Source organism: Pararhizobium mangrovi (assembly GCF_006516965.1).
Taxonomy (GTDB): Bacteria; Pseudomonadota; Alphaproteobacteria; order Rhizobiales; family Rhizobiaceae; genus Pararhizobium_B; species Pararhizobium_B mangrovi.
This window is the reverse complement of the sequence record NZ_VHLH01000023.1, coordinates 1-57,457: the sequence shown is the minus strand read 5'-3', so window position 1 is coordinate 57,457 and position 57,457 is coordinate 1. Positions and strand designations below refer to the sequence as shown.

At 65.1% G+C, this 57,457-nt stretch carries 53 protein-coding genes, 1 tRNA gene and 1 riboswitch (1 of these 55 cut by a window edge); of the genes, 36 read left to right on the top strand and 18 right to left on the bottom strand.

Annotation, left to right across the window (positions count from 1 at the left end; genetic code table 11):
- From FJU11_RS12565 to FJU11_RS12555, 3 genes are all read left to right on the top strand, one after another.
- Positions 1-459 carry the end of a carbohydrate ABC transporter permease gene (locus FJU11_RS12565; RefSeq protein ID WP_141167411.1) on the top strand. 546 nt of this gene lie to the left of the window's left edge, so 459 of the gene's 1,005 nt are visible here — the last part of the coding sequence; the start codon falls outside the window, past its left edge; it ends in the stop codon at positions 457-459.
- 6 nt (positions 460-465) lie between these two features.
- Entirely contained in the window at positions 466-1,617 is a 1,152-nt protein-coding gene (locus tag FJU11_RS12560) for a carbohydrate ABC transporter permease (RefSeq protein WP_141167410.1), read from the top strand.
- Positions 1,618-1,709: 92 nt separating this feature from the next.
- Entirely contained in the window at positions 1,710-2,801 is a 1,092-nt protein-coding gene (locus tag FJU11_RS12555) for an ABC transporter ATP-binding protein (protein WP_141167409.1), read from the top strand.
- 141 nt (positions 2,802-2,942) lie between these two features.
- Here FJU11_RS12555 and FJU11_RS12550 read toward each other — a convergent pair whose 3' ends face one another.
- Positions 2,943-4,886, bottom strand: coding sequence for a PhoX family protein (locus tag FJU11_RS12550; RefSeq protein ID WP_141167408.1), 1,944 nt, complete (start codon positions 4,884-4,886; stop codon positions 2,943-2,945).
- A 234-nt stretch (positions 4,887-5,120) separates the two neighbouring features.
- Here FJU11_RS12550 and FJU11_RS12545 point away from each other — a divergent pair, with 234 nt between their 5' ends.
- From FJU11_RS12545 to FJU11_RS12525, 6 genes are all read left to right on the top strand, one after another.
- A complete protein-coding gene (locus tag FJU11_RS12545) occupies positions 5,121-6,155 on the top strand; it encodes a glycosyltransferase family 2 protein (RefSeq protein WP_141167407.1) in 1,035 nt (344 codons plus the stop codon).
- A gap of 163 nt (positions 6,156-6,318) precedes the next feature.
- On the top strand, positions 6,319-10,341 hold the full coding sequence (locus FJU11_RS18345; RefSeq protein ID WP_181408174.1) for a hypothetical protein: 4,023 nt from the start codon (positions 6,319-6,321) through the stop codon (positions 10,339-10,341).
- On the top strand, positions 10,338-12,206 hold the full coding sequence (locus FJU11_RS12540) for a glycosyltransferase family 2 protein (RefSeq protein WP_181408173.1): 1,869 nt from the start codon (positions 10,338-10,340) through the stop codon (positions 12,204-12,206). Before FJU11_RS18345 ends, FJU11_RS12540 begins: the two co-directional genes overlap by 4 nt.
- Before the next feature lie 210 nt (positions 12,207-12,416).
- Positions 12,417-13,544, top strand: coding sequence for a cobalamin-independent methionine synthase II family protein (locus FJU11_RS12535; protein ID WP_141167405.1), 1,128 nt, complete (start codon positions 12,417-12,419; stop codon positions 13,542-13,544).
- On the top strand, positions 13,544-14,239 hold the full coding sequence (locus tag FJU11_RS12530) for an alpha/beta fold hydrolase (RefSeq protein ID WP_141167404.1): 696 nt from the start codon (positions 13,544-13,546) through the stop codon (positions 14,237-14,239). Before FJU11_RS12535 ends, FJU11_RS12530 begins: the two co-directional genes overlap by 1 nt.
- Positions 14,239-14,934, top strand: coding sequence for an RraA family protein (locus FJU11_RS12525; protein WP_141167403.1), 696 nt, complete (start codon positions 14,239-14,241; stop codon positions 14,932-14,934). Before FJU11_RS12530 ends, FJU11_RS12525 begins: the two co-directional genes overlap by 1 nt.
- Before the next feature lie 61 nt (positions 14,935-14,995).
- On the opposite strand, the gene FJU11_RS12520 is transcribed toward FJU11_RS12525, so the two are convergent.
- The 11 genes from FJU11_RS12520 to FJU11_RS12470 all read right to left on the bottom strand — a co-directional run bounded on the left by FJU11_RS12520 (position 14,996) and on the right by FJU11_RS12470 (position 26,414).
- Positions 14,996-15,967, bottom strand: coding sequence for a cupin domain-containing protein (locus FJU11_RS12520; RefSeq protein WP_141167402.1), 972 nt, complete (start codon positions 15,965-15,967; stop codon positions 14,996-14,998).
- A gap of 58 nt (positions 15,968-16,025) precedes the next feature.
- Positions 16,026-16,994: a nuclear transport factor 2 family protein gene (locus FJU11_RS12515; RefSeq protein ID WP_141167401.1), complete on the bottom strand. Its 969-nt coding sequence runs from the start codon at positions 16,992-16,994 to the stop codon at positions 16,026-16,028.
- On the bottom strand, positions 16,995-18,017 hold the full coding sequence (locus FJU11_RS12510) for a LacI family DNA-binding transcriptional regulator (protein WP_141167400.1): 1,023 nt from the start codon (positions 18,015-18,017) through the stop codon (positions 16,995-16,997).
- Complete coding sequence (locus FJU11_RS12505; protein ID WP_141167399.1) at positions 18,017-18,784, bottom strand: SDR family NAD(P)-dependent oxidoreductase; 768 nt, start codon at positions 18,782-18,784, stop codon at positions 18,017-18,019. Before FJU11_RS12505 ends, FJU11_RS12510 begins: the two co-directional genes overlap by 1 nt.
- On the bottom strand, positions 18,781-19,839 hold the full coding sequence (locus FJU11_RS12500; RefSeq protein WP_210242887.1) for an ester cyclase: 1,059 nt from the start codon (positions 19,837-19,839) through the stop codon (positions 18,781-18,783). The genes FJU11_RS12505 and FJU11_RS12500 overlap by 4 nt, the downstream gene beginning before the upstream one ends.
- Before the next feature lie 2 nt (positions 19,840-19,841).
- A complete protein-coding gene (gene hisD, locus FJU11_RS12495) occupies positions 19,842-21,167 on the bottom strand; it encodes a histidinol dehydrogenase (RefSeq protein ID WP_210242886.1) in 1,326 nt (441 codons plus the stop codon).
- A 41-nt stretch (positions 21,168-21,208) separates the two neighbouring features.
- Positions 21,209-21,748: an ester cyclase gene (locus tag FJU11_RS12490; protein WP_141167398.1), complete on the bottom strand. Its 540-nt coding sequence runs from the start codon at positions 21,746-21,748 to the stop codon at positions 21,209-21,211.
- Between the two features lie 8 nt (positions 21,749-21,756).
- Positions 21,757-22,968, bottom strand: a complete 1,212-nt coding sequence (locus FJU11_RS18625; RefSeq protein ID WP_141167397.1) for a carbohydrate ABC transporter permease — start codon at positions 22,966-22,968, stop codon at positions 21,757-21,759.
- 10 nt (positions 22,969-22,978) lie between these two features.
- Positions 22,979-24,007 carry a carbohydrate ABC transporter permease gene (locus tag FJU11_RS12480; protein ID WP_141167396.1) on the bottom strand — a complete coding sequence of 343 codons (1,029 nt, stop codon included), beginning with the start codon at positions 24,005-24,007 and terminating at the stop codon, positions 22,979-22,981.
- Between the two features lie 78 nt (positions 24,008-24,085).
- On the bottom strand, positions 24,086-25,300 hold the full coding sequence (locus FJU11_RS12475) for an ABC transporter substrate-binding protein (RefSeq protein ID WP_141167395.1): 1,215 nt from the start codon (positions 25,298-25,300) through the stop codon (positions 24,086-24,088).
- Positions 25,301-25,358: 58 nt separating this feature from the next.
- A complete protein-coding gene (locus tag FJU11_RS12470; RefSeq protein ID WP_141167394.1) occupies positions 25,359-26,414 on the bottom strand; it encodes an ABC transporter ATP-binding protein in 1,056 nt (351 codons plus the stop codon).
- Positions 26,415-26,523: 109 nt separating this feature from the next.
- On the opposite strand from FJU11_RS12470, the gene FJU11_RS12465 reads away from it, so the two are divergent.
- The 6 genes from FJU11_RS12465 (at position 26,524) to FJU11_RS12440 (ending at position 31,511) form a co-directional block, all read left to right on the top strand.
- Positions 26,524-27,504 carry an ester cyclase gene (locus tag FJU11_RS12465; protein ID WP_141167393.1) on the top strand — a complete coding sequence of 327 codons (981 nt, stop codon included), beginning with the start codon at positions 26,524-26,526 and terminating at the stop codon, positions 27,502-27,504.
- A 192-nt stretch (positions 27,505-27,696) separates the two neighbouring features.
- Entirely contained in the window at positions 27,697-28,365 is a 669-nt protein-coding gene (locus tag FJU11_RS12460; protein WP_141167392.1) for an amino acid ABC transporter permease, read from the top strand.
- Entirely contained in the window at positions 28,365-29,036 is a 672-nt protein-coding gene (locus tag FJU11_RS12455; RefSeq protein ID WP_141167391.1) for an amino acid ABC transporter permease, read from the top strand. Before FJU11_RS12460 ends, FJU11_RS12455 begins: the two co-directional genes overlap by 1 nt.
- A gap of 4 nt (positions 29,037-29,040) precedes the next feature.
- Positions 29,041-29,775 carry an amino acid ABC transporter ATP-binding protein gene (locus FJU11_RS12450; protein WP_141167390.1) on the top strand — a complete coding sequence of 245 codons (735 nt, stop codon included), beginning with the start codon at positions 29,041-29,043 and terminating at the stop codon, positions 29,773-29,775.
- 6 nt (positions 29,776-29,781) lie between these two features.
- Positions 29,782-30,717, top strand: a complete 936-nt coding sequence (locus FJU11_RS12445) for an isoaspartyl peptidase/L-asparaginase (protein ID WP_141167389.1) — start codon at positions 29,782-29,784, stop codon at positions 30,715-30,717.
- Between the two features lie 2 nt (positions 30,718-30,719).
- A complete protein-coding gene (locus tag FJU11_RS12440; protein ID WP_141167388.1) occupies positions 30,720-31,511 on the top strand; it encodes a transporter substrate-binding domain-containing protein in 792 nt (263 codons plus the stop codon).
- Between the two features lie 34 nt (positions 31,512-31,545).
- On the opposite strand, the gene FJU11_RS12435 is transcribed toward FJU11_RS12440, so the two are convergent.
- Positions 31,546-32,544 (bottom strand): LacI family DNA-binding transcriptional regulator, encoded by a 999-nt coding sequence (locus tag FJU11_RS12435; RefSeq protein WP_141167387.1) that lies wholly within the window; start codon positions 32,542-32,544, stop codon positions 31,546-31,548.
- Positions 32,545-32,681: 137 nt separating this feature from the next.
- Here FJU11_RS12435 and FJU11_RS12430 point away from each other — a divergent pair, with 137 nt between their 5' ends.
- A complete protein-coding gene (locus FJU11_RS12430; protein ID WP_141167386.1) occupies positions 32,682-33,590 on the top strand; it encodes an ROK family protein in 909 nt (302 codons plus the stop codon).
- The gene (locus FJU11_RS12425; protein ID WP_141167385.1) at positions 33,530-34,321 is read left to right on the top strand and encodes a copper homeostasis protein CutC; all 792 of its coding nucleotides are present in this window, start codon (positions 33,530-33,532) and stop codon (positions 34,319-34,321) included. Before FJU11_RS12430 ends, FJU11_RS12425 begins: the two co-directional genes overlap by 61 nt.
- A gap of 104 nt (positions 34,322-34,425) precedes the next feature.
- On the opposite strand, the gene FJU11_RS12420 is transcribed toward FJU11_RS12425, so the two are convergent.
- Positions 34,426-34,502: transfer RNA gene (locus FJU11_RS12420), tRNA-Met, on the bottom strand.
- Positions 34,503-34,636: 134 nt separating this feature from the next.
- On the bottom strand, positions 34,637-35,182 hold the full coding sequence (locus FJU11_RS12415; RefSeq protein ID WP_141167384.1) for a GNAT family N-acetyltransferase: 546 nt from the start codon (positions 35,180-35,182) through the stop codon (positions 34,637-34,639).
- Positions 35,183-35,320: 138 nt separating this feature from the next.
- Between FJU11_RS12415 and FJU11_RS12410 the strand changes: the two genes are divergently transcribed.
- Positions 35,321-35,914, top strand: coding sequence for an MOSC domain-containing protein (locus FJU11_RS12410; protein WP_235891013.1), 594 nt, complete (start codon positions 35,321-35,323; stop codon positions 35,912-35,914).
- 31 nt (positions 35,915-35,945) lie between these two features.
- On the opposite strand, the gene FJU11_RS12405 is transcribed toward FJU11_RS12410, so the two are convergent.
- Positions 35,946-36,491, bottom strand: a complete 546-nt coding sequence (locus FJU11_RS12405; RefSeq protein ID WP_181408172.1) for a PilZ domain-containing protein — start codon at positions 36,489-36,491, stop codon at positions 35,946-35,948.
- A 228-nt stretch (positions 36,492-36,719) separates the two neighbouring features.
- On the opposite strand from FJU11_RS12405, the gene FJU11_RS12400 reads away from it, so the two are divergent.
- From FJU11_RS12400 to proX, 10 genes are all read left to right on the top strand, one after another.
- Positions 36,720-37,736 (top strand): ArsR/SmtB family transcription factor, encoded by a 1,017-nt coding sequence (locus tag FJU11_RS12400; protein WP_141167381.1) that lies wholly within the window; start codon positions 36,720-36,722, stop codon positions 37,734-37,736.
- Positions 37,737-37,740: 4 nt separating this feature from the next.
- Complete coding sequence (gene metF / locus FJU11_RS12395) at positions 37,741-38,652, top strand: methylenetetrahydrofolate reductase [NAD(P)H] (RefSeq protein WP_141167380.1); 912 nt, start codon at positions 37,741-37,743, stop codon at positions 38,650-38,652.
- 569 nt (positions 38,653-39,221) lie between these two features.
- A riboswitch (cobalamin riboswitch) is annotated at positions 39,222-39,593 on the top strand.
- 48 nt (positions 39,594-39,641) lie between these two features.
- Entirely contained in the window at positions 39,642-39,821 is a 180-nt protein-coding gene (locus tag FJU11_RS12390; protein ID WP_141167379.1) for a CbtB domain-containing protein, read from the top strand.
- A 119-nt stretch (positions 39,822-39,940) separates the two neighbouring features.
- The gene (locus FJU11_RS12385) at positions 39,941-40,684 is read left to right on the top strand and encodes a CbtA family protein (protein WP_141167378.1); all 744 of its coding nucleotides are present in this window, start codon (positions 39,941-39,943) and stop codon (positions 40,682-40,684) included.
- Positions 40,681-41,202 carry a bifunctional adenosylcobinamide kinase/adenosylcobinamide-phosphate guanylyltransferase gene (cobU, locus tag FJU11_RS12380; protein ID WP_141167377.1) on the top strand — a complete coding sequence of 174 codons (522 nt, stop codon included), beginning with the start codon at positions 40,681-40,683 and terminating at the stop codon, positions 41,200-41,202. Before FJU11_RS12385 ends, cobU begins: the two co-directional genes overlap by 4 nt.
- Positions 41,203-41,209: 7 nt before the next feature.
- Entirely contained in the window at positions 41,210-42,286 is a 1,077-nt protein-coding gene (cobW, locus tag FJU11_RS12375; RefSeq protein ID WP_141167376.1) for a cobalamin biosynthesis protein CobW, read from the top strand.
- A gap of 339 nt (positions 42,287-42,625) precedes the next feature.
- Complete coding sequence (gene cobN / locus FJU11_RS12370) at positions 42,626-46,882, top strand: cobaltochelatase subunit CobN (protein ID WP_141167375.1); 4,257 nt, start codon at positions 42,626-42,628, stop codon at positions 46,880-46,882.
- On the top strand, positions 46,879-47,262 hold the full coding sequence (locus tag FJU11_RS12365; protein WP_141167374.1) for a GFA family protein: 384 nt from the start codon (positions 46,879-46,881) through the stop codon (positions 47,260-47,262). Before cobN ends, FJU11_RS12365 begins: the two co-directional genes overlap by 4 nt.
- Before the next feature lie 64 nt (positions 47,263-47,326).
- Positions 47,327-47,965: a cob(I)yrinic acid a,c-diamide adenosyltransferase gene (gene cobO, locus FJU11_RS12360; RefSeq protein ID WP_141167373.1), complete on the top strand. Its 639-nt coding sequence runs from the start codon at positions 47,327-47,329 to the stop codon at positions 47,963-47,965.
- 400 nt (positions 47,966-48,365) lie between these two features.
- The gene (gene proX / locus FJU11_RS12355; RefSeq protein ID WP_141167372.1) at positions 48,366-49,421 is read left to right on the top strand and encodes a glycine betaine/L-proline ABC transporter substrate-binding protein ProX; all 1,056 of its coding nucleotides are present in this window, start codon (positions 48,366-48,368) and stop codon (positions 49,419-49,421) included.
- A 138-nt stretch (positions 49,422-49,559) separates the two neighbouring features.
- Here the strand turns inward: proX and FJU11_RS12350 are convergent, their stop codons facing one another.
- Positions 49,560-50,492 carry an AEC family transporter gene (locus FJU11_RS12350; RefSeq protein ID WP_141167371.1) on the bottom strand — a complete coding sequence of 311 codons (933 nt, stop codon included), beginning with the start codon at positions 50,490-50,492 and terminating at the stop codon, positions 49,560-49,562.
- Positions 50,493-50,758: 266 nt separating this feature from the next.
- On the opposite strand from FJU11_RS12350, the gene FJU11_RS12345 reads away from it, so the two are divergent.
- Entirely contained in the window at positions 50,759-51,094 is a 336-nt protein-coding gene (locus tag FJU11_RS12345; protein ID WP_141167424.1) for a DUF6105 family protein, read from the top strand.
- Here FJU11_RS12345 and ruvX read toward each other — a convergent pair.
- Positions 51,043-51,522 carry a Holliday junction resolvase RuvX gene (ruvX, locus tag FJU11_RS12340; protein WP_235891012.1) on the bottom strand — a complete coding sequence of 160 codons (480 nt, stop codon included), beginning with the start codon at positions 51,520-51,522 and terminating at the stop codon, positions 51,043-51,045. The genes FJU11_RS12345 and ruvX overlap by 52 nt on opposite strands.
- Before the next feature lie 77 nt (positions 51,523-51,599).
- Between ruvX and FJU11_RS12335 the strand changes: the two genes are divergently transcribed.
- The 7 genes from FJU11_RS12335 (at position 51,600) to gatB (ending at position 57,187) form a co-directional block, all read left to right on the top strand.
- Complete coding sequence (locus tag FJU11_RS12335) at positions 51,600-52,295, top strand: metal-dependent hydrolase (protein WP_141167369.1); 696 nt, start codon at positions 51,600-51,602, stop codon at positions 52,293-52,295.
- 120 nt (positions 52,296-52,415) lie between these two features.
- Positions 52,416-52,703: an Asp-tRNA(Asn)/Glu-tRNA(Gln) amidotransferase subunit GatC gene (gene gatC / locus FJU11_RS12330; protein WP_141167368.1), complete on the top strand. Its 288-nt coding sequence runs from the start codon at positions 52,416-52,418 to the stop codon at positions 52,701-52,703.
- 3 nt (positions 52,704-52,706) lie between these two features.
- Complete coding sequence (locus FJU11_RS12325; protein ID WP_141167367.1) at positions 52,707-53,177, top strand: GNAT family N-acetyltransferase; 471 nt, start codon at positions 52,707-52,709, stop codon at positions 53,175-53,177.
- Positions 53,174-54,655: an Asp-tRNA(Asn)/Glu-tRNA(Gln) amidotransferase subunit GatA gene (gatA, locus tag FJU11_RS12320; RefSeq protein WP_141167366.1), complete on the top strand. Its 1,482-nt coding sequence runs from the start codon at positions 53,174-53,176 to the stop codon at positions 54,653-54,655. Before FJU11_RS12325 ends, gatA begins: the two co-directional genes overlap by 4 nt.
- A gap of 101 nt (positions 54,656-54,756) precedes the next feature.
- Positions 54,757-55,236, top strand: a complete 480-nt coding sequence (locus tag FJU11_RS12315; RefSeq protein ID WP_235891018.1) for a GNAT family N-acetyltransferase — start codon at positions 54,757-54,759, stop codon at positions 55,234-55,236.
- A complete protein-coding gene (locus tag FJU11_RS12310) occupies positions 55,226-55,498 on the top strand; it encodes a hypothetical protein (RefSeq protein WP_141167364.1) in 273 nt (90 codons plus the stop codon). The genes FJU11_RS12315 and FJU11_RS12310 overlap by 11 nt, the downstream gene beginning before the upstream one ends.
- Positions 55,499-55,687: 189 nt before the next feature.
- Positions 55,688-57,187 (top strand): Asp-tRNA(Asn)/Glu-tRNA(Gln) amidotransferase subunit GatB, encoded by a 1,500-nt coding sequence (gatB, locus tag FJU11_RS12305; protein ID WP_141167363.1) that lies wholly within the window; start codon positions 55,688-55,690, stop codon positions 57,185-57,187.
- Positions 57,188-57,457 lie beyond the last annotated feature (270 nt).

Sequence of the window (57,457 nt, the reverse complement as noted above, 5' to 3'; positions counted from 1 at the left end):
GTCGTCTTCTTCGGCGGCAATCCGCACGCGTGGATCACGATCCCCTTCTGGAATTCGGTCTTCCTGATGGTGATCCTCGTCTGGATCCAGACGGGCTTCGCCATGGTCATCCTGTCGGCGGCCCTGCGCTCCATCCCCGACGAGACGATCGAGGCCGCCGTCATCGACGGCGCCAACGGGTTGCAGATCTTCTTCAAGATCATGGTCCCGCAGATCTGGGGCACGATCGCCGTCGTGTGGACGACGATCACCATCCTGGTCCTCAAGGTCTTCGACATCGTGCTGGCGATGACGAACGGCCAGTGGGACACCCAGGTGCTCGCCAACCTCATGTTCGAATGGATGTTCCGCGGCGGTGGCGACTTCGGCCGCGGCGCGGTGATCGCGCTCGTGATCATGGTGCTCGTCGTCCCGATCATGATCTGGAACATCCACAACGCGCGTCAGGAACTGAGGTAAGGCACCATGTTCTCGTCCCTGCGCCAGTCTCCACTGCTCTTCCTCACGCACCTTTCCGTGCTCGTCCTCGTGATCGTGTGGACCATCCCCACGGCCGGCCTGCTGATCTCCTCGCTGCGCCAGCCGGATCAGATCGCGACTTCCGGATGGTGGACGGCCCTTTCGGCGTCCGAACAGAACAACACCTTCACGACGCCGCCGGCCGATACGGCGAGTCAGGCGGAAGACGGCTTCGCCCTGTCGGGCAACGTCTTCGGCAAGGACGGATCGGGCTCCGTCTCCGCGTTCGGATCCTCCTTCATGAAGCCGCGCGCCTTCGATGCGGGCGAGACGGCCAAGCTGAGGAGCGGCGGAACGCTGACGGTCGCCCAGAACGGCGACTACCGGATGACCTTCGACAAGAAGCCCGAGGGCGGACGCGGCGAACGCATCTTCTACACTTCGGTCGAGCCGCCGGCCTTCACGTTGCGCAACTATCAGGAAGTGCTGCGCGCCGAAGGCATCGGCCAGTCCTTCATCAATTCGCTGACGGTGGCGATCCCATCGACCGCGATCCCGATCCTGATCGCGGCCTACGCAGCCTACGCGCTCGCCTGGATGCGCTTCCCGGGGCGGCTGCTGCTCGTTGCGGTCGTCGTAGGGTTGCTCGTCGTGCCGCTGCAGATGTCGCTGATCCCGCTGCTTCGCCTTTATAACGGCATCGGCGGTTTCTTCGGCGTGCCGGCGCAGACCTATGTGGGGGTATGGCTGGCGCATACGGCCTTCGGCCTGCCGCTCGCCATCTACCTGCTGCGCAACTACATCGCCGGCCTGCCGCGCGAGATCATGGAATCGGCGCGTGTCGACGGGGCGAGCGATTTCGACATCTTCCGCAAGATCATCCTGCCGCTTTCGTTTCCAGCGCTCGCCTCCTTCGCCATCTTCCAGTTCCTGTGGACATGGAACGACCTGCTCGTCGCGCTGGTGTTCCTCGGCACCGGCAACGACAAGCTCGTGCTGACGGCGCGCCTCGTCAATCTGCTCGGCTCGCGCGGCAACAACTGGGAAATCCTGACCGCGTCGGCCTTCATCACGATCATCGTGCCGCTGATCGTCTTCTTCGCCCTGCAGCGCTTCCTCGTGCGCGGTCTTCTCGCCGGTTCGGTAAAGGGGGGATAGATTGGGTCGATGCACGGTATGGCGTATCGAGGGCCGGTCCGGCGATTTTCGTGGTATCAGCGGCGTAAGACCGTAGGCAAAGGGAGAAGGCGATGACTGGTGTCATGCTGAAGGACATCCGCAAGGCGTATGGCGCGGTGGAAGTCATTCATGGGATCGACCTCGAGATCCGGCACGGCGAGTTCGTCGTCTTCGTCGGTCCCTCGGGCTGCGGAAAGTCGACGCTGCTTCGGATGATCGCCGGGCTGGAGGACATTTCCGGCGGCACGATGACGATCGGCGGAGAGGTGGTGAACCAGGTGCCGCCGTCGAAGCGCGGCATTGCCATGGTTTTCCAGTCCTATGCGCTCTACCCGCATATGAGCGTCTACGAGAACATGGCGTTCGGCATGCGCATCGCCCGCCGGCCGAAGGCGGAGATCGACGCCCGCGTGCGCGAAGCGGGCGAGATCCTGCAGCTGACACCGTTCCTCGACCGGTTGCCCAAGGCCTTGTCCGGCGGGCAGCGCCAGCGCGTGGCGATCGGCCGGGCGATCTGCCGCAATCCGAAGGTGTTCCTGTTCGACGAGCCGCTGTCGAACCTCGACGCGGCGCTGAGGGTCGCGACGCGCATCGAGATCGCCAAGCTCGCCGAAACGATGCCCGAGACGACGATGATCTACGTCACGCACGACCAGATCGAGGCGATGACGCTCGCCGACCGGATCGTCGTGCTTTCGGGGGGAACGATCGAACAGGTGGGCGCGCCGCTCGAACTCTACGAGCGCCCGGCGAACCTCTTCGTCGCGCGCTTCATCGGCTCGCCGGCGATGAACATCCTGCCGGCGACGATCGAGGAGACGGGCGCGACGACGACGGTTACCCTTGCCGGCGGCAAAGCGGTGACGCTTGATCTGGCGAGCGACGCCGCACGCAAAGGCGAAGCGGCGAGCTTCGGTGTGCGACCGGAAGATCTGCGGCCGGCCGAGGGCGAGGACTTCCTGTTCGAGGGTAAGGTCTCGATCGTCGAGACGCTGGGCGAGGTGACGCTCGTCTACATCGAGGGCCTGACGGCCGACGACGAGCCAATCATCGTCAAGCTCGCCGGCACGCGCTCCTACGAGCGCGGCAAGACCGCGCGCTTCACCGCCGAGCCGAAGGCGCTGCACCTCTTCGACGCCGACGGGCAGACGTTGCGGCGGTAGGCTGGGCAACGGTAGGTTACGGGCGGCGTTACGCTGCAGGTCGCTTTCCGGCGTATCGCCGATCATCGAAAGCTGTCGCGAAGGAAGTGCCGCGACGGCTTTCTTCGTATCGGCAACGGAAAGGTGCTGCAGGCGCTATACCTACCTTGCAGCCGGCATGCCGGCGATGTAGCCGACCTCGGCGGCGTAGCGGTTCTTGTAATTCTGGTCGATCAGCGGTTCCAGCGTGTCCTTGACCTTGTCATGGAGCGGGCTTTCCCAATCGCCCGGATGCTGGAAATTGCTCATGATGTAGGTCCAGCCGTTGATGTTGTCGACGGACTGGAGGCCGGTGGATTCGGCACCGGAAGGAGCGGAAAGCACACGCGTGCAGCTCCGGTCGTCGACATTGTAGGCCCACATGAAGTTGTTGACGTGCAGGCCCGAATCCTCGCTGACGAAGAGCGTCCGCATGTCTTCGGAATACTTGATGTTGTCCGGGTTGGCGACGCGGTCGGGATCGGCGAGGTTGCCGAGATCGTCGGCCTCGTCGAGATCCTTGCCGGTCAATGCCTCGACGCCTTCCATCGTGACCGGCATCCATTCGCTGTCGATCGGATCGCCAAAGGCGTCGTGCTGGCCGCCTTCGAGCTTCAGCGCGTAGACGGCACCCGCCTTCGGTCCCTCGACGTGGATGTCGCTCGTCCCGTCGACCATCGGCCCCTGGATGTAGCTCATCGCCACGTATGCGACCTTGTCTGCGCCGTTGACGGTGGTGCCTTCCCACTTGGTGAAGCCGAGGCTCGCGCCGCGTAGTGCCGCGAAACGGTGCGTCTCCAGGAAGGCTGCCGCCTTTTCCATGCCGGGCTTGACACGTACCCAGTTCTCGTTGCCGGCATAGACGATCTTCGTGAAGCCTTCCTCGGCCGGTTCCTTGACCATGACATCCATGATGTCGGTCGCTTTTAGGGTCTTGGCGAGGTGCTCGATCTCGTCGCTCATCGCATGGCCGAGGCGGTTCCAGGAAAGCTTGCCCTTGCCCGGACCTTTGCCGGAGACCTGCTCCCAGTGCGCTGCGTAAAGCGTGCCCGAAGACAGGTCGCGCGGTCGGTCGGCGACGAAGACGAAGGCGCCGCCATTGGTATGGTCGTCGCCCATCAGCACGGTGCGCTCGTCCGGGCAGACCTGCACGAGCTCGTGGGAGATGCGGCCAAGGCAGTAGTGCTTCTTGATCGAGCCGGTACCGTCGGCGTTCACCGTGACTTCGGGGATGTGGTTGTAGAGGTAGGGATTGGCCTTTTCCGGATCGTCGATCGCGTCCCGGTCGCCGTAGAGATTGGCGATGAAGGCGCGGAAGCGCTCAGGGTACGGCGCAAAGGCGTCGGACGGGTATTCCTCGCTCGAAAGATGCGTGTTCCATGGAGAGCGCGACGCGCCGCAGGTGATCCACAGGCCGTGCGAGCTCGCCGTCGGTACGTTGGCGTAGCGTACGAGCTTCAGGTGGCCGGTGTCGGGATCCTGGTCGAAGGTGAGCACGGCGATTGGCGAGGGCAGGTGGCCGTACATGTCGTTCTTTGCGAGGTTGCGGCTCGTATATTCGAACTGAACCACGGCGAAGACCGGATTGCCCTTTACGCCGAGCGCCTCCTTGTCGACGCCGTCGATCGGCTGCAGGAGCGCCATGCCGTCCGGGCAGTCGGAGAAGAACTGGCGCTTCTCGCCTTCGACCGAGAGGTCCATGATCGGCTTGCCCTCGATGTCGTAGTAGCCACCCGCGACGACCGTCGAGCCGTCCGGGCCGGGTACTTCGTCGCCGGTCTTGAAGAAGGCATGGTAGGAGAGATCCGAAACCTTGTCCGTTCCGCCCGTTCCCTGGTAGCCGAGCCTGGAGCCGACACTCACGCGTGCCATTGCCTTCGGGTCCTGAAGATCGGGCGCCTTCATGCCCTTGAAGCGCAGGGAACCGGGCTTGCCGGACGCCGCTTCGTGCGCGCTGCCGTTTGCCATGCCGCTCGCATGGGCAAGGCGGGCGATCGGCAGGGCGACGGAAGCGGCGCCGAGCATCTTGACGACGGATCGGCGGGTGAGGGTAGCGTTTTCGCTCATGGGACCTGTCTCCATTGGCTGTCCGACGGACCCTCGCGCCCGTCTGTAACACCATGATGACAGGCGAGATGCCGGATCGGGCGAAATACCTCCCTTTCGATCGGGTGTCCGTTCGCTCGAAATCTCTCTTCGGTGGTGTTCACGAAGCGAACGGGTTCACACGGGCGCCAAAATGTTTCAGGTGGCGGGGCAAACGCACCCGCACCCAGCATTCGAGTTCGAAAGCGACATCCGATGCCAGCCGTCTCGGTCATCGTTCCAGTGCACAATCGAGCAGCCTTCATCGGCGGCGCCGTCGAAAGCGTGCTCGGCCAGAGCTTTTCCGATCTCGAACTGATCGTCGTCGACGACGGTTCGACGGACGAAACGCCGGACGTTCTCAAGGCCGTGACGGATCGGCGCCTGAGAATCGTTTCGAACGGCCGCAACTTGGGCATTCCCCAGGCCCGCAACGCCGGGCTCGAAGCCGCGCGCGGCACGTTCGTCGCGTGGCTCGACAGCGACGACCATGCGCGCCGCGATCGTCTTGCGCGCCAGATCCGCTTCTTCCGGGACAATCCCGGCTTCGCGCTCGTCGGCGGCGCGGCGGGCAAGCTCGATGCCGCGGGCAGGCCGCTTCGCGGAAAGCGGGTTCCGCCGCTTTCCGCACAGACGGTGAAGGCCTGGCTGGTCTTCAAGTCCGCCTTCCAGCAATCGTCCGTCATGGGGCGCGCGGAAGTGCTCAAACGCTATCCGTATCGCGACGAACTCGCGGTATGCAGCGATGTCGACGTCTTCGTGCGGCTTGCCGAGGCGCACCGGATCACCAACCTGCCACACGTCCTCGTCGACCGGCGAACGCACCCCGGGCAGGTCGTGCGCAGTCGCGGCGATGCGATCCGCGCAAGCAAGACGGCAATCCTCGAACGGGTCCTCCACCGTTTTGGCGCGACCTTCGATGCCGACGACCTTGCACGTCACGTCATGCTCGGCGAACCGAAACGGCGAAGCGATACCGTCGACGAAGCCTTTCTCGATTGGGCCGGCGACTGGCTTATGCATCTTCAGGAAGTGAACGCGCGCACGCAGGCGATCGAGCCGCCCGCGTTCCGTTTCGCCTGCGGCTACTTCTGGATGCGCGCCTGCGAGGCGGCGATCCCGAGGCTCGGCTTTGCCCGGGCGACACGTCGCTTCGCCGGCTCTGCGCTTGCCGTTGCGGCCCTTTCGGGCCGGAGCCGAACGTGGCTGTCGCTGCGTGTCCCGCGGCTGATCGGCGAGGCGCCATCGTGACGATGCATTCTGAACCGGTGGTTCACGCGGACGGCGAAACACTGAGGAGCCAACGAAAATTCGGGTGCGGAACTGGCATGCCCGAAGGGCGCCATGATATCCCGGGACACGCAAGGGTTGACGCCGTCAGATCTGAAAAGTGTGCACTATGAATGACGTCGAAATGGCCGCGAAATTCGTAAGGAGCGAACGCCGCAGCAGTGAGCTGGAGTACCTGCGCGGCGAGGTCGAGCGATTGCGCGAAAGTCTCGCTGCGCGTGACGATGTCGCCGAGCGTGCGATCGCCGCACGGCGGAAGACCGAGCTCGCCTTTTTGGAGATGGAGCGCGAGGAACGCGAACTTCGAGAGCGGGTCGCGGTGCTGGAACGGCGATGCACCGATCGCCAGGCGGCACTGGAGGAGACGCATGCCGCGCTGCGCGATCGTGACGTCGTCCTGCGCGAGCGCGAAGCCGCATTGAGCGACCGCGACGCCGCGCGGCGGGCCGACAAGGACCGGCACGACCTCGAACTTCGGGAAGAACGCAAGCGCGGCGAAAGAAGCGAAGAGGCGCGAGCGAAGCTCGAAGCGGACGTCGCGGCTCTTCGGTCCGCCTGCGAGAAAATGGCTGTCGACTACGAGGCCGCGAAATCACGTCTCGTCGCGCCGTTGCTCAAGGAACGAAACGCGCTTGCGCACCATGCGGACCTTCTCGAGAGGCGCTACGATGCGCTTCTGCGTAGCAATAGCTGGCGCGTCACACGGCCGATCCGTTTCGTTATTCGCGCCGCATATCGGCTCGCCCGGCGCACCAATACGCCGAACCATAAACCGAAACGCCCCGAAACGACGCCTGCGCGCCACGTCGACGAGGCGTTCGCCGCGTTCGGGCTCCCTTTGAAGACCCCCCCGGAATACGTTGCCCATAGGCAAGCGGACGACCACGCGGCTTCGGCGACATCCGATGACGATACCGTTCGCGCAGGCGGCAAAACCGGTAAGCCTCGATCCGAAGAAAAGTTAGAGAAGCGGCGGGATCACGCCATTCCGGTGTTCGAAGGCGCGAAGTCGCGGCGCCATTCCCGGGTACCTTTCGAAGCGTTGCGCGAGCGAGCGCTGAAGCGGCGCGAGACGATGGATCTCGGCAAGGTCGACACGCTCGTCCAGTTCGCCGGGTTTCCGCGTTCGGGACATTCCATCATCGGTTCGCTGATCGACGCCCACCCGGCCGCGCTCGTGTCGCACGAGCTCGATATGGTCGGCCTCGTGGAAGAGGGCTTTTCGTCCGAGGAGATCTTCGCGTTGATCGCCGAAAACTCCGCGGCGTTCGAAGCGAGCGGACGGAGCTGGAACGGCCATTCCTATCGGGTTCCGGGCGCAAGTGGCGGCCGCGCCGAGGCGCCGAAACTTCTCGGCGACAAGAAGGGCGACTGGGCATTGCGCCGCCTGAGCGAACGCCCGGAGATCCTTTCCGCGGTCGACGGTGCCTTTCCCGCTCAGCGCAAGGCATGGATCTCCGTCGTTCGGAACCCGTTCGACAACGTCGCGACGCTCAGCCTGCGCAAGGGCCGCCATTACGACGCGTTGCGTATCGCCGCCGGCGACGAGACGGAGTTCAAGGCGCGACTGAAGCAGGAGCGCGGATCGATCTCCGGCAGCGTCCTGCCGGAAATGGTGGAGGACTATCGAACGCTCTGTGCGGGGCTTGCCTCGCTGAAAGCCCGTGTCGCCCCGCAGGACTGGCTGGAAGTGCGCCACGAAGCCTTCGTCGCCGATCCGGCCGCGACGATGGCAACAATCTTCCGTTTCCTCGGTCTGGCGGAAGATGAGGCCGCTCTCGCCGGCGCCGCAGCGATCACGCATGCCGCTCCCAACAGCAGCCGCCACGACATCGCCTGGCGGAAGGAGGACCGCAAGGCCGTCGACGGGCTCGTGCGCACGCACGATTTCCTGAACGGCTATACGTTCGACGACTCGGCCGACGGTTCGGCCCGAAGGACGACCGTGCCTGTCGCCCCATCAAAGACGGAAGGAGCACCGGAATCCGCCGAAGTCCGGCCGCTTCGTGGCGTTCGGCTCTTTTCCTGCGTCGGCCTCGATGCGGATGCTGCGCTGCTGGCGCCGTTTCTGGATCACTATATCGGGCTCGGGCTCGATCCGGCGACAATGCACCTCATCCTCAACCAGGCCGAACGCGACGAAGCGAAGCTCGCCGCCGCGCATCGCGTGCTCCGCGACCGGGGCGTCGGCGAACCGGACGTATGGATCGGGGCCTATACGAGCGAGACGATGTGGGAGCGCCGGCGCGAAATGCAGCAGCGCTGCTGCGCTGCCGATGACTGGGTGGTGAGCGCCGACGTCGACGAATTCCACGTCTATCCCGCTCCGCTTGGCGACATGATCGCCTGGATGGAGGAAAACAGGTTCGACGTCCTGGACGGACCGATGATCGACCGGCTGGCCGTAGACGGGACGCTGCCACCGATCACGCCTGAGCGGTCTCTCGATCGACAGTTTCCCCTCGAAGCCGACATCATGTGCACGGCCGGCAAGCGCCACGGCGAGAAGGATGCGACCGGAACGGTGACCATGATGCTCTTCCGCGCACGCTTCGAGCCGGGGCGGGGTGGTCACGGCCCACTGCAAAAGAACGCGGCCTTTGCCTACGGCATGAACCTTGCTGCATTCCCGCGCATCAAGGATCCGGCGTTCCGGTTCCGCTTGCCGGCGCGGGTGAACCATTTCAAGTGGCACGGCGCGGTCCAGGCCTCGATCGAACGGCGGATGAATACACCGGGGGCAAGCACGGCCGGCACGACCTACGGCCAGCGCATGCTCGACTATCTGGCGAAGGGTGAGGGAAGGGTGGACGTCGACACCGTTCCCGTTCGCGGTCCGATGGACCGCGCGCCGGCCGACTGGAAGGGTGCCTTTGCCGATTATCGAAGCCAGGCGCGCGCGTTTCGAAGTGCAAACCGGACGATGCGCAAAGCAGGGACGAGTAGCGGCGCGCCCGAGGCTTCTGCCGGATGGCGCGTGCGCCAGCTTACGAGCGGAACCGGGCAGGCGCGGTTCCACGCGCACAGCTACTACGACATTCCGGTCGTCGACTCCGCCGAACGTCGGGCGGTCGCCTTCGAATCGAATTTCTCCGAGCGATGGATGACGCCTGCGGATGAAATCACAATCGGGCTGGTGGATATCGAGGCCGGCGGGTTCACGCCGGTCGGCACCTCGGCTGCGTGGAGCTGGCAACAGGGACCGATGGCGCAGTGGCACCCCTCGGGCGAACGACTGTTCTGGAACGATCGCGACGGCGACGCCTTCGTCGCGCGACAGTTGAACGTTGGGACCGGCCGTGTCTCGACGCTGCCCCGCCCCGTCTACGCGGTGGATCCCGCAGCGGTGTTCGCACTCGGCGTCAACATGGCGCGTCTCGACGAGGCGCGACCCGGGTACGGCTATACCGGCGGTGCCGGAGCAAAGCTCGAGGAGGATGCGCCGCTCGACGACGGCATCTGGCGCATGCATCTCGAGACGGGCTTCAACGAAATCGTTCTTTCTCTTGCGCGCGCTCGCGAAGCGCTGATGGCTTATCTCGATCGCGAAGAGCGGGACGAGCATCGCGCGGCGGATCGCATCTACTGGTTCAATCACGTCAAGCTGTCGCCATCGGGAAAGCGCTTTACCGCGAAGTTTCGATGGCGCGACCGCGGTCCGAAGATCCGCTGGAAGGGCACGATGGGGGTGAGCGTCACCTGCGGGAGCGACGGGACCGACCTGCGCATCCTTGGACGCGGGACCTCGCACGTCATGTGGCTCGACGACGATCGGCTTTACTGCTGGCACCAGGCGGAAGGCAATCTCGGTCTCTTTTCCGACACGGCGCCTTACGGCACGAAGGAACGTGCGCTCCTGCCGGAAACGATCACGCGCAACGTCCACATTCGCCATCTCGCCGAAGACCCGGACCTTTGGGTGCTCGACACGCCGTATCAGGAGCGGGTGACGGTCGCGCTCCTCGATGTTGCAAGCGGCGAACAACGGGAGATCGCCGCCTTTTCCAACCACGTGCCGAACCACGGGCCGTTTCGCTGCGATCTCCATCCGGTCCCGACGCGCGACGGGCGTCGCATCCTCGTCACCTCGCTTCACGATGGCGGCCGGCAACTCTACGTCATCGAACACGAAAGCCTCAACGAATGAAGCCTGCGGCGAACGACATCACACTGGCCCTCACGCTGCTCGTGCGCGACGAAGCGGACATCATCGATACGGTGATCGATTTTCACCTGCAAAGAGATATCGACGTCATCATCGTCACCGACAACGCTTCGCGTGACGGTACGCGCGAAATCCTTCGCAAGCGCGCCGAACGCGGCGAGATCGTCCTCTTCGACGAACCTTCCGACGCCTACGAGCAGGATCGGTGGGCGACACGCATGGCCCGCATCGCTCGCGACGATTACGGCGCGGATCGGGTCATCAGCAGCGATGCGGACGAGTTCTGGATGAACCCGGCCGGTACGCTGAAGCAGGCGCTCCGCGGACGGCGAGAAAAGGCCCTGAGATGCGAGCGCCGCAACATGGTCGGCGACCGCGACCGGCTTGCGACCGACGGCTGGCAGCAGACGCTCGCCTATCGCGCGACACCGCCGCGCGCCATGCCGAAGCTTGCCGACCGGATGCGCGACCCGCTGCCCGCTTCCTACTTTACGCTTTCGCAACCCCCCAAAGCCGTCTTCGCGACGCGCGATCTGCACCATATCGAGCGGGGTGCCCATTCGGCATCCTACGAGATCGGCGAGGCCGATGTCGGCACGTGCGACATCGTCGTCTATCATTTTCCGGTGCGAAGCCGGGAGCGCTTCGAAGCATCCGTGAAGCGGATCGGAACAGCGGTCGACGCGAACCGTGACCTTCCGCAGAAAAAGTCTTGGAAGTACCGCCGCTGGAACCGAATGCGACAATGTTCCGGTTCCATCGACGACGCTTTTCGCGAGGCGTTGCCGGACGCCCGCGCGCTCCAGGCCGGGGTTCTTGCGGGCGAACTCAGCATCGATACGACGATGCGTTCGTTTTTCGAGGCACGGGCTTCGGAACGGGAGACGAGCGTATCGCAGGCTCACAGGATCGAGCGACGATCGGTGGCGGAAGCATTGGGGCGGATCGTGCTCGTGACCGGTTGTGGGCCGACCGTGGATTTCGATGCGCTCCTTCGCCGTCTCGGCGCCTTCGGGCCGGATCGAAACGACAAAGGCGCGGTTTGCAAGCTGCACGCCTCGGTACTTCGCGATCAAGGCATCGCACCGGAAATCGCGCTTCACGGTATCGGCAACCTGTCCTTGCAGGACGACGTGACGACCCATGCCTCGGCACTTTTCGAGGCGATCTTCCGGGACGTTCCCGCGCTGGACCTGGTGGTTTTCAGCGAGCCGAGCCTCTGCCGGCTGCTGCCTCTGTGGAATAGCATGGCGGATTCCTGCGGCCTCGCGGTTGCGACCGTGATCATGGTTGCCGACCCGCTCCGTTATGCAAATCGCCTTCAGGCAGAGCACGGCCTTCCGATCGAACAAGGCCTTGTCGGCTGGCTGCGGTGTGCGCTGGCGTGCGAAGAGGCGAGCCGCGATCGGCCGCGCGTCTTCCTCGACGCGACGCACTGGCGCAGCGACTGGCGGAAGGCGATGCGTTCGCTTGAAGCGGTGACGCCGGGGGTCTGGCCACCACGCGACGAAGCCATCTGCATGGCGATCGATCGGGACTTCGCGGCGACGGCCGGCGAAGACGGGCCTCGCTTCGCGACGATCGATAAGGCGGTGAAGGTTCCGGACCTGATCCTTCGCGCCCACACCCTTCTTTCGGACCTGGTCGAAGAGGGCGAAACGCCCGAAGCACTCGCCGAACTCGATACGATCCGGCAATCGTTCGATGCGGCGTGCGAACTTCTGGGTCCCGCCAACGATGCGTTGTACCGCATGGCCAGGGATCGCGAGTACCGCCCGGCAAACGCGGCAGGCCGCCCGAGCTTGCGAAGCCGGGTCTTTGCTCGTCCGGCGACCGCCAACGGCTAAACCGACATTTTCGCGTAAGATCGTCGGATGGAAGCGATGCATGTGGCGCTTCCGTGCAAATGCGAAATTGTCGGTTGCCGGCGCGTACCGGTAACGGAAATCCCTCGAACGCGATCGTACCCTCACCCCATACAGGGCTCCATTGCAATCGCATGCAAAACGCAGGTATGAAGGGTCGATCGTGAGATGGAACGGAACGGGGAGGACATCATGAAGCGGGTCAAGGCAACGCATGTCGGTTCGCTGCCACGCACGCAGGAAGTGGTGGATTTCATCTTCGCGCGCGAGCACGGCGAAACCTACGATCCGCAGGCCTTCGACGAATGCATGCGGCGCAACGTCTGCGAGACCGTGCGCCGGCAGGTCGAGGCTGGCATCGACATCGTCTCGGACGGCGAGACCTCGAAGATCAGCTACGCGACCTATGTGAAGGACCGCTACACCGGCTTCGGCGGCGACAGCGAGCGCAATGCGCCGGCCGACCTGAAACTCTATCCGAGCTATCTCAAGCGCGTGGCGGACAGCGGCGGCACGCCGCAATATGCGCGACCCCAATGCATCGGCGAGGTGCGTTCGAAGGGACAGGGCGAACTCGAAACCGATATCGACAACCTCAAGGCGGCGATGGCCGAACATGGCGCGGAACGCGGCTTCATGAACGCCGCCTCGCCGGGCGTGATCTCGCTTTTCCTGCAGAACACCTATTATCCGACACGCGAGGCGTATCTTCAGGCGCTCGCGGACGCGATGAAGGCGGAATACGAGACGATCGTGGCGGCCGGGCTCGACCTGCAGCTCGATTGTCCGGACCTCGCGCTTTCGAGGCACATGCTCTTTGCCGATCTTTCCGATGCGGAGTTCGTGAAGATCGCCCGTCAGCATGTCGATGCGCTGAACCATGCGCTGGCCGACGTTCCGGCCGAGCGGGTGCGCATCCACATCTGCTGGGGCAATTACGAAGGCCCGCATGTCTGCGACATCCCGATGAACGAAGTGTTCGAAACGCTGATGGCGGCGAAGGCGCGCTACGTGCTCTTCGAGACCTCGAACCCGCGCCATGGGCATGAATGGACCATCTTTCGCGACCGAAAGAGCGAAATTCCGGAAGACAAGGTGCTGGTGCCGGGCGTCGTCGACACCACGACGAACTTCGTCGAGCACCCGGACCTGGTTGCAGAGCGCGTTCGACGGTTTACCGATATCGTCGGCCCGGATCGGGTCATGGCAGGCAGCGATTGCGGTTTCGGAACCTTTGCCGGTTTCGGCGCCGTCGATCCCGAGATCGCCTATGCCAAGCTCGCCGCGCTCGCCGAAGGGGCGAAGCTGGCCGCCGGGTAATGAACCCGCTGCTCGTTCTCCTTCCCGGCATGATGTGCGATGCGCGTCTCTTCGCGCCGCAGATCGGCGCGTTGTCGGCGGGCCGCGCCATCCACTGCGCCCCGCTGGGGGAAACGGATACGGTGGACGGGCTCGCCGAAGCGGTGCTTCGCGACGCGCCGCCGCATTTCGCGCTCGCCGGCCTTTCGATGGGCGGCATCGTCGCGATGGCGGTTCTTGCGGCTGCACCCGAACGGGTGGCACGCCTTGCGCTTCTCGACACGAACCCGCTTGCCGAAAACGAAGCGATGCGGGCGAAACGCGGACCGCAGATGGAACGCGCGCTCGGCGGTGGCCTTGCGGCGGTCATGCGCGAGGAGATGAAGCCGCATTACCTCGCTCACCACGCCCGGCGCACGGAAATTCTGGACCTATGCGTGGAGATGGCGCTCGCGCTCGGCCCGCAGGTCTTCTGCAATCAGTCGCGTGCGCTTCGCGACCGGCCGGACCGCCAGGCGGTGCTGCGCGAGGTACGGGTTCCGACGCTCGTCCTTTGCGGGCGCGAGGACGAACTCTGTCCCCTCGCTAGGCACGAACTGATGCGCGATCTCGTGCCCGGTGCGCATCTCACCGTCATCGACGATGCCGGACATTTGCCGACGCTCGAAAAACCCCAAGAAACGACGGCGGCGCTCGCCCGCTGGCTGGAGGAATGATGGACGATGCCCTTCTCGACCTGTTGAAGCAGGTGGATACGCCGACCGTATGCAACGCGATCGAGGTCGCAGAGGGCCGGCGTGGTTTCGATCGGTTCACGCGGCGGACCGTGCTTTCGAGCGCGCCGGAGGCCGGCGCCATCGTCGGACGGGCGCGCACCGCACGGATCGCGGCCGTCTCGCCGAGCGAGGAACCGGCGGAAACGGTGCGTGAACGGCGCATGGCCTACTACCGCTACATGGCGGAGGGGCAGGGGCCGTCGCTCGCCGTCGTCGAGGATATGGACGGGGAGACGGCTGTCGGTGCCTTCTGGGGCGAGATCAACACGAGCGTCCACAAGGGTTTCGGTCTCGCCGGCGCGCTGACCAACGGCGTCATGCGCGATCTTGCCGATCTTGCACCGGGCTTTCCGGTGATCGCCGGTTCGATCGGGCCGAGCCATGCCTTCGTGCATGTCGTCGAGGTGGCCGGTCCGGTCGAAATCTTCGGCATGCGCGTCGAGCCCGACGACTGGCTCCATGCCGATCGCCATGGCGCGGTCGTTATTCCCGATGCGGTGCTGCCCGATCTCCAGAAGGCGATCGGCACGCTGCAACGCACCGAACGGATCGTCCTCGACGCGGCACGCGCGCCCGATTTCGACTTCGACCGGTTCGAGGCTGCCTGGGCGGCATTCGAGAAGGCGCGAACCTGATCCGGCCGATCACCCGACCGCGAGCCGGTTTCGAACCGGCGCGTGGTCGGGTCGGCTCCTGTCACGGCTTCCAGGTGGCGCCGGCGGTATCGTCGGTGTTGGAAACGCGGTAAAGGCTCGCTTCGCCCGACATGGACGGCTCGAGCGTGTGGTCGAAGTCCGGCGGGACGGCGCAGGTATCGCCGGGCGCGAGGATCATCTCGCCACCGTCGAACGCCATCTTCCAATGGCCGCGCATGACCATCAGCACCTGATGGCGTTCGCTCTTCTGCGGCGTGCCGGCGATCGACGCCCCGTTCACGAGCTCGACGTCGAAGCCGGGCCGGTCGCGGATCAGCCCTTCGGCGCCGACCACCTTCACCGGCTTCTTCTCGGCCATCGCCATCAGATCGTTGTAGCGGGCGACGTAGTGCGGCACGACGTCCTCCGCCGGCGTTTCGGGTATGGCCTTCAGTTCATCCTCGTTCAGCACCGGCATCGGGCCGACGCCATCGGGAAGGGAGTGGCCCTTCTGCGTATCGTAGAGCTTGCCGTTCTCGCCGAGCACCAGCCCGTGGTCGCGCGCGTCCTCGATGACCTGCGGCGCCCAGACCACGCCGCCGCCGGCGTCGTCGCCGCCGAGCATCGACATGATCATCCCGTAGTCGGTGCCGACGTTTTCGAAGCCGCGGAAGATGCCGGTCGGAATGTCGAAGATGTCGCCTTCCTCGAGCACCACTTCGCCGGCCTTGCCCCAACGGCCCCAGAAGAAGCGCCAGCGGCCCTTCAGCACGAAGAAGATCTCCGCCGTGCGGTGGACGTGCAGCGAGTTGCGGCAATGCGGCGGCTGGCCGGCGGCGCCGATGTTGAAGCCCGGCGTCTCCTTGATGTGGACGTGCTGGTCGGCGCTTTCGGAGACGCCGCCGCCGATGATGGTGAAGTTCTCCTTCTGGTTCGAGCCCGGCGTATGGGCATCGATGAAGGCGGTCCGGCACGGCTGGAGTTCGCCGTAGCGCACGGTGCGTGCTGCGATTTCTTCGAGCTTTGCGGTCATGTTTTCCTTCCCTTGGGCTGCTTGTTCGATCGCTGCGCCCGATGCGGGCGCGGTGCGCTTATCCGGTCTTGAGAATGATCTGCTTCCAGATCGCGGTTTCGTCGTAGAGCGTATATTCGCGGCGCAGGCCCCACGGACCGAATTCGGCGTGCGAGACGCCGAGAACGTAGATTTCCGCACCGGTCGGACGGCCGAAGACGCCCCATCCGTCGTGCTTGCCCTGCAGGCTCCAGCGGATCGCAGCGCGCGGAGCCATCATGGAATCGTCCCTGCCGATCCGGTGCTCGATCCTGAAGCGGGCGTGTGGGAAGCTCGCCCTCAGGCCGATCCAGAACCGGTCGGCCTCGCCGTGGCCGTGGCCGGTCACGCCGCCGGGATATTCCAGTTGGCAGGCCCGGTCGTATTCCTTCGGGATCGAGCCGAGGTCCGCATCCATGATCCGTTCCAGAATGGAAGCGTATCGCTCGCCCCACGCGTCGTCGTTGCCACGGCCCGTGTAGGGACCCTTGCGATCGGTCTCCGGCGAAAGCGGTCGGACGCAGTTTTCCGGCCCGCCCTCGCGCTCGATGAGGTCGCGGGCGTAGGCCTCCGGGGTCCAGCCCATCTGGCGAACGATCGCGCCCTGATCGCGGATCAGCCACTCGTCGTCGATCTGGTTGTCGCGCGCATGGCAGTCGGCGATGATGCGATAGGTGAGCTTGCGCCCCGTTGCCGGACCGTAGGCGCCGTGGCCGAGATGGGTCGCGGTGGAAAGCAGCCGGTGCGAGGAAAGCATGCCATCCTCGGGGCTGCCGGACCAAATGACGTCCTCGCCGAGCAGCGTCCGGTCGGGAAACTCGGCGAGCGTCGCCATCGTCGCCGCGATCACCCCCTCGTTGCCGACCACGACCGATGCGGGCGAACGCACGACGATGTCCGGGGCGTAGTATCGGTGAAGCGTGGCGATGCCGCGGTCTTCCCATATCTCCTTGGTAACGCCGATGATGTAATCGGGAAAGTCCGAGAACTTCGTGTCGAAGCCTTGCATCTAGTCCGTCCGTGCTTGGGGTTTTCTGGCCGAGCTTCGCAGGATCAGCGGAGCCTCGATGGATACCTGTGTCGGTTCCGTGCCCGGATTTTCGATCTGTGCGAGCATGGCGCTCACGGTTTCGGCCACCATCGCATTTGCCCGCTGGCGCACCGTCGTCAGCGCGTAGACGGGCCATGCGGCGAGCGGCACGTCGTCGAAGCCGACGACGGAGACGTCGTCCGGAATCGAAAGGCCGAGTTCGAAACGGAGCACGTCCATCACGAAGAAGGCCATATGGTCGTTGGCGACGAAGACGGCGTCCGGCCGGTCGCCGGTGTCGAACATGCGCCGGGCGGCCTCCCGCGCGGATTCGGGCGCGAAATTGCCGACTTCGCGGGCGTAGAGCTCCGCGCCGCATTCCCGAAGGCCTTCGAGGAAACCGGCCTCGCGCTCGCGCTGTGTGGAGGCGCCTTCCCAGCCGGCGATATGGGCGATGCGCCGGTGGCCCGCGCGGGCGAGGAGCCGACCGACCTCACGCCCGCCGGCGACGTTGTCGGAGCATACCGACGTCAGGGTCGGATCGTTCTGATGCCGGTTGAAGAGGACGACAGGAACGCCGGCCGCCTTGCACTGGCCGCCGAGCTCGGAGGAAAGCGCGACGGAGGCGAGGATGATGCCGTCGACCTGATAGTCGAGGATTTCCCTCAGCACGCTGTCGATGTTGCCGGCTGTCTGCGAGGCCATGAAGACCAGCACGTGGTAGCCCTTCGCCTGTAGCGCGTTCGAGAGCTTCTCGAGCGCTTCGGGATAGAAGTGGTTCTCGAGATAGGCGACCACGAGGCCGATGATGCGGCTGCGCCCGGTGATGAGCGAACGGGCGAGAACGTTCGGCCGGTATCCGAGCGTATCGGCGGCTTCGCGCACCTTGTCCGCCGTCTTGCGCGAGACGGAAGAGCCGGGCGTGAAGAAGCGCGAGACGGCGGACTGGCTGACACCGGCGAGCTTGGCGACTTCGAAGGACGTGATCTTTTCCTGCGCCATCAGCCCGCCGTCCAGCCGCCGTCGACGCGGAGCGAGGTGCCCGTCACCATGACGGAGAGATCGCTTGCGAGGTAGAGCACCGCGCCCATGATGTCGCCGGCTTCGCCAACGCGCCCGAGGCGGATCTTCTCCTCGATCCAGCGCACCTTGTCGGGTTGGGCGAAGATCGCCTCGGTCATCGGCGTGCGGATGAAGGTCGGTGCGATGGTGTTGACGCGGATGCCGTCCTTTCCCCACTCCATCGCCATCGCCTTCGTGAAGCCCTCGACGGCATGCTTGGTCGCGCAGTAGACAGCTCGGTCGACGCCGCCGACATGGCCCATCTGGGAGGAGATCGTGATCAGCGAGCCCGGCTTTCCGGCTTCGATCAGCCCCTTTGCGACGGTCTGGGCGAGGAAATAGGCACCGCGCAGGTTGATCGCGCAGACGGTATCGAAATCGGCCGGCGTCGTTTCGAGCGCCGGGGAATGGCGTCCGAGACCGGCACTGTTGACGAGGATATCGTAGGGTCCGGCCCGCGCCACCGTTTCGCCGACCGCCTCGACGTCGGCGATATCGAGCGTCAGGCCGGATGCCGCGTGGCCGGCCTCGCGAATTGCGGTGACGGCTTCGTCGAGCCGCTCGGCGTTGCGCGCGGCGAGCGTGACCTCGGCACCGGCCTCGGCGAGAGCGGCCGCGCAGGCGAAACCGATACCCGACGAGGCCCCGGCGACGAGCGCGCGACGGCCGTCGAGGCGCATCGTGGGTGTTTGCGGGAGCTCGCTCATGCTGCCTGCCTTCCGGTATGGGGATCGAAGCCGGTACGTGCCTTGTTGAACTCGCGCATACGCCCGAGCACGTCGACGCCGAGTTGGTCGTAGGCGTGAAGCAGATCGATCAGCACCCAGTTCTCGCGGATCCGGCCGTTTTCGAGCCGCCAGAAATCGAGGCTGCGCAGTGCGATGCGGGTTCCGCTCGGCGCGATGCCCATCCAGCCGTCATGGCTGACGGTCTGGACCATGTTCGGCCAGCCGGTAACGGCGGCGTAGGCGCGATCGGCGAAGAAATGATGCGTGGTCCCGCCGGCGTCGCGACCGCGATCGGGCATGGCGTTCAGGAACGGGATCTGGTGCCAGTTCCGAAACCCGTCGATACCGCGTCCGGTACCGATGCCGGCGGGGCCGTACCAGCTCATGCGTTCGTGCCAGAAACGGGCCATTTCCATGACTTCGGGACCACCCTGGCTCGGATGGCGCTTCATATGGTCGAGCATGTCGACGACGAGGCCGCGCGTCGCCTCGCTCGCCTGCGCGTCGTACGGTCCGGCGACGATACCGTCCTGCGTCGCCGGTCCGGGAACGTGCCATTCCCGTCCGAGGCCGGGTGCCATCGGCCAGGCGCCCGCCTGCATCATGAGTTCCGGAATGTCCCAGATGGCCTGGATCTCGACGACGCGATCGTCTTCCATCCGGAAGAACTCGTGGAAGCGCAGATGGACCTGATGCCCGGTCGGCGGAATGTCGAGCCACGGATGCGCGAAGCGGCCGGTGTAGTAGCCCGCGCAGCCGATCCACTGGCGGCCTTCCTTGGTCGGCCCGGCCATGACGATATAGTCGCGCCGTTCGAGATCCGGGATCGCCTGCAATAGCGGTGCATAGGCCGTATCGTAGAAAGCTTCCGGACCTTCGACGTCGCCGAGCGGATGGCACAGACGGATGCCGGCGCCCGGCGCGACGACGTCCGCAAGCGCGTCGCGCACGCCGGCTTCGCAAAAGTCGTACATCGCCGCACGAAGCGGCGCGATCCGCCCCTTGCCGCGCGTCGGTCGATCGGAAGCGTCCATGTTCATTCGTCGGCGTCCCGCCGCGGGGCCGCTTCGCCATAGGGCACGTTGATGCCGCCATAGCGGCGAACGCGCAGATTGCACTGCTCGGCATGGCCGACGAAGCCTTCGAGCATGCTCAGCCGCGAGCCGTAGGCGCCGATGCGTGCGGCGGCCTCGTTCGTCAGCACCTTCTGGTAGCTGTGCGTCTTTAGGAACTTGCCGACCCAGAGTCCGCCCGTATAGCGGCCCGCCTTCTTCGTCGGCAGGGTATGGTTGGTGCCGATGACCTTGTCGCCATTGGCGACGTTCGTGCGCGGTCCGAGGAAGAGCGCGCCGTAGGACGTCATGTTTTCCAGGAACCAGTCGTCGCGGTCGGTCATCACCTGCACGTGCTCGGAGGCGATCTCGTCGGCGACCCGCAGCATCTCGTCGTAATCGTCGCAGACGATGACCTCGCCGTAGTCGGCCCAGCTCTTCGCCGCGGTATCCGCCGTCGGCAGGATCGCAAGGATACGCTCGATCTCGGCGAGCGTATCCTCGGCGAGCCGGCGCGAATTCGTCACCAGCACGGCGGGAGAATTGTAGCCGTGCTCGGCCTGGCCGATGAGGTCGGTCGCGCACATCTCCGCGTCGACGGTCTCGTCGGCGATCACCATCGTTTCCGTCGGGCCGGCGAAGAGGTCGATGCCGACGCGCCCGAAGAGCTGGCGCTTGGCTTCGGCGACGAAAGCGTTTCCAGGGCCGACCAGCATGTGGACCGGGGCGATCGTCTCGGTGCCGATCGCCATGGCGCCGACCGCCTGAATGCCACCGAGGCAGTAGATCTCGTGCGCGCCGCCAAGATGCATTGCGGCGATGACGGCGGGGTTTGGCTCGCCCTTGAAGGGCGGCGTCGCCGCGGTGATGCGCGGCACGCCGGCGACCGACGCCGTCAGCACCGACATATGCGCCGAGGCGACCATCGGGAACTTGCCGCCCGGCACGTAGCAGCCGACCGATTGCACCGGAATGTTCTTGTGGCCGAGAAGGACGCCCGGTTCGGTTTCGATCTCGATGTCGCGCATGGAGGCGCGCTGCGCTTCGGCGAAGGCGCGCACCTGCGCTTGAGCGAAGCGGATGTCGTCGAGATCGCTCGCCGGAACCTTTGCGACGAGGGCCTCGACGTCGCTTTCCGACAGGCGAAACGCTTCGGGCGCGTAGCCGTCGAACTTTTCGGAAAGCGCGCGGACGGCTTCGTCGCCGCGCTTTTCGATATCGCTCAGTGTCGTTTCGACGATCTCGCGGGTGCGCGCATCCTCTTCGGAACGTTCGACCGCGCTGAGGCCGCTCTTCAGATGCTCAGCCATGATGCGTTTCCTCAAGTCCTGGTTCGTTGCTGCGCCACGTTTCACGCGGCGTCGGGTCTCGGCGGGATCTTGCGCCCCGCATCGTACTCTTCCCATCCATGGCCCGAAAACGGATCGACGCCGAGCTGGCGCATGACGTGCGGAAAATCGACCATCACCCAGTTGTCGACGATCTTTCCGTCTTCGACCTTCCAGAAGTCCATGTAGCGGATCTCGACGCGCTTGCCGGTCGGGGCGATGCCCATGAACTCGCCGGAATGCGTCGCCTCCTGGCGGCCGAAGGCGGCCATCCACTCGCCCTCGGCAAGCCGGGCTTCGTCGATGCACACCTTGTCGGAAAAGGCTGCCTGGAAGGGGCGCTGCCAGTTGTCCTGGAATTCGCGCAGACCGTTCTTCGTGCCGCAGCCGGCATTGCCCATCCAGTGGAAGTCCGGGGCGAAGAAGGCGCCGATGCCGTCGATGACGTGGTCGTTCAGCCCGTCCACCATGCCTTCGACTACGGTGCGCGTCTCCTCGGTCTTCGACCGGTCGTTGTCGCGCGTCAGCACTGCCTGTTCGGGTCGCGCATTTCGCTCGGTCATGTCTCGCATCATCCTTTCACCGCGCCCTGCGTGAGGCCGGACACGATCTGTTTCTGGAAGACGATGACCAGCAGGAAGAGCGGTGCCGTGATGGACACGGCCGCCGCGACCGCCTGGACCTGGTCGGTCGTCGTGGTTTCGCGGTTGAAGAAGCTCGTGATCGCCGGGACCATCGTCTGCGATTGCGCATCGAGCAGCAGCGAACACACGAGGTAGTCGTTGTAGGCGAGCAGGAAGGAGAACAGCCCCGTCGTGATGACGCCCGGCCACATCACCGGCATGATCACGCGGCGAAACGCGCCGAGATGCGAGCAGCCGTCGACCCTTGCCGCCTCGTCGAGTTCGGCGGGAATGTTCATGAAGAACGAACGCAGCATCCAGATCGTGAAGGGCTGGTTGATCGAGACCAGCACCATGATGACGGCAAGCGGCTGGCCGTAGAGCGTCGGAGGTTGGTCGGAAAAGAGGTGGAAGAACCACGCCGTCGCATGCCAGTTCCACAACGGCGCCAGGAACTCGCGCGAATGGATGAAGACCGGAAGGTAACCCGTGACAAGAACCGAATGCGGCAGGGCGCGAAAGATCAAGGCTGCGATCAGCAGCCAGAACGCCACGTTGCTGCGGGTGCGCGCGAGGCCGTAACCGGCGAGCGTGCCGACCGTCAGCGAGATGACGACCGTGCCGGTCGTGACGATCATCGAATTGATGAAGTTGTCGTAGAACCGGTAGCCGATCCATACGGCCCGGTAGTTCTGCATCGTCAGCCCCATCATGGGCCTGGCGAGGTAATCGAGAACGGGAATGTGGGAAAGGATCGCTTCGACGACGCGTACGATGGCCGGCAGGATCCAGAAGAGGCCGAGGATCAGTGCGATGACGTAGACGAGGGCAGCAAGCAGCCAGCCGAGCCATTCGCGTCCGCCGAGCGCCAGATAGCGCGCGAACCGCCGGCCGTGATGCTCGGCGCCGTGGTAGGCGAGCCAGAGGGCGAACGCGCCGAGCACGAGCGCCGTCACCGACAGGCCGCCGCGTTCGCGAAGTGTCGTGAAGCCGAAGATGACGCGCAGCGGATCGGACGCGAAGGCGTCGATCGGCAACTTGAACGACATCAGGGTGATCCACAGCAGCGGGAACGCCGCGAGGATCGTCCAGAAGACGATGAAGCCGACGGTGGCGAACCGCAGGACGAAGGGCTGGCGAAGGACGGCGGTATCGTTCATGGGAGCATCCTCAGCCTCTGCCCAGATGCTCGCGCCACGCACGGCGCAGCAGCGGTATCAGCAAAATGACGATGCCGATCAGCGTCAGCATCGACGATGCCGAGGCGCGCGAGATCGCGCGGTTTCCGCTCGAATCGGGAACCAGCAGATCGTAGGTCAGCCATTGCAGGGAAATGCGATGCGCCTGGCTCGAAAAGCCGATGATCTCCTCGAAGACGCGGTAGGCGTCCATGAGATGGATCAGCGCGACGAAGGTGATGAGCGGCGCGAGATGCGGAATGATGACGTAGCGCAGGCGCTCGACGCGCGAGGCGCCGTCGACGATCGCCGATTCCATGACGTCCCGGTCGACGGTCTGCAGCCCGGCATAGAAGATGACGAAGGCGAAGGGGGCGACGTACCACACGCGGAAGAACAGCATGAGCAGTTCGAGCGACCAGCCATGCGCGAGAATGGCGAAATGTTGTGAGAGCAGCCCGTTCAGCGCATCGGCCATGATTCCGTTGCCCACGAACAGCCAGCGCATGGCGAGCGCGCCGATGATGGGCGTGATGATGAACGGCAGCAGGAAGGTGAAGATCAGCGGCCCGCGAACGGCTTGCGTCACGTTGTTGAGTGCGAGCGCCGTCAGCATGCCGAAGCCGATCACGAGGGGCAGCGTCACGAGGGTAAAGGTCAGCGTGAAACGCAGCGCCCGGTAGAAGTCGATATTCAGAAGGTCGCCGATGCCGTTTCCGGCCGCCGAGAACGCGGCCTTGACGGCTGCCGGCTTCAAAAGGCTCCGATAGGAGCCGAGACCGACGAAATGCGTTTCCGTCTTGGGCACGCCGTCGGGGCCGAGGACAGGCTCGGTACGCGTGCTCTCCGTGCAGGTCTGCTTCATGAAGCCCGGAGAACAGCTCTTCGTCGTAACCTCGTGGAAAACCTGATGGGTGACGAAGAAGCTCTGCACGAACACGCTGACGAGCGGAACCGCGATGAAGAGCGTCATCAGGAAGAGCGACGGGCCGACGAAGAACAGGAATATCCGCGGTTTCAAAGCGTGGCTCTCCGATCATCCTGCAAGCAAGCGAAGGGGCCCGGACACCGATGCCGGCGTCCGGGCGGTCCGATCGTCCTACTGGAGCAGACCCTTTTCCTTGGCGCCGGTGCGGTAGTCGTCCTCGATCGAGGCGAGCGTGGCCTCGGCCGACTTCTTGCCGGTCATGAAGTCCGGGACACCGTTGCCGATCGCCGTCTGCATCACGCCCATCGCCGTCGAGGCGGGGTAGGGGGGTGCGCCCGCATCAGCCGAAGCCGCGACGCCTTCTGCAAGCGGTCCGGGCTCGTACCCCTTGATCAGCCAGATCACGTCCTCGCTGTTGGCCTTCGCCATCTCGGTGTCGATGCCTTCCATGGCGACACGGAACGCGGCATCGGCCTGCTCGTCGGTGATGTTCTTGGCGATCGTGATGCCATCCCACCAGACGGCGGTCGCCGGCTTGCCGCCCGGATAGGCGGAGGGTGCGGCCGCCATGCCGATTTTGCCGACGACTTGCGATTCCTGCTTGTTTTCCATGGCGCCGGCACGCGAGGCCCACAGATTGGACATCGCGATCTTGCCTTCCTGGAGCTGACGCTGGACGTAGGTGGAGTCCGCCGTCAGGTATTCGGGGTCCATGTACTGCGAGAGCGCCTTCATCATCTTCAGCGTCTTGACGCCCGCCTCGGACTTGATCGCGGGCTCGTTGTGGTCGCCGAACAGCTTGCCGTCGAAGCCGAGGTAGAGGTTCACGAACTCGTTGGCGATGTTCCAGCCGCTCTGATAGGTGGCGCCGAGCGGGTACTGGACGAGACCGGACTTCTGGATCTTCTTCGCCGCGTCGAGAACCTCGTCGTAGTTCTTCGGTACCGCGATATTCAGCTTCTCGAAGATGTCCTTGCGGTACATCAGGTTTTCGAGGTTGACGTCCATGGCGATGGCCATGGTCTTGCCGTTGATCTTGATGAGCTGGTTCGACTGCAACTGGCCGCCGTACTTCTTGATCAGCGCGTCGAGCGGACGGATGGTGCCGTCGTTGAGAAGCGGAACGAGCGTTTCGTTGGCAACGCCGGCAATCTGGTAAAGGGCGGGGTTCGCGGCGAGCGCGGCCGGCTCCTTTTCCTGGAAGTTCTGGTCCATGTCCGACTGGACGTTGCCGCATTCCTGCATGGCGGACGTCACCGATTTCCAGGCCTGGAAGCCGGCCGAGATCGTCTTCAGCGGCACGGTGTTCTTGAAGGCGCATGCCGCGTGCGCCGGCAGGGCCGTGGCGGCGGACAGGAGTAAGGCTGCTGTGATGCTCTTCATCATTTCGAGTTCCCTTCTTGAAGGTCGTTCACGAACCGAATGGACGGCTTGCCCGCGTGCCTCAAAGCCGCGCGCCGGTCTTCTTGTCGAAGCGGTGGCAGATGCCGGATGGAATGCGCACGCGCAGCGGGTCGCCGATGCGTGCCTCGAAGCTCTTCGCCGCCTTGATGGAACACAGTTCCCCGCCGACGCGCATCGTGACCATGGTCGCGTCGCCCTGCAGCTCGACGCTGTAGATCGCCGCTTCGAGTTCCGCCGGCTCTTCACCGTCCGCGACGAAGGCATCCTCCGCGCGAAAGCCGAGCACGACGTCCCCGTCACGGCCGTCGTCGGGAAGGCCGGAGACACGCATATCGCCCGCCTTGAAGACGCCGCCGGCAAGGCTGCCCTCGATGAGGTTCATCGCCGGCGAGCCGATGAAACCGGCGACGAACGTGTTCGACGGGCGGTCGTAGATCTCCATCGGCGTGCCGATCTGCTGTACGACGCCGCGGTTCATGACAACGACGCGGTCGGCGAGCGTCATCGCCTCGATCTGGTCGTGCGTGACGTAGACGGTGGTGACGCTGAGCTCATGCTGCAGGTTCTTGATCTGCGCGCGGGTGGAGACCCGAAGCTTCGCGTCGAGATTGGAAAGCGGTTCGTCCATCAGGAAGACGTTCGGCTCGCGCACGATGGCACGCGCGAGGGCCACGCGCTGGCGCTGGCCGCCGGAAAGCTCGCGCGGGCGGCGTTCGAGCAGATCCTGCAACTCGACGAGTTCGGCGGCCTTCAGTACCCGCTCGCGATGCGTCGACGCGTCGATCTTGCGGACCTTGAGGGGGAAGCGGATGTTCTCGTAGACGTTCAGGTTCGGATAGAGCCCGTAGTTCTGGAACACCATTGCGACGTCGCGATCCTTGGGCTCCAGCGCGTTGACCTTGCGCCCGTCGATCCGGATCTCGCCACCCGACACATCGGAGAGACCGGCGATCATGCGCATCGTCGTCGTCTTGCCGCAACCGGACGGGCCGAGGAGCACGAGAAACTCGTGATCGGCGATCGTCAGGCTGAGGTCGTCGACCGCGGTGAACCCGCCCCAGTGCTTCGTTACGTTACGCAGCTGAACCTCTGCCAAACGCTGTCGTTCCCGTTTTTGAATTCGTTTGCAAAAAGACTAGACACGGCCGGCTCGCTTTGGCAACCCTATTTTGCAAACGATTTCAAAAACCGTTCGGAGCACTGGAATGGCGGACTTTCGCGGCGAAACACGGACTATCCTGGAAGGCTTGGTCGCATCGCCCGAGACGGCGCTTCGCGACCTTGCCGAAAAGCATCTGGCGGCCGATTGCGTCTTCGACGTCGCGTTTCCCATCAATCGCGTCGAGGGCCGCGAGGCCGTGCTCGAACGTGTCGTCCTGCCGCTTCGCCGCGCGCTGCGCCACACGCGCCGGCGCGATGAGATCTTCATCGGCGCGCGCAACCGTCGCGCCGAGCACGGCCAGTGGGTCGCATCCATCACCCACTACCTCGGAAATTTCGAAGAGGCGCTTTGCGGCATCAGGCCGAGCGGGCGGCTGGCTTTCCTGCGTTCGGGCGAATTCTACCGGGTGGAAGAGGGCAAGATCGTCGAGGCGAAGATCATCTTCGATTTCATCGACCTGATGCGCCAGGCCGGATGCTTTCCCCTGCCTGACGAACTGGGAACGGAAATGCTGTTCCCCGGCCCGGCGACGCATGACGGCGTCCTTCCGGCAAACCGCGAGAGCGGCGAGGGGAGCCTCGACGTCGTCGAAGGCATGCTTGGCGATCTCCACGCGTTCGATCCGGCGACTTTTTCCTCCGACAGGCAGACCGGTGACGAAGGATACTGGCATGAAGACATGCTGTGGTTCGGGCCGGGCGGGATCGGTTCGAACTACCGGTGGGACGGGTTCGTGAAGGACCATCGCGAGCCCTTCCTGAAGGCGTTTCCCGACCGCGAGGGCGGCAACCATTACTGCCGGATCGGCGACGGCGACTACGCGGCGGTTTCCGGATGGCCCTCGATGACCATGACGCACAGGGGCGACTACCTAGGCGTTCCGGCGACGAACAAGGCGCTGAGCCTTCGCGTGATGGACTTTTACCGCTGCGCTCAAGGCAAGGTCATGGAGAACTGGGTCCTGCTCGACTATCTGGACCTGTTCGACCAGATGGGCGTCGACCTTCTGGCCCGCGCGAACTGAACGACCCGGCAACCGTTCGCGGCAACGTCCGGCCAACGGGCCGCCGGTGTCGCGCCGGTTCGCCGGTGCACGACGTGCCGCGAGGGGATATCCGGCCTGCGCGAGCACATGCGTGCCGGTCGCTCGATAGCCTTGACAACCGCGCGCGATGCGGTCGAAACTGAAATCGGTTTCACTCGAACGGTTGCCGGTTTGAACCTCATCGTTTCCGATCTGGCGCCCCACATCGCCTTGCTGGCGCAGGGAGCGCTTCTTACGGTCGAAGTCTGCGTGCTGGCGCTTGCCGGCGCCGTCGTCGTCGGCGCGGCCATCGCCATGATGCGCGCTTCGGGCTCGCGGCTCTTGCGCGGCATTGCCACCGTCTATGTCGACATCTTCCGCAACATTCCGTTCCTCGTTCAGCTCTTCTTCTTCTATTACGGGCTGCCCGAACTCGGCATTTACGTGGATGCGTTCGCCACCGGCGTTCTGGCGCTTTCGATCGCGGGCGGGGCCTTCGCTTCCGACGTCATCCGCTCCGGCATCCTGGCCATCGATCCGGGGATCGTCGAGGCGGCTCAGGTCTATGGGCTTTCGCGGCGGACGACGTTCCTGAAGATCGTCATGCCGATCGCGCTTCGTCTTTCCGTGCGACCGCTCGGTTCGGTGCTGATCAACCTCATCCTGACGTCGTCGATCCTGTCCACGATCACGCTCAACGAATTGACCGGCAGCGCCAAGATCGTCGCGTCGCAGACCTTTCGTCCGTTCGAGGTCTACGCCGTGCTTCTCCTGGCCTATGCGAGCCTCACCTATCTGCTCTCGATCGCCATCGCCCGCTTCCACCGCCGCCTGAACCGCGGCGTGCTGGAGGCCGTGTGATGCGCTACGCCGATTTCGGACCGCACGACATCGTCCTGCTTCTGAACGGACTTGGCGTTTCGTTGACGCTCTTCCTCACGACATCGCTCGTCGGCGTGGTCCTCGGTGCGCTGCTTGCCGTCGTCCGTTACTACCGCGTGCTGGTGGCGCGCGAGCTCGTTACCTTCGTCACGGAAATGCTGAAGAACTCGCCGGTGCTCGTTCAGCTCTTCCTCGTCTTCTTCGGCATTCCGGCGCTCTTCAAAATCGACGTCACGCCGTTCGAGGCGGCCTTCTTCACGCTGGCTCTGAATACGGCGGCTTTCGTCTACGTCATCGTCGTGTCGGCGGTCGAATCGATCGATCGCGAGCAGATCGAGGCGGGTCGCGTCTTCGGCCTCACGCGCTGGCAGGTCCTTCGTCACGTCATCGCGCCGCAAGCCGTCGCCTTCGCGACCGGGCCGCTGACGGCGCTGCTCGTCAACCAGCTTCAGGTGACCTCGCTCATCTCGGTGATCGGCGTGGTCGACCTGACGAAGGTCGGCGACATCCTCAACATGCGCACGCTGAAGCCGTTCATCGTGTGGACGGTCGTTGGCGTGCTCTACTATCTCGCCGCGAAGATTATCGCGCTTGCCGGCGGCTTCGTCGAGCGGCGGCTGACGGCCCATAGTGCATGGAAGGGGCTGTGAAGCCATGATCCGCATCGAGAACCTTAAGAAGGCGTTCGGCAAAGTCACCGTGCTCGACGGGATCGACCTTTCGATCGAACCCGGCGAGGTGGTCTCGATCCTGGGCTCGAGCGGTTCCGGCAAGTCGACGCTGATCCGCTGCATCAACGGGCTCGAAAGGATCGACGCCGGACGGATCACGGTTGACGACTTCGACGTGTCGAACCCGAAGGAACTCGCCGAGGCGCGCAAGCGCTCCGGTACGGTCTTCCAGCTCTTCAACCTCTATCCGCATCTGAGCGCGTTGCGAAACGTGACGCTGGCACCGGTCGAGGTCCTCAAGCGAAACGCGGCGGAGGCCGAGAAGGAGGGGCGGGCGCTGCTTGAGTCCGTCGGGCTCGGCGACCGCGCGGACGCCTATCCCGCCCAGCTTTCCGGCGGCCAGCGCCAGCGCGTCGGCATCTGTCGGGCGCTCGCGATGAAGCCGCGCTACCTGCTGCTCGACGAGGTGACGAGCGCGCTCGATCCGGAGATGACGGCCGAAGTGCTCGAAATCCTTGCCGACCTGACCGGCAGGGGAACGACGATGATCTTCGTCACGCACGAGGTGGCGTTCGCCCGTTCGATATCCGACCGCATCGTCTTCCTCGATCAGGGCAGGCTTCTCGTGGACCTGCCGTGCGAGACGTTCTTCGCCGAAGACGGTGGCATGGCGAATGCGCGCGTCGCACAATTCCTCTCGAAGATGCGCAAGGACTGAACGCCGATGATCCTGCTTGCCAATTCCGAAGCCTGGCCCGGCATTTCCGAGAGCGCCGACCTCCTGAAGTCGCGTAGCGCGGGCCTCGACGCCATCCTCGCCGGGATCGCCCATGTCGAGCGCGAGACGAAGGTGCGCAGCGTCGGCTATGGCGGCTGGCCGAACATGCTCGGCCGCATGGAGTTCGATGCCGGCGTGATGGACGGTGCGACCCGCGGCGTCGGTTCGGTCGGCGCGGTGCCGGAAACCGTGCCGGTCGCCGCACTCGCGCGCGCGGTCATGGAGCGGCTGCCGCACGTGACGCTGACGGGCGAGGGTGCGCGACGCTTCGCCGACGAGATCGGCCTGCCGCGCGAGGAAGCCCTTCTCGAAGACAGCCGCCGCGTCTGGCGCGAACGGCTGGAAAAGGAACTCTCCCGGGAAGAACTGGCCGCGTTCCCCGATATCCCGCTCGCGCCGCTCAGCCGCACGATCACCGATCCCGAGCGCGTGCGCGACACGACGGTCTTTCTCTGCCGTGACGCGAAGGACCAGATGGCGGCCGCGACCTCGACCTCGGGCTGGGCGTGGAAATATCCAGGCCGCCTCGGCGACTCGCCGATCGCCGGCGCCGGCTTTTACGCCGACAGCCGATACGGTGCGGCCGCCTGCACCCATACCGGCGAGATGACGATCCGCTGCGCCACGTCGCGCACGGTCGTGCTGGCCATTAAGCTCGGCTTCACGCTCGTCGACGCCGTCGACCTTGCCGTCGAAGAGCTGGCGGAACTCGATACCGGCTTTCTCGGTCCCGTCGTCATCCATGCCATCGATGCCGGCGGCAATCACGAGGTTACGAGTTTCCGCTGCCAGGACGCGATCACGTACTGGCTGTGGAAAGAGGGCATGGCGGAACCGGAACTTCGCACCGCCCGACCTGCCCATACCCAGAGGGAGAACTGATAATGAAGCGAATTCTTGCTGCTCTCGGTGCGCTCGCGATCCTTGCGTCCGCACCGATCCCCGCCATGGCGGGAATGCTGGACGACATCCGCTCGCGTGGTGAGATCCGTATCGGCGTATCACTCGGCGGCGAGCCGATCGGCTTCCGCGACGACCAGAACAATCCGGTCGGCTACGACGTCGACGTCGCCAAACGGCTCGCCGAGGCGATCGGCGTGAAGCCGGTCTTCACCGACGTCTCGGGCGACGCGCGCATTTCCATGCTCGTCTCCGGCCAGCTCGACGTCGTGGTCGCCAATACGACGGCGACGCTCGAAAGGGCGAAGTCGATCGATTTCACCATTCCCTACAATCGCGCTGGTCTGCGGCTGATTGCCTGGAAGGATTCCGGCATCAATTCGCTCAAGGATCTCGCCGGCAAGAAGGTCGTCGTCGGCCGTGGGACGACCGGCGCGACGTTCCTTGAAGAAAAGGCTCCGAACGCCCAGCGCGTCTACGTCGACAATTTCTCGCCGAACGGCGTGCTCCAGCTTCGCCAGAAGCGCGTCGACGCGGCGATCGAGGACTCCTCACTCGTCGACTACCTCGCCAGCAAGAACGACAAGCTCAAGACGCTCGACGGTCTCTATTCGAACGAGCCGATCAGCATGGGCGTGCAGAAGGGCCATCTCGAGTTCGTGCGCTGGCTCGACCTCTTCATCTCGGACTACATCGAGTCCGGCGCCTACGAGGCGAACTACAAGAAGTGGTGGGGCAAGGACGCGAACCCGCCGAAGCTGCTGCCGATGTGGTGAGTGCGCCGGCGGTGCCGCTCTCGCGCGGCGCCGCCTATCCCGTCAGCCGCGGGAAGAAGCGGGTCGGCAGCACGACCGGACCGCCGGACGGTTCGAAGCGTGTCGGTGTCTCGAGAAAACGCAGCATCTGCGCCACGTAGTCGGCCTTGTCGTAGCCGATGCTGGAGATCGGGTAGGCGTCGAAATTCGTCATCGACAGGTTGTCGAACCCGAAGAGCCGGAAGCGCGTCGGTCGGTTCTGTGGAAAGTCGGCGCGCCTGGCGTCGAGCACGCCCATCGCCATGGCGTCGGACGTGCAGAAGATCGCGTCCGGCAGGCCGGCCTCGGCGATCTCGCCGGCTGCAAGGTAGCCGCTCTCGTAAGAGTAATCACCCTGGACGAGCTTGACGAGCGCAATGCCGGTTTCGGCGAAGGCGGCGCGATAGGCTTCCGCCCGCACGCGCTCGACGAGCGAGGAGGGGCGGCCGGTCACGAGAGCGGCGGTCTTTACCCCGTTTTCGGCCGCGTGGGAAACGGCTTCGGCAATGCCTTCGTCGCCGCCGAGCACTGCCGGCGACTTCGCGTCGTGGAGCCCGTTCAGCATGACGACGAGATCGCTGCGGAACATGCGGCGCACCGTCGCGGCATCGGCGAAATCGGAAAAGACGAGGGCGGCGTCCACATGGTAGGACACGCCTTCGCGCAACAGGTCGGCGACCCCCGTCACCGATCCGACGCGCACCAGGATGACCTGCTTGCCGTGGCGCTGAATTGCCTCGATCAGGAGGTCGAAGATGTCGAGGTCGGAAAGATCGTGGATATGGTTGACGACCACAGCGACAAGGTCGAGCCGCTTCGTCGTCAGGCTGCGGGCAAGCGGGTTCGGATGATAGTTGAGTTCGTCGGCCGCCTTGAGCACGCGGGCGCGTTTTTCGGCCGAAACGGGTCGCGGTGCGGCCGAGAGCGCGCGCGAGGCGATCGCACGGGATACGCCGGCACGTGCGGCGACCTCCGCGATCGTCGGCGGCTTGCCCTCGTTCGTCGGTTCGGACACGGTTTCGTCCTTTCGGGGCGGGAGCCCGGCGCACGCGGCGCGCTCCCGTCATCGTGTTGCGGACCGGTCTGTAGCAACCCCGCCGGTCGGCGTCATCATGTGCGAACACGCGGATCGTCCGCGAGGGAAGATTTAGCATGACGGTGTGCTTCGACATCGGCGGCTCGGCGATCAAGGCAGCCCTGGCACGCTCGCCGAACGACCTTCGCGATCTCGGGTCCCGCGTGACGCCGACGGACGATTTCGAGGCGTTCTGCCGGGCGATCGACGAACTCGCGGCGTCCGGGGGTGCGCCAACGCAGCCGCTGTCGATCGCGATCGCCGGCGTCGTCGATCCGTCGAGCGGACGCATCACCTGCGCCAACGTTCCCTGCGCCAACGGACGGCGTCTGGCCGAAGATCTTTCGGCTGCGCTCGCCCGTCCGGTCCACGTGACGAACGACGCCGACTGCTTCGCGCTGGCGGAAGCCGGCGCCGGGGCGGGGCGGGGCCACCGGGTCGTCTTCGGCGTCATACTGGGAACGGGCGTCGGCGGCGGCCTCGTCGTCTCGGGCCGGCTCGTCGAGGGGGCGGGCGGCTTTGCCGGCGAATGGGGCCACGCGCCGATCCTCGCGAAGCAGGCAGGCGACCCACCGGTCGACATTCCCTGGTTTGCCTGCGGGTGCGGGCAGCGCGGCTGCATCGACACCATCGGCGGCGCCCGCGGCCTCGAACGCCTGCACACGCATCTGACCGGCGAGACATGGACGAGCATCGACATCATGGATGCATGGCGCGTGCGCGACCCCCGGGTCGCGCAAACGCTGGCATGTTACGTCGAACTCGTCGCGCAGCCGCTTGCCTTCTGCGTAAACGTGGTCGGTGCCGACATCGTCCCGGTAGGCGGTGGGCTCGGCCGGGAAACCGCCTTGCTCGAAGCACTCGACGAAAGCGTGCGTGCGCGCATCCTGCGGCGCTCGGACGAGCCGCTCGTCGTTCCCGCTCGATGCACCGGCAATGGCGGCCTGGTCGGGGCTGCGCTCGCCGCGCAAGCGGGTCGGATGTGAGGACGCGCGTTCTCGAAATCTGTGTCGACACGGCCGAAAGCCTCACCGCCGCGATCGCCGGCGGTGCCGACCGCATCGAGCTGTGTTCGGCGCTCGCCCTCGGTGGCCTGACTCCGCAGCGTAGCCTGATGCGGCTGGCCGCCAGCGCACCGATCCCCGTCAACGCGATGATCCGTCCGCGAGCGGGCGACTTCGTCTTCGAACGGGGCGATTTCGACTTGATGCGCGGCGATATCGACGACACGGCCGAAGCGGGCCTCGCCGGCGTCGTTCTCGGCGCAAGCCTTCCGGACGATCGGCTCGACGCGGCGAGCCTGCGCGCCCTCCGTGCCCATGCCGCCGATCTCGGCCTGTCGACGACGCTTCACCGCGCCTTCGATCTTGCCCCGGACCTGAACGGGGCGCTCGAATGCGCGATCGATCTCGGCTTCGAGCGCATCCTGACCTCCGGCGGCGCACCGCGCGCCACGGAAGGCCTCGACCGACTGGAAGGCCTCGAGCGAACGGCCCGCGGACGCATCGTCCTCATGCCCGGTGCCGGCATCCGTCCCGACACGCTTCCCGCAATCGTTCGGCGCCTGCCCATCGAAGAACTGCACGCATCCGCCTCGGAAGCGGCTCCCAAGGTCTCGGCACGCGCCAGGGCCTTCGGCTTCGCGCCGGAAACATCCCGCCGGACCTCGACCCAAATCGTCGCCGAACTCAAGGAAGCGTGGCGCAAAGCCGAATGATATCCGCTTTCCGGCGCCTATGGCCGCCCATCGGCGTCGTGAACACATATCCGGGCCGAAAACGTTTCGGCTTTCGCAAGACGGATCGGATCGAGAAGGGCGGATGGTAGCGGAGGAGAGATTCGAACTCCCGACACAAGGATTATGATTCCTCTGCTCTAACCGACTGAGCTACTCCGCCATCGCGCCGGGCCGGAAATCATCGGGCCTCGCGGCGACGGCGCGATATAAGGGGGCGGCTTTGCCGGTGTCAACCGGCATTCCGGCGATGTTTTGCCGTTCGGTTTGGTAGGCCGATCAGGGCGAAGACGCGCATCATCGGGTTGATGCGATCGATCGGCCGGCCCGTTCGGCTTCCCATTCGTCGCGCAGCATCGCCATGTGCGCCGTGTCCCAACGTTCCGAACCGAACCGGGCGGAGGAGCGATGGACGCCTTCGCGAACGAAGCCGAGGCGTTCATAGGTGCGGATCGCCGGTTCGTTGAACGTATAGACGTTGAGTTCCAGGCGTGCGAACGGGGCGCTGTCCATCGTCGCGTCGACGACGTCGCGAAGAAACGGCAGCGCCAGGCCCTGACCGCGACATGCGGGATCGACGCCGATCAGCGCCATGCGTGCGATCGCCTGATCCCAGTTCAGAAAGGTCGTCGCGGTCGCCGCCGCGTGGCCGTTCGCGTCTTCCCCGATCCACATGCGCTTTGCGGGGCGTTCGCCGCCGGTCTCGGCGAAGAATCCGGCGATCTCGACCGTATCGAGCGGAAAGCGGCGTGCCGGGCTTCCCCAGGTCGCGACTTCGCGTGCGGTCTTGAACCAGCCGACGACAGTATCGGCATCGCTCAGACGGAAGGGGCGCACGATCATCGGACTGAAACCTCGAGGTTTGAATGGCCGACGCCGTTTATCCGACGTCCATTGCCGCCGCAACCGTGCGGGCTGGTCACGTGCGGCTGCTTGCGCGATACTCCCCGAAGTCGAACAAGGGTCGTCGTGATGGTCGAAATGCCTGATTCGCTTATCGAGATCGTGCCCGGACGGAAGCTCGAAGGCCGCGTCGCGGCGACCTACGCCGCGCGAGGAAGCGATTTCGTCAGCGCGTCCGTCGATGCGCTCGATCTGACCTTCGAAGGTATCGTCGGCGACGTGCATGCCGGAACGACGCGCCGGTCCGGCGGGCGCGAGCCGTGGTATCCGCGCGGCACGCCCATGCGCAACGAACGCCAGCTTTCCCTTGTCGCCGCCGACGAACTGGCCGCAGCCGCGAGCGCGATGGAGATCGCACATATCGAGCCCGAATGGATCGGTGCGAACCTGTTGATCGAGGGGGTGGAACGTTTTTCCATGCTGCCGGCCGGCACGCTGCTTTTCTTCGAAGGGGGCGCGACCGTGAAGATCGACAGCCAGAACGGGCCGTGCCGGATCGCCGGCAACGCGATCGCGCGTCATTATCCCGATCGGCCCCAGCAGGATCTGGCGCTCGCCTTTCCGAAGGCGGCCGAACGCCGGCGCGGTCTCGTCGCATGGGTCGAAAAGCCCGGACGCGTGGTGGCAGGCGAAACGGTGAAGCTGCGGCTTCCCGAACAGTGGATTTATTGAGGACCGGAATATCGTTCGGTGCGCGGACGACCTAGATCTCGCTCGCTCGCGCATCGAAAAGGCGGTCGGCACGGTCGGTCGTCCTGGCGTAAAGGGTCCGGCTGCCGGTCTGCGTGTGCTTGACGCATGAATCGCCGGCGTATCGCAGCAGGTTTGCATAATCGCTGTGCGCGAGCGGATCGAGCAGTGCCATGGGAAAGCGGACCGCGCTTAGGGCGTCGATCAGCACGGTCGGCTGATCCTTGACGAAGCGTAGCCGCATCACGTCGTAGCGTATTCCCAGGCTGGCACACGGAATGAGAACTTCGAACTTTCCGAGCGCAATATAAAAATGCTGGGGAATCGCCGGCAAATCGTTCGAGATGATCGCGGCGCCTCCCTCCGAAAGATTGACCACACTCGCTCGTACCGCCTTCATCTTCTTGACGCCTTGGGACGTGAAGACGATGCGGACGGCGAAATTGGTCTGCCGCCGGGGCCATTGTCGCCTTTCGTCGGCCAGGCGCGTCAGGTAGTTCGGGTGTTTCTGCGATTGAGGCATTCTTGTCCTCCTTTTGGCGCGAGCATCACCGGGCACTCTTGCCCAACCGTTAATTCACGAACCGCAATTGAACCGAACCTGAAATAGCCGGACCATCGTGCCTGCAACATTCGATCTTGCAGTTCGCCACCGTTTTACGAGCGACATCCGGCGTCGCAGAATGCCGCTGCACGATCGTCGCGCGCCGGTCGGCAGACCGAAGCGACGCCTTGCGCAGGCCTCGCAAATGATATAAACATATCTTTATATCATTTGGAGGGCGTAGTGCTGGACCCGGTCCGTCTCGATCTCGATACCCTGGTGGATGTGCTGAAAGCGGCCGGCGAGCCCACGCGTATGCGTCTCGTTGCCCTTCTGGCCGATGGCGACCTGACGGTTACCGACCTGACCGCGATTCTCGGTCAGTCGCAGCCGCGGATCTCGCGTCATCTGAAACTGCTGATGGAAGCAGGGCTCATCGAGCGTTATCAGGAAGGCGCCTGGGCCTATTTCCGCCTGACGGGCGAGGGCGGCGAATCCGCCTTGGTGCGCACCCTCATCGCGGCGAGCGATACGCAGGATGCGGTGCTCGCGCGCGACGCGGAGCGACTTTCCGGCGTCAAGCGCGCCCGTGCGGAACGGGCGCAGGCCTATTTCGCCCGCAACGCCGAAAGCTGGGACGAACTGCGCAGCCTCCACGTGCCCGAAGAGCGCGTCGAGGCGAAGCTCGTGGAACTCGTCGGTTCGAAGCCGATCGATTCGATGCTCGATCTCGGTACCGGCACGGGCCGGATCCTGCAACTCTTCCAGGGCATCTACCGCCGTGGCTACGGCGTCGACGCGAGCCGCAACATGCTTTCCGTCGCAAGGGCCAATCTCGACGAGGCGCGCATCATGCACGCCTCCGTGCGCCATGGGGACCTTTTCAACCCGCCGCTGGAACGCAACCGCTACGATCTCGTGACCGTGCATCAGGTGTTGCATTTCGTGCAGGATGCCGGTTCGGCGATCGCCGAGGCCGCGCGCATGCTCGCGCCGGCGGGCCGCCTTGCCATCGTTGATTTCGCCCCGCACGATCTCGAATATCTGCGTTCCGATCATGCGCATCAGCGCCTCGGCTTTTCCCATGAAACCGTGTCGGACTGGCTGGAAGAGGCCGATCTCGAAGTCGAGTCCGTCATCGACCTGCCGCCGGACACCGCGTCCGAAAGGTCGCTCACCGTCACCATCTGGCTTGCGCGCGATCGCAGGCTGCTCGTCGCCGAGGGCGACGACTCCGCAACGCAAAGAGGAGCCGCCTGACCTCATGTCGATCCTTCGCCGATCCAACGCATCGCTGAACGCGAACCGCATCAACGTCTCCTTCGAGTTCTTTCCGCCGAAGAACGGCGACATGGAGACGACTCTCTTCGAGAGCGTGACCCGTCTGGCCCCGTACCATCCCGACTTCGTCTCCGTGACCTACGGCGCGGGCGGCTCCACGCGCGGCCCGACGCTCAATACCGTGCGCCGCATCCATGCCGAGACCGACCTTGCCGCAGCTGCGCACCTGACCTGCGTCGGTTCCACGCGCGAGGAAGTGGATGCCGTCGTGCGCGAGTTCGCCGATGTCGGCGTGAAGCATTTCGTGGCCCTGCGCGGCGATCCGCAAGGGGGCATCGGCACCAAGTACGCGCCGCATCCGGGCGGCTATGCCAACGGTGCGGAGCTTGCCGCCGGCATCCGCGCGATCGACGAGGATTTCGAGGTTTCGGTCTCTGCCTACCCGGAAAAGCACCCGGAAAGTCCCGATTTCGCGACGGATATCGATCTCCTTAAGCGCAAGATGGATGCCGGTGCGACGAGGGCGATCACCCAGTTCTTCTTCGACAACGACGCCTATGAGCGCTACGTCGAGCGTGCCCGACGCGCGGGCATCTATATCCCGATCGTGCCGGGCATCCTGCCGATCCACAATTTCGGACAGGTCGCGAAGTTCGCGAACATGTGCGGGGCCGATATTCCGGACTGGCTTGGAGAGCGCTTCGACGGGCTGGAAAACGACCCCGAGACGCGTGCGCTGGTCGCCACGACGATCGCCGCCGACCAGGTCATGGATCTCGTCGAGCGCGGCGTGCACGACTTCCACTTCTATACGATGAACCGCGCGAAGCTCGTCTACGCCATCTGCCATATGCTGGGACTGCGCGGCGAGAACCGCGAGGAGGCGGCCGCCTGAGGATCGCTTCCGGCAAGGCGACGACAAGCCGCCGCGCCTTTGCAAGCGCGGCGGCTTTCGATTTCGTGCATGCTCGCAGGTGATGGAGCGTGCGGTGACAAAGCCATTCGACTGTTAAGATATTTTAGTGCCGGACGCTGACGGGGCTCAGACGAAAAGCATGACCCCGACGAAGGCGAACGCAGCACAGACCATGAGGACATTGAACGAACGTGCGAGTTCCATGTCAGTCATCCTTGTGCCAGAGAAGCCGATCGAAAGACGACCAGCTGTCCGGACGGACCGCGCAAACCGCGCCAGACACGGAAAATAACTCCACTTCGGCGTCTGTGAAGAAGAAATCGTCGCTGCGCTGCGGTACGTTCATCGATTGTTAAGAGTTTAATGATCGGCAAGCCGTTGTTCAGGCACGACAATGCGTGCGTTCGAGAGCACGTGAAATAATTTGCTCGTTCGAAGCCTTGAGATCCGCTTCGGATGACATGTATCCCGTTTTTCGTCCCGTCCCGTAACGCCGTGCTCCGATGGCGGACCGATGGGAAGCGATTGACACCCCCGCGCACCGCACGTAACACTCGACCCCGGATGGTTCCCGGACCGGTAGTTCCGGTCGGGGATGAAAAGGGAATGCGACGGGTGGACCCAAGCAGGGCGCCTTTATCGCAGCCGACCCCGCGACTGTAGAGTGGCGAGGGTTTCCATCCGGTGCCGGATAAGCGATTTCCGTGGCCGGCCGGCGTTGTGCCGGGTGGGCGGAAGCGGTCGAAGGCATCGGAAAAGCCACTGGCGTGGCGGCATGAGCAACCAGGGCGGACGCCTCTAGCGTCTACGAATCGTCCCCCTTCATCGCCGCGAACCATGCCGGGAAGGCGAGGGAACCCGTGCGCGAGAAATCGCGCGGACCCGCGAGCCAGGAGACCTGCCGTCCGAAGGGCGATCCCGCCCGCGCTTGGGGAGGCTTTCCCCGCCGGCCATTCACGGAGGTTGTCATGGCTCACCGGACGCTAACGTCGTCTTTCCCGCTCACGCTCAGCGATCGGCTCGTCGCTGGTCTCGCTGCCCTGCTCGTCGGCAGCTTCCTGATCTACGGCGCCGGCCTGTCGCATGCGCAGACGCTGCACGACACCGCGCACGACACGCGCCATTCCTACGGCTTTCCCTGCCACTAGCCGTCTCTGCTGAAAGCTGAAAACGGCTTTCACGAGACCGGTGAACGGTTGCGACCGAACGTGCACGTCATGTGCATCGGTCCGACCTCGGCTAAGCAATTGGAAAAGGTGTCGAGCGCATGATCGCACGCATGCTGTTGGCCGTAATCGCGGCCGGCCTGATCGCGGGCGTCCTGATGACGGGCGTCCAGCAGGCAAGACTCGTTCCGCTGATCGAACACGCGGAAATCTACGAAAACGGCGGCCATGATGCCGCTTCCATGCAAACGCCCGGCGGTCTGCACCTCGTCACGCCCGCCTACGCCCATTCCGGCGAGGCGCACGGCCATGACGGGAGCAACACGAGGCTCTTCGGCGTCGACCGCTACGCCGGCTCGATCATGGCGAACCTCGTCGTTGGCGCCGGCTACGCGCTGCTTCTGGCCGCCGTCGTTCTCCTGACCGGCAACACGATCACCGCACGCACCGGAGTGTTGTGGGGGGCGGGCGCATGGCTCGCCGTCCACCTCCTGCCGGCTTTCGGCCTGCCGCCGGAACTGCCCGCCATGCCCGCCGCCGACCTGACGGCTCGCCAGATCTGGTGGCTTTCCACCGTCGCGGCGTCTGGCGCCGGGATCTACCTCATGGCCATGCGGCCGGAGGGGTGGGCGAAGGCGCTCGGCGTCGTTCTCGTCGCTGCACCGCAGATCGTCGGCGCGCCACAGCCGCCGACCCATGAAAGCCCGGTGCCGGCCGGCCTCGCCGCCGCCTTCGCGGCCTCGGCGCTGGCGACGACGCTCTTCTTCTGGCTGGTGCTCGGCGGGCTGATGGGCCTCTTCACCGAACGCTTCGCCACCGAAGAGGCGTCGGCGAGGGCGTCGTGACGGCGCGAACCGGAACGCACCTCGTCCTCGGCGGCGCGCGTTCCGGCAAGTCGGCCTTCGCCGAACGATGCGTCGCGGAAACGGGGCTCGCTCCCCTCTACATCGCCACCGCCCAGGCGCTCGACGACGAGATGACGGAGCGCATCGCCACCCATCGTGCGCGTCGCGGACCGGCATGGACCACCATCGAGGCACCGGCGGATCTTGCCGGTACGCTCTCGGCGGAGGCCGGCGAGAGGCGCATCCTCCTCGTCGACTGCCTGACGCTGTGGCTGACGAACCGCATGATCGCCGAGGCGGACATGGATGCCGAAATCGATGCGCTGGTCGCCGCCGTTGCCGCGTTGAACGGCCCGGCGATCCTCGTCGCCAACGAGGTCGGCCTCGGCATCGTGCCGGACAACGCCATGGCGCGGCGCTTTCGCGACCACGCCGGCCGGCTGAACCAGGCGATCGCCGCACGTGCCGACACCGTCACCTTCATCGCGGCCGGCCTGCCACTCACGCTCAAGGGATGATCCAGCCATGAATACGCCGACCACCGCGAAGATCCCCGCCACCGTCATCACCGGCTTCCTCGGCTCCGGCAAGACGACCATGATCCGCCACATGCTAGGCCATGCCGGCGGCCGGCGGATCGCGCTTATCGTCAACGAGTTCGGCGACCTCGGCGTCGACGGCGAGGTGCTCGCCGGCTGCGGCGACGAAACCTGCACGCAGGACGACATCGTCGAACTGACGAATGGCTGCATTTGCTGCACCGTCGCCGACGACTTCATTCCCGCCATGGAAAAGCTCTTGCAGCGCGAGAACCGGCCGGACCACATCGTCATCGAGACTTCCGGCCTCGCCTTGCCGCAGCCGCTCGTCGCCGCCTTCAACTGGCCGGGCATCAAGACGCAGGTCACCGTCGACGGCGTGGTGACGGTCGTCGACAGCGCGGCGGTCGCCGCCGGCCGCTTTGCCGACGATCCGTCGAAGGTCGACGCGCAGCGCGAGGTCGACCCGTCGCTCGATCACGAAAGCCCGCTCGAAGAACTGTTCGAGGACCAGCTCACCGCCGCGGATCTGATCGTCCTCAACAAGGCCGATCTTCTGGACTCCGACGGCCTTTCTGCCGTTCGTGCCGAGATCGAGGGCAAGACCCGCCGCACGCCGACACTGATCGAAGCCCACAATGGCCGTGTGCCGGCCGATGTGCTGCTCGGTCTCGGCGTCGGCACGGAAGCCGACATCGAAAACCGCAAGTCGCATCACGAACTCGAACACGAAGACGGCGCCGAGCACGACCACGACGAGTTCGCGAGCTTCGTCGTCGAACTCGGTCCGGTCGCTTCACCGGCCGCCTTCGCCGAGCGCCTGCAGGGCGTGATCGACGCGCACGACATCCTCCGGCTCAAAGGCTTCGTCGACGTTCCCGGAAAGCCGATGCGCCTCGTCGTGCAGGCCGTCGGCAGCCGCATCGACCATTATTTTGACCGTCCATGGACACCGGCCGAAACGCGCGCGACGCGACTGGTGGTCATCGGGCTTTCGGAGATGGACGAACAGGCTGTGCGGGATGCGATCGCCGGTGCGCTGGAGGAGGCCGAAGCGGCGTAGGTAAGCTGTTTCAACCGTCATGCTCGGGCTCGACCCGAGCATCTAACCCACCATCCGCGCGACGTGCGTGGTTGGATCCTAGGGTCAAGCCCTAGGATGACGCAGAGGGGGGCGGGATGACGCCGGATAGGGTAGCAACGACTGGGTTAGAACGATCCTGGAAGGCACTGCGGCGGGCGAGACGGGATGCTGAGCTACGGCGGAAGCCATAGCCTCTCCGCCCGTCATGCTCGGGCCTGACCCGAGTATCCAACCCCGCATCCCGTCGACGAGCGTGGATGGGTCGTCAGAAGCGCAACCCACCGAACCAACCATAGAGGCACCGGACACACCGAGACCATGCACCTGCTCCTAGCCCAGAAAGGCACGATCGCCGACGGCGAAGAGGCCATCGATCTCGGCCAGACGCCGGGTGACGTCTGCGTGCTGTCCGCAGCCGACACCGAACTCGCCTCGCTCGCTGCCGCGCAGGGGCAGGAGGGGTCGCGCCCGTCGCTCCGGCTCGCGAGCCTGATGCAGCTCAAGCATCCGATGTCGGTCGACACTTATGTCGAGCGCACCGCCCGCCATGCCCGCCTGATCGTCGTGCGCGCCCTCGGCGGCGCCAGCTATTTCGCCTACGCGCTGGAAGCGCTTCACGCCGCTGCCGTCACGCACAGGATCGCGCTCGCCGTGCTGCCCGGCGACGACAAGCCGGACGAGGGGCTGGCCGCGTTCTCGACGGTGGATGCGAACGACCGGGAAGCGCTTTGGCATTACCTGATCGAGGGCGGTCCGGCGAATGCGACCGCGTTTCTGGATTATTGCGTAGCCCTGATCGAAGGCGGCGAAAAGCCGGGGACCGCGGCGCCCCTGCTGAAGGCAGGCCTATGGGATCGCGCGGAGGCCGTACCACAGGCATGGACCTCCCTCTTGAATGGGAAAGTTCGCGCCGAAGGCGCGGGAGGGGGTGATGTTGACCACACTCTTCGATCGGATAAAGCCCAGGCCTCGCCACTTCCGATCTCCCCCCTTGCGGGGGAGATGCCCGCCAGGGCAGAGGGGGGCACGTCTCCACAAGCCAAAGCCCACGCATCTTCCGCTGAAGCCGCATCATCCTCGATCGGGATCGCAACGGAGGAGACCAAGCCGACCGTCGCGGTGTGCTTCTACCGCGCGCTCGTCCAATCCGGACAGACGGAGCCGGTCGAGGCACTGTGCCGGGCGCTCGAAGCCGAGGGCATGCGCGCGCTGCCGGTCTTCGTCGCCAGCCTCAAGGACCCGGTCTCCGTCGACACGCTGCGCACGCTCTTCGCCCGCACCCCGCCTGACGTCGTCGTCAACGCCACCGGCTTTGCCGTTTCCGCGCCGGGCGGCGAACGAACGCCCACCGTGCTCGACGAGGCGGGCGCGCCCGTGCTTCAGGCCGTCTTCTCCGCTTCTGCGCACGAAGCTTGGGAAACCTCGGCGCAGGGTCTTGCGGCACGCGACCTAGCCATGAACGTTGCGCTGCCGGAGGTCGACGGGCGGGTGCTGACCCGCGCGGTCTCCTTCAAGTCGGCCGCCCGTTACGACGCGGCGACCGAGGCGAACATCGTCGCGCACGAGCCGGACGCCGGTCGCTGCCGCTTCGTCGCGCGGCTTGCGGCGAACTGGGCGCGGTTGTCGCGCACGCCGGCAGCCCGGCGCCGGGTCGCCGTCGTGCTTGCCAACTACCCCAACCGCGACGGCCGGCTCGGCAACGGCGTCGGCCTCGACACGCCGGCCGGCACCATCGAGGCGCTACGGGCGATGGCCGCCGAGGGCTACCCGGTCGCCGACCTGCCGGCAGATGGCGATGCGCTGATCGCTCATCTGATGGCCGGCCCGACCAACGCCGCCATCGATGCGCGCGAGATCCGCGAAACGATGTCGCTCGACGCCTACCGGGCGTTCTTCGCAACGCTTCCCGAGCGCGTTCGAGACGAAGTCACCGATCGCTGGGACGATCCGGTCGACGATCCCTTCGTTGCCGAGGGGCGCTTTTGCCTGCCGCTCGCTCGCTTCGGCGAGACGCTGATCGGCGTCCAGCCCGCGCGTGGCTACAACATCGACCCGAAGGAAACCTACCATTCGCCTGACCTCGTGCCGCCGCACGGCTATCTCGCCTTCTACGCCTATCTGCGCGAGACCTGTGGCGTGCACGCCATCGTCCATATGGGCAAGCACGGCAATCTGGAGTGGCTGCCCGGCAAGGCACTGGCGCTGTCGGAGACTTGCTATCCGGAGGCCGTCTATGGTCCCGTGCCGCAGCTCTATCCCTTCATCGTGAACGATCCGGGTGAGGGCACGCAGGCCAAGCGCCGCACCGCCGCCGTCGTCATCGACCACCTGACACCGCCGCTCACCCGCGCGGAAAGCTACGGCGTGCTGAGGGATCTCGAGGCGCTGGTCGACGAGTATTACGAAGCGTCCGGCAACGATCCGCGGCGGTTGCGGTTGCTCAGGGGCCAGATCCTCGATCTCATCCGCGACACGGGGCTGGATGCCGATGCGGGCATCGCGGCCGGCGAGGCCGACGACACCGCGCTCGAAAAGCTCGACGCCTATCTCTGCGATCTGAAGGAAGTGCAGATCCGCGACGGCCTGCATATCTTCGGCCGCGCGCCGGAGGGCCGGTTGCTGACGGACCTGACCGTCGCCCTCGCGCGCGTGCCGCGTGGAAATGCGGCCGGGGAGGCGAGCCTTCAGCGAGCGATCGCCGGGGACCTGGGGCTCAGCCCCTCATCCGACCCTTCGGGCCACCTTCTCCCCGGTGGGGAGAAGGGGGAGCGGAGCGCTGGCCGCACGACCCCCTCGCCCCAACGGGGAGAGGGTGGCTCGCGCAGCGAGACGGATGGGGGGGCCGGCGCAAGTTCCTCGCGCTCCCGCAACGCCGAAGCATCCGCCACACCCGATCTCCCCCCATGCGGGGGAGATGCCCGGCAGGGCAGAGGGGGGCAGGTTGCGACAAGTGCTGCGGTTGGCGATCGTGCGGAGAGGGTTCACCCCCCTCTGTCGGCTTCGCCGACATCTCCCCAGCAAGGGGAGAGATCGGGCGCCGAGGCGTTCGATCCGCTGGATTGCGACATGGCACAGCCGTGGCGCGGCCTGCGCCCGGCCATTCTCGCCAATCTTGGCGACGATCCATGGCGGACGGCGGGCGATACCGTCGAGCGCATCGAGCTTCTGGCGGCGAAGCTCGTCGCGGGCGAAACGGCCTGTCCGGCGGACTGGATGGCCACGCGCGCCGTGCTCGAAGCGATCGAAACGCGCATCAAGCCGTCGATCGTCCGCTCCGGCCCTGCGGAGATCGAAGGGCTGCTCACCGGCCTTGCCGGTCGCTTCGTGCCGCCCGGGCCTTCGGGCGCGCCGACGCGGGGGCGGCCGGACGTGTTGCCGACGGGGCGCAACTTCTATTCCGTCGACAGTCGGTCGGTGCCGACACCGGCTGCCTGGGAGCTCGGCCGGAAATCAGCCGAGATGCTTGTCGCGCGCTACACGCAGGAGCATGGCGACTGGCCGTCCTCCTTCGGGCTGACGGCGTGGGGTACGTCCAACATGCGCACCGGCGGTGACGACATCGCGCAGGCGATGGCGCTGATCGGCGCGAAACCGGTTTGGGACCACACCTCGCGCCGGGTGACGGGCTACGAGATCATTCCTCCGGCGACGCTCGGACGGCCGCGCGTCGACGTCACGCTGCGCATCTCCGGCTTCTTCCGCGACGCGTTCCCGGACCAGATCGCGCTTTTCGATCGCGCGGTGCGCGCCATCGGTGCACTCGATGAGAACGAGGGCGAAAACCCGATTGCCGAGCGCATGCGGGCCGAGCGGGCCGCGCTGGAGGCCGAGGGGACGGAGGCGGGCGAAGCCGAGCGCCGGTCCGGCCACCGCGTCTTCGGCTCCAAGCCCGGTGCATACGGGGCCGGACTGCAGGCGCTGATCGACGAGAAGGGCTGGGACGAGCGCGGTGATCTCGCCGAGGCCTACATGGTCTGGGGCTCCTACGCCTATGGGGCCGGTAGCGAGGGCGAGCCGGAACGCGGCGCCTTCGAGGCCCGGCTCGGCTCGCTTGAAGCCGTCGTCCACAACCAGGACAATCGCGAGCACGATCTCCTCGATTCCGATGACTACTACCAGTTCGAAGGCGGCATGACGGCCGCCGTCGAGGCGATGAGGGGTACGCGCCCGCCGGTCTATCACAACGATCATTCGCGGCCCGAACGCCCCGTGATCCGGTCGCTGGAAGAGGAGATCGGGCGCGTGGTGCGCGGGCGGGTCGTCAATCCGAAATGGATCGATGGCGTCATGCGCCACGGCTACAAGGGCGCCTTCGAGATCGCGGCGACCGTCGATTACCTCTTCGCCTTTTCCGCGACGACGGGGGCCGTGCGCGACCATCACTTCGAGGCGGTCTATCAGGCCTTCGTCGGAGACGAGCGGGTTCGCGCATTCATGGAAGAGAAGAACCCGGCGGCGCTGAAAGAGATGGCCGACCGGCTTGCCGAGGCGATCGAGCGCGGCCTGTGGCAGCCTAAGTCGAATTCGGCGCAGTTCGATCTGAGAGCCATCGCAAACGGGGAGGAAACGCCGTGACGCGAACCGGACGGTGCCTGTGCGGCGCCACGACCTTCACCGCGGAAGGCGAGCCCGAATGGGTGACGTTCTGCCACTGCGAAAGCTGCCGCCGCGCGACATCCTCGCCGGCAACGGTCTTCGCCTGCTTTCCGGCCGAACGGGTAGTGTTTCAAGGAGATACGCTGCAGGAATACGCCTCTTCGCCGGGTGTTACGCGCAGCTTCTGCGGCACCTGCGGTTCGCCGCTTTCCTACCGTACGGATGAACGAGCCGACCAGATCGACCTCTACGTCGCGGCCTTCGACGCGCCGGAGGATCTGCGGCCGACGCGCCACGACTTTTACGGAGAGCGTCTTTCGTGGATGATCCCCGGAGACGGCTTGCCGACACGAGAGTAGGGGCAGAACACCGGCGCGATCTTTGGATCGAACGAACCCATCCGCGACACGAAGAGAGACGACCATGGCCGAAAAATCCGAAAAGCTCGCCAATCTCACCGAAGAGGAACTGAACGCGCGCCACGCGGAGAAGATGAAGAAGAAGAAGGCCGCGCGCGACAAGATCATCGCCACCAAGACGATCGAGAAGGGCCTCGTCATGGTCCACACCGGCAAGGGCAAGGGCAAGTCGACGGCGGCCTTCGGCATGATCTTCCGCGCGCTCGGCAACGGCATGAAGGTCGGTGTCGTCCAGTTCGTGAAGGGCAAGTGGGGAACGGGCGAGCGGACCGTGCTCGAAGCCTTTCCGGACCGCGTGACGACGGCGACGATGGGCGAGGGGTTCACTTGGGAAACGCAGGACCGAAGCCGCGACATCGCCGCTGCGCGCGCTGCCTGGGACCGGGCGAAGGAAATGATCATGGACCCGGAGATCCGGATGGTCCTGCTCGACGAGCTCAACATCGTGTTGCGCTACGACTATCTGCCGGTCGACGAGGTGATCGAGACGCTGAAAGGTAAGCCGGAGATGACGCATGTGATCATCACCGGACGCAACGCGAAGGACGAGCTGGTCGAGTTCGCCGATCTCGTGACGGAGATGACGATGGTCAAGCATCCGTTCCGATCGGGTGTGAAGGCGCAGGTGGGCGTCGAATTCTAGGGCGCTCCCAGGCCGCGCGATGGCCTGGTAGAACTGTTTCGCCGGCTTGGAAATGCCCTCGATCGCGGTTCGCGACCGCGGCATTCGGGTCGCGCGCCGGCTCACCGAAGAAGACTGCGAGCCGGGCCTTTCCCGAGCGCCGGCGAACTCTTCGAGCGACCGGCTATTCGATCCGTCGCGGCGAACGTGGCCGTCGGCGGCGCCGCTGAAAGCGGCATGTCCGGGAAAATTGTGAACCTCACGCAATCCCTCGCGTTGCCTCACGAGCCGTGCACTTCCGGGGTCCCGCTCCGGAAGCCGCGAACGGCATCGTTTCACGTCTTCGCGCACCGCCGCGAGGGCATGTTTTCTTGAGCGGAGGTTTTTCGCCTCCGACCCGTAAACGAAGGGGACACTTCGCATGCATTCCATTCTTCGCACGACCACGATGGCGCTCGCCGCCGCAAGCATGGCTTTTGCCGTGCCCGCTGGCGCCGCCGCCAAGGACAACGCGAAGCCCGGCGAGGGCACGACGATCAAGATGGCGCGGGCCAACTGGGATACGGGCTGGTGGCAGGCCGAAGTCTACAAGCAGCTCTTCCAGAAGCTCGGCTACGATGTCAGCCGGGTCACCACGCTGCAGAATGCCGCCTTCTATCAGGCGGTCGCCCAGGGCGACATGGACCTGTGGGTCAATGGCTGGTTTCCCAACCAGAACCCCTTCGAGGACAATTTCAACGGTCGCGCGCAGAACATCGGCTACGTGGCCAAGGGCGGCGCGCTCCAGGGCTATCTGATCGACAAGAAGACGGCCGACAAGTACGACATCAAGTATGTCAGCGACCTGCAGAAGGACAAGATCGCCAAGCTGTTCGATTCGACGGGCGACGGCAAGGCGAACATGGTTTCCTGCCCGCCCGGCTGGGAATGCCAGAACATCATCGAATACCAGATGAAGCACTATGGGGTGGCCGACAATGTCGACCTGTCGACGGCCGGTTACGCGGCGGCGATGGCCGACACGCTCGCCCGCTTCAAGAACGGCAAGCCGGTTATCTTCTATACGTGGACGCCGAACTGGACCGTGGGCGAACTGAAGCCCGGCAAGGACGTCGTCTGGCTGCAGGTCAAGGAAACGAAGCTGCCGAAGGCGCAGAGCGATCTTGCCGACGCCGCGAAGGTCAAGAACGTCACCGGCTGTTCCGACGATCCGTGCATGATGGGCCTGCCGGCCAACGATATCCGGCCCGTGGCCAACACTAAGTTCCTGAAGGACAACCCGGCCGTCAAGTCGCTGCTGCAGAACGTCTCGATCCCGGTCGAGGACATCTTTGCCCAGAACGCCAAGATGAACAACGGCGCCGACAGTCCGCAGGATCTCGAGAAGCAGGCCAAGCAGTGGATCGGCGATCATCAGGACGAGGTCGACGGTTGGCTGAAGCAGGCGCGCAGCGCTGCCGCCGACAACAAGTCCTGATCGAAGACGGACGTCCCGGCGCGGAAGTATCCCGCCGGGCGTCGAAGTGAAGACGAGCGCCGTACGGTCCACCGGATCGTGCGGCGCATTCCTTATGTGAGCCGCAATGTCCGCCGGGCTCAGGGCCCGCTTCGCGGATTATCCGCCAACCACGCTGGCAAGCCAGAGCATGCCGGGAATCGTGAAGAAGGAGGCGATCACCTGAAGCGTCGTCACGACGGCGTAGAGCGGTGCGTCGCCGCCGAGCTGGCGGGCGAGCACGAAGCCGTTCATGGCCGTAGGCACGCTTGCGCACAGGACGAGCATGTAGAAGCTCGCCGGGTCGACACCGAAAGCGGTCCCGAGCGCCATCATCAGGATGGGAAAGCCGACGAGCTTGACGACGAGCGGGCCGAGCGAGGCCGAGCCGGGCCGCAGCGCATCCTCGATCCGAAGGCCGGCACCGACCATGATCAGCCCAAGGCCGAGGGCCGCCCGGCCGACGAGCGCGATCGCCTCGTCGACCGGAGGATAGATCGCAAAGGGCAGGGCACGCGCCGCGAGGCCGGCGAGCGAGGCCAGCACCACCGGGTTCGTCACGATGCGCCGCACGAAGCTCAGCCACTGCCGGTCGCTGTTGCTGAACCAGACTAGCACGCTCACATTCACGAGGTTGATCGGCAGCACGATCACCGCCATCACGAAGGCGACGACGGCAACGCCTTCGGCCCCGGCGAGCTTTTCCGCCACCGCCAGCGCGACGAAAGCGTTCCAGCGGCTCGATGTCTGGAATATCGTCGTGAAGCTTGCCGGAGCGAGGCCGCGGCGCGCCAGCGGGGGCCATGCGAGGAGAAGCAGCAACGAGACGAGGAACACGGACAGGAGCGCGCTTCCCCCGACGCGGACCAGAGGCACGTTCGAGAAATTGGCCGTGTAGAGCGTCTGGAACAGGAAGGCGGGGAAGAGCACGTAGTAGCCCATCTGCTCCAGCCCGCGCCAGAAGCCCGCGTCGATGGCCCGCCAGCGCCGCAATGCCACGCCGAGGAGGACGATCAGGAAGACCGGGACGATGCTTTCGAATATGGGGATCATGAAGGCTGGCTCGCGGTGCCGGCCCGTTATGGCCATTTTCCGCGGCAGTGCAACCAAGCGGCGGACGCCGCGCCTGCCTGACCGGTTTCGTTAACCTTAATGGAACGTTGACGTTGCCGAGCCGGAGCATTCCGGCCACCGTGGGGTTACCAACCGAGCAGACGATGCTCAGGAAGGACGGATCCGGTGCGCGAAGCGATTGCCGAAACGACGACCGGCAGGAGGGCGGCCTTGGAAGCAGGCGGCGCTTCCCGCGTGGCCGCGCCATGAAGTGGTTCCTGATCCTTTGGGCCGGACCGATCGGCTTTCTCGGCCTGTGGTACGGGCTTTCCTACTACGACCTCAACTTCGGCATGTTCTTCTTTTCCCGCCAGATGCACGACCTCGTCTTCCGCATCTACGGCAATATCCTCGGCATTCCACCCGAATCGATCCCGCCGCTGGTCCTCAAGGCGCTCGCGCTCGACACCACGGTCCTGATGGCCCTCGTGGTGCTGCGCCGGAGAAAACGGGTCTTCGCGTGGTGGAATGCACGCCGGATCGTTGCGGCTCAGCCCGCCGAGCCTGCCGAAAGTGCCGAAAGCCTGTCGAGCGCGCCCTGAAGGATGAAGGCCGCCGCAGCCGAATCGATCCGCTCGGCGCGCCCGTTTCGCGAAACGTCCATCTCGATCAGCGCACGTTCGGCCGCCACCGTGGAAAGCCGCTCGTCCCACAGCGCGAAGGGCAGGTCGCATCGTGCCGCCATGTTGCGCACGAACGCCCGCGTCGCCTGCGCGCGCGGCCCCTCGGTGCCATCCATATTGACGGGCAGGCCGACGACGACGGCTCCGACGGTCTCGCGTTCGAAGAACGCCGCCAGCGCATCGGCATCGAAGGTGAACTTGCGGCCTCGCTTGAGGACCGGACGGGGCGTGGCGAAGCGATGGGAAAGGTCCGATACGGCAAGGCCCACGGTCTTCGTGCCGAGGTCGAGCCCGGCGAGGGTCTTCCGTTCGATGGCAGGCAGGTCTTCGAGTTTCGTCAACGGCACGGCGGGCTCGCTCTTTCGTTCGGGATCGCTTGCTCCATATGGCCGCATGCAATGAAGGAAAAGAGGACCTGAAGCCGATGAAAATCACCTGGTACGGCCATTCCGCCTTTCGCGTCGAAACGGGCGACGCGCGCATCATGATCGATCCCTTCCTGACCGACAATCCGTCCTGGAACGGCGGATGGGAGGAACCAGGCGAGGGAATCACCCATCTCCTGCTGACGCACGGCCATAGCGACCATATCGGCGATGCGGCCGATATCCTCAAGAAGACCGGCGCCATGCTCGTATCCAACATGGAGGTCTGCAACTACCTCGCCGGCCAGGGCGTCGATTCGGCGAACACCAATCCCGGCAATACCGGCGGCACCGTCGAGTGCGGCGAGTTCACGGTGACCTTCACCCAGGCCCATCATTCCTCCTCCTTCGGCGACAACATCTATCTCGGCAACCCCAACGGGCTGGTGCTGCACTTCCCGAACGACAAGACGCTCTACCATATGGGCGATACGGACATCTTCGGCGACATGGCCCTCGTCAACGAGTTGCACGAGCCGAAGATCGGCCTAGTGCCGATCGGCGACCGCTTCACGATGGGCGGAGCCGTGGCGGCGCTCGCCTGCCGGCGGTACTTCGCGTTCGAAACGGTCGTCCCCTGCCATTACGGGACGTTTCCGATCATCGACCAGAACGCCGACCTTTTCGTCAAAGGCATGGATGGCGGCAAGTCCGAAGTCCGTGTGCCGAAGATCGGCGAACCGTTCGAGCTTTGATGCATCCGGCGGGTCGCACCGGCTTGCGGTGCGGCCCGTCGGATTCGCGGCCGACCCGTTGCGGCATCGGCGCGGCGCCGCTATAGCGCTCTCCATCCGTCCGCTTTCCGGAGACACGCAATGGCCGTCGATACCGAAACCGTCAAACGCGTGGCCCGCCTGTCGCGCATCGCCGTGACGGACGAGGAGGCCGCGCGCATGGAAGGCGAACTGAACGCCATCCTCGGCTTCGTCGCGCAGCTCGACGAAGTGGACGTCGAGGGCGTGGAACCGATGACGTCGGCCGCGCCGACGACGATGAAGAAGCGCCAGGACGTCGTCACCGAAGGCGATCAGGCCGAGGCCATCACCGCCAACGCACCGCTTTCCGACGACGGTTTCTTCCTCGTTCCCAAGGTGGTGGAGTAGGCCTTGAAGGTCGAAATCCGCATCGAAACCCCGCTTCAGGACGATGTGCGCGTTATGGTCGAGGATCTGAACGCGACCATGATGCCGCTGACGCCGCGCGAGTTCCAGTTCCAGCTCACCGTCGAGGAGATGGCCGGGCCGGGGCTTACGACCTTTGTCGCACGCACTGAAGACGGCAAGGCGGTCGGCATGGCCTCGCTCAAGGAGCACGGCAGCGGGCTCGGCGAGGTAAAGCGTATGTTCACGCGGCCGGCCGTGCGCGGGCAGCGGATCGGCTCGAAACTTCTTGCCGCGGTCGAGACGCTCGCCGCCGAACGGGCGATCAACCGCCTCGTTCTCGAAACCGGCGAGGCCGAAGGGTTCGAACCCGCATGGCGCGTCTACGAGCGCGGCGGTTTTGCAACCTGCGGCGCCGTGCTCGACTATCCCGATTCCGGCTATTCCCGATTCTACGAAAAGACCCTTTCCCGATGAGCGATCTGACCAGCCTGACCATTGCCGAAGCACGCGACAAGCTGCGGCAAAAGGAGTTCACCAGCGCGGAGCTGACGGACGCCTATCTGTCGGCCATCCGGGGCGCGAACGAGAAGCTGAACGCCTACGTCACCGTGACCGAGGACAAGGCCCGCGCGATGGCGAAGGCCTCCGACGAGCGGCTGGCGAAGGGCGACGGCGGTGCGCTCGAAGGCATTCCGCTCGGCATCAAGGATCTCTTCGCCACGAAGGACGTGCACACCCAGGCGTGCAGCCACATTCTCGACCGCTTCACGCCACCCTACGAATCGACCGTCACGCAGAATCTGTGGAATGCCGGCGCGGTGATGCTCGGCAAGCTCAACATGGACGAGTTCGCCATGGGCTCGTCGAACGAGACATCGTACTACGGTCCGGTCACGAATCCCTGGCGGTCCAAGCAGTCGAACGAGAACCTCGTGCCCGGCGGCTCGTCCGGCGGCTCGGCGACGGCGGTCTCCGCTTTCCTGTGCGCCGGTGCGACGGCAACGGACACCGGTGGCTCGATCCGCCAGCCGGCAGCCTTCACGGGCACGGTCGGCATCAAGCCGACCTATGGCCGCTGCTCGCGCTGGGGCATCGTCGCCTTCGCATCCTCCCTTGATCAGGCCGGCCCGATCGCGCGCGACGTGCGCGATGCCGCGATCATGCTGAAGGAAATGGCCAGCGTCGACGACAAGGACACGACGTCGCTTGACCGTCCCGTGCCGGACTACGAGGCCGCCGTCGGCCAGTCCGTCAAGGGTCTGAAGATCGGCATTCCGAAAGAGTACCGCATCGAAGGGATGCCGGGCGAGATCGATGAATTGTGGCAGCGCGGGATCCACTGGCTGAAGGACGCCGGCGCGCAGATCGTCGACATCACGCTGCCGCATACGAAATACGCGCTTCCCGCCTATTACATCGTCGCCCCAGCCGAGGCCTCCTCGAACCTCGCGCGCTACGATGGCGTGCGCTACGGCCTGCGAGAGCAGTCCGACGACGTGGTCGACATGTACGAGGGCACACGTTCGAAAGGCTTCGGCGCCGAGGTGAAGCGGCGCATCATGATCGGCACCTACGTGCTTTCGGCCGGCTATTACGACGCTTATTACCTGAAGGCGCAGAAGGTGCGCACGCTGATCAAGCGCGACTTCGACCTCGCCTTCGAAAACGGCGTCGATGCCATCCTGACACCGGCCACGCCGTCCTCGGCCTTTGCCATCGACGACGCGGAGATGGCCGCCGATCCGGTCAAGATGTACCTCAACGACATCTTCACCGTCACCGTGAACATGGCCGGACTGCCCGGCATCTCGGTGCCGGCCGGGCTCGACGCGAAGGGCCTCCCTCTGGGGCTGCAGCTCATCGGCCGGCCGTTCGACGAGGAGACGTTGTTCCGCGCGGCGCATACGATCGAGCAGGCGGCGGGCCGATTCACGCCGGAGCGGTGGTGGTAGGCAAAGCTTCGCGGCGCGCCGTCCCGCCAGCAGTTCGACGCTTGCGGTCGTTCCGTTAGGGTTTGTCGAACGCAGCGAAGGGAGCGGCGAGTTTGGTCACGGTGCGCAATGCCTATCCGCACGAGACGGGCCTGCTTGCCGAAATCGGCTACGCGGCATGGCTTGCCGCCGTCGCCAGCTGGGGCGAAAGCACCGCCGCACTCGCACCGGCCGTGCGGCAGAGCTACGAGCGCTTCTGCCACGAGCACCGCAGCCTGATCCTCGTCGGCGAAACCAATGTGGCGGTCGCCGGATGGGGCGCGCGGGAAAACCGGCGGAACGAGATCAGCGATCTGTGGGTCGATCCGGATCATCAGGGGCAGGGCGTCGGTTCGGCGGTACTGGCCGCGCTCGAAGCGGAAATCGTCGGGCTCGGCTACGAAACGGCCGAGCTTCACACCCATGCGCGCAATATCCCGGCGATCGAGCTTTACAAGCGACGGGGCTACCGTATCTCATCGCTCAGCGACCGCTATTCGCCCTCGCTCGACCGGGATGTGGCGACGGTCTTCATGACGAAGGAGCTTGCCGATGTCCGATGATCCGCGACGCCCGCTCTTCGATGCGCTCGACGGTCTCGCCGAAGACGATTTCCGCATGGGAAAGGGATGGGAACGCGCCCACGAGATCGCCCAGCAATACGAGGGACAACCGCTCTTCGACCAGCTCCACGCGCTTTGCCATCGGATGGAAGGCGACCGATCCAACGCCGCCTACTGGTACCGACGCGCTGGAAGCGAACCCTTCGACGGGGATTTCCGCGCCGAAGCCGACTTCATCCGCCGCGAGGCCGACAGGGGCTGAACGAGAATTCGGCCGGATGCCGGCCGCTTGCCAGCCCGTTTCTTCTCGTCTAGAGCGCTCTGCGACCTGACTGAAACAGGCCAGCGCTCTATCCCTTTGTTTTGCGCATTGATCACGACGCCAGACTGGATCAGTCTGGCTGGAAAATGCTCTAGCCAGACCGCACCATTCAGACCGACAGGCCAATCCATGACGATCATCGACGCCCGCCAATTCGACCAGAAGCGCACCGTTCCGGGGGTGACCGGCGACTGGGAGATCATCGTCGGCATGGAGGTTCATGCGCAGGTGCTGAGCCGCGCCAAGCTCTTCTCCGGCGCATCGACGGAATTCGGCAAGGCACCGAACGCGAATGTCGCGCTTGTCGACGCGGCGATGCCCGGCATGCTTCCCGTCATCAACGAGGAATGCGTGCGCCAGGCCGTGCGAACCGGTCTCGGGCTTCGTGCGAAGATCAACAACCGGTCGGTCTTCGACCGCAAGAACTACTTCTATCCCGACCTCCCGCAGGGCTATCAGATCTCCCAGTTCAAGGATCCGATCGTCGGCGAGGGGACGGTCGTCATCTCTGTCGGGCCGGACCGCAAGGGCGAGTTCGAGGAAATCGAGATCGGCATCGAGCGGCTGCACCTCGAACAGGACGCCGGCAAGTCGATCCACGACCGGCATCCGTCGATGTCCTGCGTCGATCTTAACCGCACGGGTGTCGCGCTGATGGAGATCGTCTCAAAGCCGGACATCCGGTCGGCCGACGAGGCGAAGGCGTATCTCACGAAGCTTCGCATGATCCTGCGCTACCTCGGCACCTGCAACGGCAACATGGACGAAGGCTCCATGCGCGCCGACGTGAACGTCTCGGTGCGCCGGCCGGGCGAGGGTTTCGGCACGCGTTGCGAGATCAAGAACGTAAACTCGATCCGCTTCGTCGGCCAGGCGATCGAGCACGAGGCGCGACGCCAGATCGCCATTCTGGAGGAGGGCGGCACGATCGACCAGGAAACCCGCCTCTTCGATCCCGGCAAGGGCGAGACGCGGGCGATGCGCTCGAAGGAAGAGGCCCACGACTACCGCTATTTCCCCGACCCGGACCTGTTGCCGCTCGAATTCGACGACGCCTTCGTCGAGGGACTGGCGGCCGAGCTTACGGAACTGCCTGATACCAAGCGCGCCCGCTTCGTCACGGAACTGGGTCTTTCCGTCTACGACGCCTCGATTCTCGTTTCGGAAAAGGCGATCGCCGATTTCTTTGAGCAGGTCGCGGAAGGGCGAGATGGCAAGCTGGCGGCGAACTGGGTGATCAACGATCTGCTCGGCGCCCTCAACAAGGATGGGCGCGGTATCGACGAAACGCCGGTTTCCGCACGGCAGCTCGGCACGATCCTCGACCTCATCGGCAAAGGAACGATCTCCGGCAAGATCGCCAAGGATCTCTTTGCGATCGTCTGGGAGGAGGGCGGCGACCCCGCCGAGATCGTGGAGAGCCGCGGCATGAAGCAGGTGACCGACACGGGCGCCATCGAGACGGCCGTCGACGAGGTCATCGCGGCGAACCCCGACAAGGTCGAACAGGCCAAGGCCAAGCCGAGCCTTGCGGGCTGGTTCGTCGGTCAGGTCATGAAGGCGACAGGCGGGAAGGCCAATCCGAAGGCCGTCAACGCGATCGTCAAGGAAAAGCTCGGCGTCGAGTGATCAAACCGCACGAGGGCGGGCGGCGCATGTAGGCGCCGTCATGGCAAGAGGTGAATGGCTATTGACCGGAAGTGTCGCCTTTGCCGCTCGAACCCGGAGTCGCCGGCGAGCCTGTGTCTCCGGCATCGCCCGCACCATTGCCGCCCGCGTCCGCGGAGTTCCCGGCCGTGTTCGAGCCGCTAGCTGTGAGCTTTCATTAGGTTGTCCATCCGGTCCGGACCGGGGATGCTGAGGTTGTGAGACTTCAGAGTCCAGGGAGGGACCGGATGA

Coding starts and splice junctions, on each gene's coding strand:
- FJU11_RS12560 (WP_141167410.1), top strand. CDS start 466: ATGTTCTCGTCCCTGCGCCAGTCTCCACTGCTCTTCCTCACGCACCTT.
- FJU11_RS12555 (WP_141167409.1), top strand. CDS start 1,710: ATGACTGGTGTCATGCTGAAGGACATCCGCAAGGCGTATGGCGCGGTG.
- FJU11_RS12550 (WP_141167408.1), bottom strand. CDS start 4,886: ATGAGCGAAAACGCTACCCTCACCCGCCGATCCGTCGTCAAGATGCTC.
- FJU11_RS12545 (WP_141167407.1), top strand. CDS start 5,121: ATGCCAGCCGTCTCGGTCATCGTTCCAGTGCACAATCGAGCAGCCTTC.
- FJU11_RS18345 (WP_181408174.1), top strand. CDS start 6,319: ATGGCCGCGAAATTCGTAAGGAGCGAACGCCGCAGCAGTGAGCTGGAG.
- FJU11_RS12540 (WP_181408173.1), top strand. CDS start 10,338: ATGAAGCCTGCGGCGAACGACATCACACTGGCCCTCACGCTGCTCGTG.
- FJU11_RS12535 (WP_141167405.1), top strand. CDS start 12,417: ATGAAGCGGGTCAAGGCAACGCATGTCGGTTCGCTGCCACGCACGCAG.
- FJU11_RS12530 (WP_141167404.1), top strand. CDS start 13,544: ATGAACCCGCTGCTCGTTCTCCTTCCCGGCATGATGTGCGATGCGCGT.
- FJU11_RS12525 (WP_141167403.1), top strand. CDS start 14,239: ATGGACGATGCCCTTCTCGACCTGTTGAAGCAGGTGGATACGCCGACC.
- FJU11_RS12520 (WP_141167402.1), bottom strand. CDS start 15,967: ATGACCGCAAAGCTCGAAGAAATCGCAGCACGCACCGTGCGCTACGGC.
- FJU11_RS12515 (WP_141167401.1), bottom strand. CDS start 16,994: ATGCAAGGCTTCGACACGAAGTTCTCGGACTTTCCCGATTACATCATC.
- FJU11_RS12510 (WP_141167400.1), bottom strand. CDS start 18,017: ATGGCGCAGGAAAAGATCACGTCCTTCGAAGTCGCCAAGCTCGCCGGT.
- FJU11_RS12505 (WP_141167399.1), bottom strand. CDS start 18,784: ATGAGCGAGCTCCCGCAAACACCCACGATGCGCCTCGACGGCCGTCGC.
- FJU11_RS12500 (WP_210242887.1), bottom strand. CDS start 19,839: ATGGACGCTTCCGATCGACCGACGCGCGGCAAGGGGCGGATCGCGCCG.
- hisD (WP_210242886.1), bottom strand. CDS start 21,167: ATGGCTGAGCATCTGAAGAGCGGCCTCAGCGCGGTCGAACGTTCCGAA.
- FJU11_RS12490 (WP_141167398.1), bottom strand. CDS start 21,748: ATGACCGAGCGAAATGCGCGACCCGAACAGGCAGTGCTGACGCGCGAC.
- FJU11_RS18625 (WP_141167397.1), bottom strand. CDS start 22,968: ATGAACGATACCGCCGTCCTTCGCCAGCCCTTCGTCCTGCGGTTCGCC.
- FJU11_RS12475 (WP_141167395.1), bottom strand. CDS start 25,300: ATGATGAAGAGCATCACAGCAGCCTTACTCCTGTCCGCCGCCACGGCC.
- FJU11_RS12465 (WP_141167393.1), top strand. CDS start 26,524: ATGGCGGACTTTCGCGGCGAAACACGGACTATCCTGGAAGGCTTGGTC.
- FJU11_RS12455 (WP_141167391.1), top strand. CDS start 28,365: ATGCGCTACGCCGATTTCGGACCGCACGACATCGTCCTGCTTCTGAAC.
- FJU11_RS12450 (WP_141167390.1), top strand. CDS start 29,041: ATGATCCGCATCGAGAACCTTAAGAAGGCGTTCGGCAAAGTCACCGTG.
- FJU11_RS12445 (WP_141167389.1), top strand. CDS start 29,782: ATGATCCTGCTTGCCAATTCCGAAGCCTGGCCCGGCATTTCCGAGAGC.
- FJU11_RS12440 (WP_141167388.1), top strand. CDS start 30,720: ATGAAGCGAATTCTTGCTGCTCTCGGTGCGCTCGCGATCCTTGCGTCC.
- FJU11_RS12430 (WP_141167386.1), top strand. CDS start 32,682: ATGACGGTGTGCTTCGACATCGGCGGCTCGGCGATCAAGGCAGCCCTG.
- FJU11_RS12425 (WP_141167385.1), top strand. CDS start 33,530: ATGCACCGGCAATGGCGGCCTGGTCGGGGCTGCGCTCGCCGCGCAAGC.
- FJU11_RS12415 (WP_141167384.1), bottom strand. CDS start 35,182: ATGATCGTGCGCCCCTTCCGTCTGAGCGATGCCGATACTGTCGTCGGC.
- FJU11_RS12410 (WP_235891013.1), top strand. CDS start 35,321: ATGCCTGATTCGCTTATCGAGATCGTGCCCGGACGGAAGCTCGAAGGC.
- metF (WP_141167380.1), top strand. CDS start 37,741: ATGTCGATCCTTCGCCGATCCAACGCATCGCTGAACGCGAACCGCATC.
- FJU11_RS12390 (WP_141167379.1), top strand. CDS start 39,642: ATGGCTCACCGGACGCTAACGTCGTCTTTCCCGCTCACGCTCAGCGAT.
- FJU11_RS12385 (WP_141167378.1), top strand. CDS start 39,941: ATGATCGCACGCATGCTGTTGGCCGTAATCGCGGCCGGCCTGATCGCG.
- cobW (WP_141167376.1), top strand. CDS start 41,210: ATGAATACGCCGACCACCGCGAAGATCCCCGCCACCGTCATCACCGGC.
- cobN (WP_141167375.1), top strand. CDS start 42,626: ATGCACCTGCTCCTAGCCCAGAAAGGCACGATCGCCGACGGCGAAGAG.
- cobO (WP_141167373.1), top strand. CDS start 47,327: ATGGCCGAAAAATCCGAAAAGCTCGCCAATCTCACCGAAGAGGAACTG.
- proX (WP_141167372.1), top strand. CDS start 48,366: ATGCATTCCATTCTTCGCACGACCACGATGGCGCTCGCCGCCGCAAGC.
- FJU11_RS12350 (WP_141167371.1), bottom strand. CDS start 50,492: ATGATCCCCATATTCGAAAGCATCGTCCCGGTCTTCCTGATCGTCCTC.
- FJU11_RS12345 (WP_141167424.1), top strand. CDS start 50,759: ATGAAGTGGTTCCTGATCCTTTGGGCCGGACCGATCGGCTTTCTCGGC.
- FJU11_RS12335 (WP_141167369.1), top strand. CDS start 51,600: ATGAAAATCACCTGGTACGGCCATTCCGCCTTTCGCGTCGAAACGGGC.
- gatC (WP_141167368.1), top strand. CDS start 52,416: ATGGCCGTCGATACCGAAACCGTCAAACGCGTGGCCCGCCTGTCGCGC.
- gatA (WP_141167366.1), top strand. CDS start 53,174: ATGAGCGATCTGACCAGCCTGACCATTGCCGAAGCACGCGACAAGCTG.
- FJU11_RS12310 (WP_141167364.1), top strand. CDS start 55,226: ATGTCCGATGATCCGCGACGCCCGCTCTTCGATGCGCTCGACGGTCTC.
- gatB (WP_141167363.1), top strand. CDS start 55,688: ATGACGATCATCGACGCCCGCCAATTCGACCAGAAGCGCACCGTTCCG.